This is a genomic window from Carnobacterium sp., assembly GCF_040274945.1.
Taxonomy (GTDB): Bacteria; Bacillota; Bacilli; order Lactobacillales; family Carnobacteriaceae; genus Carnobacterium_B.
The window spans coordinates 115,344-173,014 of sequence record NZ_JBEMAR010000004.1; the positions used below are offsets into that span (position 1 = coordinate 115,344).

Here is a 57,671-nt window from a genome sequence, read left to right on the forward strand (position 1 = left end):
TACCCGCCCTATCAGTCTAATGATTTAAACCTGCTTCGTAAATGGAGACGCTGGTTATTTTAGGAGGAGCAACGATGCTGTTCATAGTTGTGTTAGTAAATTTTATCTCAATACTCAGTGGCTTTTTGATGCTTTGGAAAGTTCCTTTGGCTATTAAAGGCGCTGATAACGTTAGTGTAAAAAAAACAGTTTCGATTATTATCCCGGCGAGAAATGAAGAAAATCGGTTGCCGAAGCTGTTGGCATCTTTAAACAATCAGTCATTCAAACCGATTGAAGTTATTGTTGTAGATGATGAGTCTTCTGACAGGACAGTTGCTGTTGCTCAACAACAGGGTGCAAAAGTTATTAAAAAGCAAAAAAGTGATGAATGGACGGGGAAATCCGCTGCTTGTTGGAGTGGGGCAAATGAAGCAAAAGGTAATTGGTTGTTGTTCTTAGATGCAGATACGTTCTTTGAAACTAAATCCAGCTTGGAACAGCTATTGGTGACCTACCAATCTGTTGGTGCAACTGGCATTCTCTCATTTCAACCCTTTCACAAGATAACAAACTGGTATGAAAATTTGTCAGCTGTGTTTAATATTATTTTAATGGCCGGCATGAATGTATTTACTCCGCTAGGTACTCAAATTGAAACGGCAGGTTCATTTGGACCTTGTATTTTATGTGAAAAAGAGGAGTATCTTATTGTTGGAGGACATAAAGCTATTCAAGGAGCTATAATGGATGATCTTGCTTTAGGTGAAAAATTCAGAGGAAATAATTTTCCAGTTCATTGTTACGGAGGACAAGGATTGATACAGTTTCAAATGTACCCAGAAGGAATCAAGCAATTGGTCGAAGGATGGACGAAAAGTTTTGGCACAGCTGCTCAGTCTACCCATCCTATAGTGACAGGACTAATTTCATTTTGGATCAGTGGAGCATTTTTTACATTCGGTTCTTTACTCGTAGCTTTACTGGCAAATGACACTAGTTTACTGATTATCGCCAGTTTAGTTTGTATAGTTTATGCCGTACAATTCTATTGGCTTGCTCGTCGTTTTGGCCAATTCAGTCTATTAATCTTATTTGGTTACCCGCTATTCTTTTTGTTTTTTATCGTTTTATTTGTTTGGTCGCTCTTTTTGACAAAAGTACTCCACAGAGTTACTTGGAGTGGACGAAAATTGGAGGTTTAGGCCAATGCAACTCATAGAATTTCCAATGGTATGGACCATCATTATTGACAGTTTCGCATGGGCATTTTTTCAAATAAGCATTTCTTTTTTTACGTTGTCTTTACCAGAACGTTATTTTCAAAAGCAAACCTTTATCTATCCAGCAAGAAAGTGGGAAAATGAAGGGCAATTTTGGCAGACACATTTCGATATAAAAAATTGGGCGAAAATTATTCCTGACGGTACAAGAATACTAAAAAAGGGTTTTTATAAAAAATATCTGCAGCAAAAAGAAGCAAATTATCTTGAAACATTCATACTTGAAACAAAACGAGCTGAACTTACTCACTGGCTTTCCATTCTTCCTTCTGTTCTCTTTTTTTTATGGAATCCTGTATGGCTTGGATGGATCATGGTCATTTATGCGCTACTATTTAATGTACCGATTATTCTTGTGCAAAGGTACAATCGTCCACGACTTGAAAGAGTACTTAATCGCAAGAATGCAAGACAATATAAAATCCACTGATTCTAATTTTTAGTAGAATCAGTGGATTTTTTTATTAGATAAGACTTAAAAATAGGATAAAAAAACCGATAGTATACATAGAGATAATTTAATCAATTTGTATTAAAAACTTGGAGGAATTACAATGGGCGCATTTATTGCACTAGTTATTGGTTTTGGTTCTATGATCATTGGTTTTATGGGTGAAGGAGGTCATGTAGGTGCCTTAATTTCTTGGACCCCAGCAGTAATTGTTTTTGGTGGAACACTTGGAAGTGTGTTGCTTGCATTCCCTCTAGAGTATGTAAAAAATATTGGGAAAATAATAAAAGTATCTTTTACAGCAAAATCAAAAGATCTAACAACGATTATTGCTTACTTCAGTACGTTGGCAGCTAAAGTAAAGAGAGAAGGCGTGCTAAGCATTGAATCAGAAGCAGCTGATAGTTCAGATGTTGATCCATTTATAAAAAAAGGAATCCAATTAGTTGTAGATGGAGAATCCTACGAAATGATACGAGACACATTAGAGCTAGAAATGGATGCTATTTCAGAAAGACATAAGACGGGGGCTGCAATTTTTAATTCAGCAGGAGGTACCGCACCAACAATGGGTATTGTAGGAACGGTTCTAGGGCTAGTCCATGTATTAGGGGGCTTGGCTGATGCGGATATGTCTCAATTAGGAGCTAGCATCTCTTCTGCATTTTTAGCTACTCTTTATGGATTAGCAAGTGCGAACTTAGTTTTCCTTCCTATTGCAACGCGCTTGAAAAAAATTGCTCAGAAAGAAGAAATGGAAAAAGAATTGATTTTAGAAGCTATTTTAATGATCCAACAAGGTGTTCGACCTAATCTAATAAATGAAAAATTAACCGGTTTTCTTAATGGTTCAGAAATCGTAGTAGATAGTAACAGTATACACGAAGGAAAGGCAGTTCCTGAAGTATGAGTAGACGAAATAAGAAGCATGAAGAAGAACCAGAAAACCATGAGCGATGGCTGTTATCTTATGCAGATTTTATCACCCTGTTAATGATATTTTTTATCATTATGTACTCCATGAGTGAAATGGATAAATCAAAATATAATGAGCTGGCTTCAGTTTTTAGTATGGAAATGGGTGGAGGCGGAACTGGGATCCTCGAAGGAGGAAGCGAATCCAGTGATGCGGAAAACTCTGAGGGTTCTACAGAACTGACAGAAGAAGAGCAACAAGAAGAGGTAAAAGAAGCGATTGATGCGTATATTGATACTAGTGAGCTTAATGATAGTGTGATGACTTCTATTGAAGAACGGGGACTGGTTTTAAGTTTTAACGATGCACTTTTTTTTGACAGTGGCAATGCAGAAATAAAAGCAGATCAGCAAAATAAATTCGTTGATATTGGGAAATTATTAAACCAGCCTGCGTTAAAGGATAGTTTCATTCGTGTAGAAGGGTATACAGATTCTGTTCCCGTATCAAACCCAAAGTATAAATCCAATTGGGATCTTTCCGTTTTAAGAGCGAGCAATGTAGCTCAAATTATCATAAATGATTCAGGAATCAATCCAAATCGGGTTTCGGTAGTAGGATATGGAGAATATCGACCAAAATCAGATAATGAAACAAATGAAGGACGACTTAAAAATAGAAGAGTGGATATCCTAATCTTAAATAGTGAATTTAATAACACAGAACAAATAGCACAATAAAAAAAGAAGCTCAGATGAGTTTCTTTTTTTTTGCCTATCAGTTCAATTCTAATAGTTGACAAGAAACGATTACAGTTGTAAACTTAAAATATAGAAATGATTACAAATGTAGTCGGAAAGAAGGAGGAACTCTGTATGACGAATAAAATTCAACCAACTATCTCTGATGCTGAATGGGAAATCATGCGAGTAGTTTGGACAAATCATACGGTAACCAGTAAAGAAATTACCGAAATAGTAAAAGAAAAGATGAATTGGAAGCAAGCAACCATAAAAACATTGATTGGTCGTTTAGTTGAAAAAGGAATTTTAAAAACCGAAGCGATTGGAAACAAGTATTTGTATAGTCCAGTCATTAGTGAAGAAGAAAGTTTTAAAAGTAAGACAACTGATTTTTTTGATCAGATGTGCAATCGAAAAGTTGGAACAACCCTTGCTGAACTTATCCGTGAAGCCACATTGAGTCATGCAGATGTTCAGATACTAGAAGAACTCATACAACAAAAAAAAGAAGAAGCTGTTGACAGCGTTCCGTGTGACTGTATACCTGGACAATGTGACTGCCAACATAGCCATTCATAAAAAAGGAGTGAATCGAATTGACTGAGAAATCATTTACCATTGAAGGAATGAGTTGTGCATCCTGTGCTCAGACTGTTGAAAAAGCGACTAAGAAATTACCAGGAGTCAAAGAAGCTAGTGTAAATTTAGCTACTGAAAAGATGCATATACAATATGATGAAGCAATTCTGACAGATAAAGATATTCAAGAAGCCGTAAATCAATCAGGGTATAAAGCTGTAACGGATACAAAACAAAAAACTTTTGCAATTGAAGGGATGAGTTGTGCATCCTGTGCTCAAACGATTGAAAAAGTGACTGGAAAATTACCAGGAGTAGCAAATGTGAGTGTGAATTTAGCTACCGAAAAAATGAGTATCCAATATGATCCAGATCAAATAGAAATAGCAGCTATTACAAATGCCGTAAAAGAATCTGGTTATGAAGCTAATGAAGAAATTGAATCAGCCGATGCACTAGACATGGATCGTGAAAAAAAAGCACAACATATAAAAGAGATGTGGCAGCGATTTTGGATTTCAGCTGTTTTTACGATTCCCTTATTGTATATTTCAATGGGCCATATGCTAGGAATGCCGTTACCTAAAGTGATTGATCCTATGATGAATGCTGGAACTTTTTCTTTTACTCAATTGATTTTGACTTTACCAGTTGTCGTTCTCGGGAGAGAATTTTTTAAAGTCGGATTCAAAGCTTTACTCAAAGGGCATCCCAATATGGATTCGCTTGTTGCTTTAGGAACGAGTGCTGCATTTGTATACAGCTTAGCTGCAACTATAAGCATATGGATGGGAAATGTTGGCTTAGCTATGGATCTTTATTATGAATCTGCGGCAGTTATTTTGACGTTGATCACACTTGGGAAATACTTTGAAGCTCTTTCAAAAGGGAAAACTTCTGAAGCAATTAAAAAACTAATGGGTCTTGCTCCAAAAAAAGCTAGACTGATGCGAAATGGACAAGAGGTAGAAGTAGCAGTCGACGAAGTACAAGTAGATGATTTGATCATCGTGAAACCAGGTGAAAAAATGCCCGTCGATGGAGTAGTGGTCGAAGGCATGACGTCAGTTGATGAAGCTATGCTGACTGGAGAAAGTATACCCGTTGAAAAAACTACTGGCGATGCAATAATTGGAGCAAGTATCAATAAAAATGGAACAATTCAATACAAAGCTACAAAAGTTGGTAAGGATACAGCCTTATCTCAAATCATTAAGTTGGTTGAAGATGCGCAAGGTTCAAAAGCTCCTATTGCGAAACTTGCCGATATTATTTCAGGATACTTCGTTCCAATCGTTATTGTATTAGCTATTCTATCTGGAGTAGCTTGGTATCTAGCTGGAGAATCAGGAGTATTTGCTCTGACAATCGCAATTTCGGTATTGGTTATTGCTTGCCCGTGTGCGTTAGGATTAGCGACACCTACCGCTATTATGGTCGGTACTGGAAAAGGAGCCGAATATGGCGTTTTAATTAAAAGTGGCGGAGCACTAGAAAAAACACATAAAATTGACACGATTATTTTTGATAAAACGGGCACACTGACTGAAGGAAAACCTGAAGTAACAGATATTGTAACCGTTAGTGAATTATCAGAAGAGAAATTATTGATTCTTGCAGCCTCTGCTGAAAAAGGCTCTGAACATCCGTTGGGAGAAGCAATTGTTCACGGCGCAGAAGATAAGAAATTGACGCTTCTTAAAACGCAAACATTTAATGCCTTGCCTGGACATGGAATTGAAGTAACAATAGAGAATCAATCTCTCTTATTAGGAAATAAAAAATTAATGGTCGACCGCGGGATCTCACTTGATGCAGTAGAGTCAATTTCCGATACGTTAGCAAGCGAAGGTAAAACCCCAATGTATATTGCTAAAGATGGTCAAATGGCAGGAATGATTGCCGTTGCAGATACAGTAAAAGCGAATAGCTTGAATGCCATTGAAAAATTGCATAAGATGGGATTAGAGGTAGCCATGATTACTGGTGACAATAAACGGACTGCTGAAGCTATTGCGAAACAAGTAGGGATTGACCGTGTGTTAAGCGAAGTGTTACCGGAACAAAAAGCAAGCGAGGTAAAAAAATTACAAGCTGAAGGAAAAACAGTCGCTATGGTGGGTGATGGTATCAATGATGCTCCTGCTTTAGCCCAAGCTGATATTGGTATTGCCATTGGAACAGGTACAGATGTGGCTATGGAATCTGCAGACATTGTACTGATGAGAAGTGATTTGATGGATGTAACGACAGCCGTGGAACTGAGTAAAGCAACCATCAAAAATATCAAAGAAAACCTATTTTGGGCATTTGGGTACAATGTTTTAGGTATTCCTATTGCTATGGGAATACTCCACATTTTTGGAGGTCCATTGTTAAACCCGATGTTGGCTGGGGCAGCAATGAGTTTCAGTTCAGTATCCGTATTGATCAATGCACTGCGTCTAAAGAGATTCAAACCTTAGTTAAAATAGCACAAATAGAAACGATCATTATGGAAATGGAGTGGTAAGAAATGAAAAAAGAATTAACGATAGAAGGCATGAAATGTGAAGGTTGTGCCAGTACAGTAGTTGAAAAATTTCAATCAGTTGAAGGCGTTGAACGTGTAGTTGTTGATTTAGAGACGAAACAAGCGATTGTTGAAAGTCCAAATGAAATTGATGAAACAGTTTTTGACCAAGCATTAAGCGATACAAATTATACGATAACGAGTAGTAACTAAAGACCCTATAATGTTTAATGTTAGCAGATTGAAACCTCGCTTTTCTATGGAAGAGTGAGGTTTTTTTGTTTACTTTTACGTGAAACCAACTTTGATGGACAAGTGAGACGCTTTTTTTGTTTCACTTGTCCATCAAGAGGCCTCTCATGGATGAGTGAAGACAGTTTTCCGCTCCACTCTTCCATCAAGAGGTGTTTATTGGAAGAGTGGAGCCCCTCCTAATCAGAAAAGAAAGAATAAATGAATCAACTTGCTAGATAAACCAAAGAAGAGTATCCTTTTAAGTAATAAATTAGGGGGAATGAAGATGGGAATCGATAACGAATTGTTAACAGAGTTTAAAGCACGGTTTGATGCAAATAGTACAAATCAGGTGATTAAAGGCGCCATAGCAAAAGTTGGTATTGATGACGCTTCTTTAGATAATAATGTTTTAAGAAGACATCCTTTTGAGTTCTCAAACGAAACCAAACGTGGTGCAATAACAAATCAACAATCCAGTGGCCGCTGTTGGATGTTTGCAGCTTTAAATACGGCTCGTGTAGATACAATGGAGAAATTAGATATGGATAGTTTTGAGTTTTCACAAAATTATACGTTATTTTGGGATAAACTCGAAAAAGCCAATTATTTCTTAGACAGTATTTTAGAAACACTAGACGAACCGCAAAATTCTAGAATCGTTTCTCATCTATTGATGGATCCAGTTCAAGATGGCGGACAATGGGATATGTTTTCTGGATTATTAGAAAAATACGGTGCGGTTCCTAAATCTGTTATGCCCGAAACGTTTCATTCTTCTAATACAAGAAAATTAAACTCAGTACTAACCTCTAAACTTAGAGAATTTGCTTGTCAATTACGTGAAGATCATAAAGCGGGATCTTCACTAAACGAATTAACAGAGAATAAGGAAACGATGTTGTATTTCATTTATACTGTGCTAGTAAAAGCATTGGGCGAAGTTCCTGAGTCGTTTACGTACACCTATCGCAACAAAGAGGGTGAATACTGCCGTATCAATGAAATCACTCCACAAAACTTTTTTAAAGAATACGTCGGTTGGGATTTAACAAGTTTAGTCAGCTTGCTAAATGCACCAACTGAAGATAAACCTTTTGGAAGAGCCTATACTGTGAAGTATTTAGGAACCGTTAAAGAAGCAAAACCAATTCAATACATCAATGTTCCAATCCAAGTACTAAAAGAAGCTGCTGTTGCTTCAATTAAAGACGCTCAACCAGTCTGGTTTGGCTGTGATGTGGGCAAAATGTTGGTAAGAGATAGTGGAATAATGGATGAGCACAGTTACAATTATGAATTGACACTAGGTGAGGGTAGCGGATTAACAAAAGCGCAACGCTTAGATTATGGCGATAGCTTATTGACTCATGCAATGGTATTTGTGGGAGTAGATTTAGACGAACAAGGTCAGCCGCTAACGTGGAAAGTTGAAAACAGTTGGGGAGAAAAATCAGGTAAAAAGGGAATTTATTCCATGAGCGATAAATGGTTTGAGGAATTTAACTATCAAATTGCTGTGGACAAAAAATACATTCCTGAAAAATGGTTAAAAGCCTTAGACGAACCTATTATAGAATTAGAACCATGGGACCCAATGGGTGCTCTAGCTTTGGTAAAATAATAATAAAAAAACAAGGGTTTGAAGAAATGAGACTTCAGACTCTTGTTTTTTGCTTTTTAGAGAAATAAAACATGCTATAATCTACAGTAGAAAAGAAAAAGAGGAGTGATCTTGGTGGCAAGAGAAAAGAAATTTTCAACAGATAATATTTATTTGCAGACACATAATCTTTTGATAAAAGAAGGTTATGAAAAATTTTCGTTTAGTTTGCTAGCCAAATCATTAAATATTTCAAGAGCGGCCATTTATAAATATTATACGAATAAAGACGAACTTATCAGTGATTACTTAGTAGAACAGATGAAACAAATGATGGAAGAGTTCAATCAGATAAACTGGTCTTTGGACTATTCAGATCATTTTGATCAATTATTCGAGTTGATTTTTAAGTATCGAGAAGCACATTTGATTTCAAATGCTCTTCCACATGACAAAATGATTATCAGTACTGAAAAACAAAAAAAAAAAGAAACTGTTTCTGGAGAGGTCCATGGACAATTTTTTAACTATATTCAACAATTTATCCAGACTGGTAAAACAAATGGTCACATAAAAAAAGAAATACCGGATAGTTTAATTGTGGGTATTATTTTTCATAGCATTAACATACCCGATCGTTCTAATTTAAGTTCCCAAGAAAGGGCTTATTTTATCAAGATGATCATTAAAAATGGTGTTTTTGACATTTCAAAGTGACACTAGTGTCACTTTGTTGTATACTACTCTTTGTAAAGATAAGTACTTAAAGAAATGGGGTAGGATAAATGTTTTTAGCACTGAAGGAACTAAAACACTCCAAAGGAAGATTTATTATGATTGGTTTAATTATAGTATTTATTTCGTGGCTTGTGTTTGTATTATCTGGTCTTGGAACAGGGTTATCTGATTTAGCAACTTCGACGTTAAAATATTCGGAGGCAGATTACATTGTTTTTGAAAAAGAAACGGATTTTAGTTTTTCTAAGTCAATTCTTTCTGAAGACTTGGAGAAACAATTGCTAGACGAAAAAGGGGTCGAAGCTGTCGCTTCAATGGGAACGGTATCGGCTTCTATACGTTCTGCTGCCAGTGATGAAGAGAATGCAACAAAGACGGATGTCCTTATAGCGGGTATTCAACCCGGATCATTTATGGAGCCGGCTGTCAGTTCTGGAAAAGCACTAATAAACAGTAATTCAAATGGTGTAATTGTGAATGAGTCGCTGAAAGAAGACGGTTTCTCATTAGGTGATCAGTTAGCAATCAATGGATCTAATGAAGAAGTGGAGATTATCGGTTTTGTCCAAAATGAAACTTTAAATCATCAGCCGGTTATTTTTGCACAGTTGGATAAATTTCGTACCATTAAGTACGCTGCACCTGGTTCAGATAACGGTATAGAAAATCCAGTTAATGGAATTCTACTTCAAGGAACGGATGTAGATGTGGAAGCAATAAATGAAAAAATTGATGGCATTGAGATAGGGACAAAAGATGAAGCTGTAAATGCAGTTCCTGGGTATACAGCTGAAAACGGCACGATTATGATGATGCTGTGGTTTTTAATTATTATTTCAGCTTTTATTATTGGTGTGTTCTTTTATGTTTTAACCAATCAAAAAACGCAGCAATTCGGTGTGCTAAAAGCCATTGGAGGAAGCAACGGATTTGTTATTAAAACCGTTATCTCACAAGTTTTCGTTTTATCAGCTATCAGTATCATAGTAGGAATTGGGCTGACTTATCTTACTGCTGCAGTATTACCAGAGGGTATGCCGTTTAACTTAAAACTTCCTATGGTCTTCATTTATAGTATCGTTTTACTAGCGATAAGTGTCTTAAGTTCGCTATTTTCTGTGATCAAAATTTCAAAAATTGATCCGTTAACAGCATTAGGGAGGTTGGAATAATGTCTGGTATTCAATTAAAAAATGTCACAAAACGTTATCAAGATAGTGAAAGTGAAACGATTGCGTTAAATCAAGTTTCAATGACTGTGGATAAGGGAGAATTTGTAGCTATTATTGGACCATCTGGTTCAGGAAAGAGTACTTTTTTAGCAATTGCAGGAGCTTTATTGAAACCTTCTGAAGGAGAAGTATTTATTAAGGATAGAGCAATATCCACTTTGAATGAAAAAGAGTTAGCACAAGTTCGTTTGGAACAAATTGGTTTTATATTGCAAACGTCAAACTTGATTCCGTATTTGACTGTACTAGATCAGTTATTAGTTGTCGTAAAAATGAAGGGTTCCATTACTGAAGATATGAAAAAAATAGCAAGAGAACTTCTAACTGATTTAGGGTTAGACACTAAATTTGAAAAATTTCCAGACAAGCTATCTGGTGGTGAAAGGCAACGTGTGGCTATTGCGCGTTCTTTTATGAATGATCCTGATGTTATTTTAGCAGATGAACCCACAGCTAATCTAGATACTGCACGTGCTCATGAAGTTGTACAGCTGATTGCAAAAGAAGTGAAATCTCGCAATAAAGCAGCTATTATGGTTACCCATGATGAACGCATGTTGAAATATTGTGATCGCGTTTATCGTATTGAAGATGGTGTACTTAAAGAAGAAAAAACGGTATAATTTGCAAATTAATCATTAATAAAAGAGCCATTGAGGCTGGGACAAAAGGTCTCTCAAAAAAATACACTCCCAAAACTATGAACTATTTTGTTCAGTAGTGGGAGTGTATTTTTCTATATCTCTATCAAAACAAACGAAAGTGGGACTACTTTTTTCACAAAAGTAGTTTTGTCCCAGCCTCAATTTTTTTATACTTTAATATGTAAAAAGAAGACTGATTCTATTTTAAAAGAAATCTATTTTTTAATTAAAAAATGGTTAGAAATGAAAATATATGTTAGGATAGTGAAGGAAGAATTTAGCGATAAAAAGTAAATTCTTTTTTTTGTTTATAAAAGGAGTGAATAAAAGATGAAGAGGATCAAATTAGGATTAGTAACAAAGTTGCTAATAGCAATTATTTTAGGTATTGTTTTTGGACAATTGGCTTTTTTGCCGGATTTCATTATTCAAATACCGGTTACGATTTCTGCTCTATTCAGTAGTTTATTAAGTTTTATTATCCCATTGATGATCATTGGTTTTGTGGTAGTGGGTATTGCGGATCTTACACAAGGAGCAGGAAAATTGTTGGGAATCACCACATTGATGGCTTACACTTCAACATTGATTGCTGGTTTTATCGCGTATTTTATAGCTGTGAATGTTTTTCCATTATTTATCGATAGTGGATTAAGTGCTGAAGGTATCGGTGAAAAAGCTAGCCTTGCACCATTATTTTCTATTCCTATAGAGCCTATTATGGACGTTACTTCTGCCATTGTTTTTTCATTCATGATTGGGATTTGTATTTCTTGGTTAAGAGGACAAGGCAAGGGAGATACCATGTACAACTTTTTTAGTGAATTTAGTTTGATTATCAGTAAACTACTTAATTCGTTAATTATTCCGGGACTGCCCATTTTTATATTTGGTAATTTTGTGAATTTGAGTTATACAGGAAGTGTATTTTCGATTCTTTCAGTTTTTTGGAAAGTATTTGTGATTGTGATTGGTTTACAACTCATCCTTGTTTCACTCTTTTTTGTGATTGCTGGACTTTATACAAAGAAAAATCCCTTAACATTAATTAAAAATCAAATTCCAGGTTATATAACAGCAATTGGAACACAGTCCTCGGCAGCAACTATTCCAGTGAACTTAGAAGTGGCTAAAAAGAATGGTGTGTCGACACAAATTCGTGAATTTGTCATCCCATTATGTGCTACAATTCATTTATTGGGAAGCATTGTAACGGTTACTTCATGTGTAACAGCTGTTTTATTAATGTACAATATGCCGGTACATTTTGGTATGATGGCAGGATTTATTGCGATGTTGGGTATAGCCATGGTAGCGGCCCCTGGTGCGCCAGGAGGAGGTATTATGAGTGCTTTGCCTTTTATGACAATGGTTGGTATAGATCCTACAGGCGTGCTGGGGAATCTTTTGATAACATTGTATTTAACGCAAGATAGTTTTGGAACTGCAGCAAATATTTCAGGGGATAATGCTATTGCAGTTATCATGGATAAAATTTACTTTAAACACATCTTAAAAAAGAATAATTAAAGATATGAATAGAAGAAAAACGTCTAGCTTAATATAAGCTAAACGTTTTTTTTTAGGAATAAAATGAAAGGATAGGATTAAATTAACTAATTCTAGAAGGAAATGGTTAAGAAAAATGGTAATATAAGGATAAGAAAATGACTTTAGAACTAACTGGGGGAAATACATATGGAATTTAAAACAGATGTCACGATTGCACAAGAAACGACAATGAAACCAATAGTAGAAATTGCTAAGAAATTAGGAATCAATGATAATGCGATTGAACAGTACGGAAAGTATAAAGCTAAAATCAATGAACTAGAATTAACAGATTTGAAGACTAAAAAAGAGGGTAAGTTGATCCTTGTAACGGCTATTACGCCAACCCCAGCTGGAGAAGGAAAGACAACAACCGTAGTCGGATTAGGAGATGGACTTCAAAAAATAGGCAAGAAAGCTGCAATCGCGCTTAGAGAACCGTCTTTAGGACCAGTTTTTGGTATGAAAGGTGGAGCAGCAGGCGGAGGATACGCTCAAGTTGTACCCATGGAAGATTTAAATTTGCATTTCACAGGAGATTTCCATGCTATTAGTGCAGCCAATAATTTATTAGCTGCTATGCTGGACAATCATATTCATCATGGAAATGCACTAGCAATCGACACACGAAATATTACATGGAAACGTGTCGTGGATATGAATGATCGCCAATTGCGATTTATCGTTGATGGATTAAATGGCAAAACGAACGGTGTTCCACGCGAAGATGGATTTGATATTACGGTAGCTTCAGAAATTATGGCTATCTTATGTTTATCAATGGATATGGAAGAAATGAAAGAAAAGTTAAAAAATATTATTGTAGGCTACAGTGTAGCTGGGCAACCGGTTACTGCAGGAGATTTGAAAGCACATGGAGCAATGGCAGCTTTATTAAAAGAAGCGTTAAAACCAAACTTGGTTCAAACCTTGGAACATACACCGGCGTTTATTCATGGAGGACCATTTGCTAATATCGCTCATGGATGTAACAGCATAAAAGCAACGAAATTAGCTTTAAAATATGCCGATTATGTTGTCACTGAAGCTGGATTTGGTGCTGACCTAGGTGCTGAAAAATTCATGGATATTAAATGTCGTTTATCAGGTTTGGAACCTTCTGCGGTTGTAGTCGTAGCAACGGTAAGAGCCTTAAAAATGCATGGTGGAATGGCTAAAAAAGAATTAAAAGAAGAAAATGTGGTAGCCCTTGAAAAAGGTTTACCTAATTTAATGAAGCACATTGAAAATATGCAAACCGTTTTTGGTATGCCAACTGTTGTAGCCATCAATAAATTCCCAACAGATACCGCTGAAGAATTAGCATTGGTGAAAGAAAAGTGTGAAGAACTTGGGGTACATGTTGTTTTATCAGATGTTTGGGAAAATGGCGGTAACGGTGGACAAGATTTAGCTAGAGCAGTTGTTGATTTGGCAGAACAAAAAAGTACATTAACCTATGCTTATGAGTTAGAGGATTCGTTGGTAGATAAAATGACTAAAGTGGTTCAAAAAGTATATGGGGGTGATGGAATTGCATTAGCTCCTGGAGTAAAAAAAGAAATTACTCGTCTAGAAGCTCTTGGATTCGGGAACTTACCTATCTGTATGGCAAAGACACAATATTCTTTCTCAGATGATAAAAATAAACTAGGGCGACCGGAAGATTTTACAGTGACCATAAAAAAAGTAAAAGTTTCTGCTGGAGCGGGATTTATAGTTGTATTAACGGGTGATATTATGACGATGCCAGGGTTGCCAAAAGTACCGGCAGCAGAGTCGATTGATGTGTTAGCGGATGGAAGAATCATTGGATTATTTTAGTTTTCTTTAACCATTAAAGAAAGGAGATCATGACAATGAAAGAACAAACGATTGAATATTTTTTAACCGAACTTTCTGCAAAACAATCTACACCTGGAGCAGGTGGTGCAGCGGCCTTAGTGGCTGCAGTAGGTTCTTCTTTAGGGAGTATGGTTGGAAATTTTACTATTGGAAAGAAAAAGTATCAAGCCGTTGAGACTGAAGTAGAAAAAATTGTTGAAGAGTTAGAACAAATCAAACTGACGTTAGAAGATTTGATTCAAAAAGATGCAGAGGCTTTTTATCCCTTAGCACAAGCTTACAAGTTGCCTAAAGAAACGCCAGCCGAAATAAACTATAAAGAAAACGTAATAGAAGAAGCATTGGTGGGGGCTTCAGTCGTTCCAATTGAAATAATGGAAAATACTCTAAGAGCGATCGAATTGCTTGAGCAAATGTCAAAAATTGGAAATACGATGCTGATTGCAGATGCTGGAACTGGAATTGTTTTTTGCAAAGCTGCTTTAGAAGGGGCTAGTTTAAGTGTTTATATCAATACGGCTTCAATGAAAAATAAACATAAAAAAGAAGCATTAAATCAAGAGGCTGATCAGCTATTAGAAAAAGGAACAACCCTTGCAACTAACGTTTACCAAAAAATCAGTCGTTCATATCAATCACCAAATCAATAAAAATTTAAGGATAGAAAGAGGTAATCAATGACAGAAAAAATAGAAAAGCAAGCATTGCGGAAAAAAATGATTTCTTTACTCAATAGCATTTCTGCTGAAGAAAAAGCAGCCATAGAACTAAAACTAGAAGAGAATCTGTTTAGGTCGAGCGAATGGAGATTCGCTAAGAGAATAGGGGTGACGCTTTCCCAAGGATTTGAATGGAATACATTGGGAATCATCAAGAAAGCTTGGGAAGAAGGAAAAACGGTTTGTGCTCCAAAGTGCGTTCCAGAGCATAAAGCAATGATTTTTTATGACTTTACAAGTATGGAGCAATTAGAAAAGGGTTTTTATAATCTAATTGAACCGAAACCTGCTCAGACAAAAGTGGTAGGAAAAACGGAAATTGATTTAGTATTGGTTCCAGGATTGATTTTTGATAAAAAAGGGTACCGAGTTGGTTTTGGTGGAGGGTATTATGACCGTTTTTTGAAAGACTTCCCGAATTGTACGGTAGGACTTATTTACTCAAAACAAGTAACTTCATCTCTTCCAATAGAACCATTTGATATACCAGTACAAAAAATCATAACGGAAAAGTCTGAGTAAATAATAGTAAAAAGCCAAAGTGATTAAATATAAAATCTCTTGGCTTTTTTTTGTTCTATAACAAATGGTATTGGTGCGGTAAAATAAAATTTCTTCTGGAATGGACGGGTTACTTGTGGAGAGGCATGAGACCGTCTGAAGTCTGAAACCCATAGTCTTCAAACTTTCAAGCCTCAAACAAAGCGTAATCGCTGAAGCGTTAACGTTTTGTAATCCGCAATGAATCTTTTACATGGCTACAAGCCCCCCTATTCCTCCAGAAATTTTGGATAATAGATTTGACTGATCCATCAATGTCAAAAAATATACAGCCTTTTTTGTTGTTAGCTATCCATGCTATGCATTTTTGACAGCATATACTATTTTGATAAATCAACACCTAAATAGGCATCGAATAAATCATATAGTTCCGGATGCTTCTTTTTCAAAGAAACAGGTCGATTTTCCTTGTCTAAGAAACAATGTTTGCTCTCCCCTGTCGTCCGTAATTGTCCGGTAGTTTTATCTAGAATTTGATAAGAGATCGTCAAACGAATACCGTTAAAGGCTTCAATCTTAGGTATGATGTAAACACGGTCGTTGTAATACACCATTGATTTGTAGTGGCATGCAATCTCTAGAACAGGCACAATAACTCCGAGCTTTTCCATTTGATCGTAACCAAAGCTCATTTGATCTAATAAATTAGTTCTAGCTTCTTCAAACCAACGGATATAGTTTGAATGATGAATGATACCCATCTGATCCGTTTCATAATACTGAGCTAAATGTTCGTATAAGTCGAAAGTTTTTTTCATATCTGCGTTTCAGTCCTTACTAGTGTTTACTAGTATGATAGCATAGTTGACTCCTTTTATGTTCATCAAAAATAGAAGAGATAGCTAGTTTTTATTAGCTGGTGTTCTCAGTGAAATATTCGTAGTATACTTCTTGATAGAAGAACGTTCAAAAAAGTGATAAGCTAATTTTTTACAGGAATGTTAATAAAGGAGAATACCTATGCGATTATTACATACAGCAGACTGGCATATTGGGAAAATTGTCAATGAAATGTCGATGTTAGAGGATCAAGAATATTTCCTTGATCAATTAATTGAAAAATTAAAAACAATACAGGTAGACGCCTTAATTATGGCGGGAGACCTATATGACCGTGCGATGCCTTCAAAAGAAGCAGTAGCCTTAGCTAATAAAGTATTGACAAGACTGATTCAAGAAGTTGATCTTCCTATTTTAGTGATAGCAGGCAACCATGATAGTAATGAACGAGTAGAATATGGAGCAGATCTTTTAGCAACCAATCAGCTTTATATTGAAGGAACTGTCAAAGAAGTGACAAGAAAAGTAACCCTTAAAGGAGTGAATTTTTATTTACTGCCTTTTGCAGACTATGCTTATATAAGGGAGCTGCTGCAAGACGAGTCAATCAAAAGCCTAGAAGACGCCACAAGGGTTCAAATAGAAGCCATCAAAAAAGAGATGGATCCTTCAGAAATCAATGTTTTGATAGCACATGGATACGTCATTAATTTAACCAATGATACTTCTGAAACGACCGATTCGGAAAGACCATTAAGTATTGGAACGGCTGAATACGTAAGTGTGGAGTTATTTGAAGACTTTGATTATGTAGCATTGGGTCATTTGCATAAGGCTCAAAAAGTAAAGCATGATCGTATCCGTTATAGCGGATCGATATTAAAATATTCGAAATCAGAAGCGGTGCATAAAAAACAAATATCCTTAGTAACGTTAGAAAAAAATCATGTTGAGATTGAGCCAATCTATATTGAACCTAAACGAGATATGCGTATCATAAAAGGTTTCTTTGCTACATTAATGGAGCAACATTCAGACGATTATGTATTTTTTGAATTAATGGATGAAAATTTTGTTATGGATGCAATGAATCAACTGCGCCGTCGTTATCCAAATGCGATGGGCTTGGAGTATGCGGCTCGAAAAGAACGCGAAGAAAACGCATCAATTATGCATCAAGAACACTTAAAAAAATTATCAGTCCAAGATATTTTTGATGATTTTTATGCACATTACAAAGAAAAAGATTTAACTGTCGAACACAAAAGTATCATTAATAACATTTTGCATGAAATGGAGAGAGGAGAGTAACATGAGACCATTAAAATTAGTTATGAATGCTTTTGGGCCTTATAAAGAAAAAGTTGTGATTGACTTTACTCAATTTCACCAACAAACGCTATTCTTAGTAAGTGGTCCTACTGGGGCAGGAAAAACGACAATATTCGATGCTATTGCTTACGCTTTATATGATGATGCAAGTGGAACAAGTCGTGGAAAAGATTCATTTAAATCACAATTTGCTACAGATGAAGTACTCTGTTTTGTAGAATTAGAATTTGAAATAATGGGCAGAAAATATTTTATTAAAAGAAGCCCTGCACAAAAAGGCCCTGGTAAAAACGGGAAGTTAAAAAATTGGTCTTCAGAAGTGGAATTTCATCATGATGGTACAGTTACCACCAAAATTAATGAAGCAAATAAAGAAATTCAGGAATTGCTTTCATTATCGTACGAACAATTCAAACAAATTGTTATGCTTCCTCAAGGTGAATTTAAAAAAATGTTGGAATCTAACAGCGCGGATAAAGAAAAGATTTTTCGGAATATTTTCCAAACAGATAGGATCAAAGAATTTCAATCAATCTTAAAAGAAAAGGCCAGCGATCTAAAACAAGAAATTAACCAAAGTGAGAGTACTTTACAGCAATTTGTTGGAATGATTCCTGAGCATACTAACGATATCTTGAATGAAGCCATTGCATATTTTGATATACCAATGATTATAAAAGAATTGGGTCACGTAGTTGAAAGTTATCAAAAAAAGATTGCAGTCATTGAAAAAAAACTCGCAACTTTAGACGGGAAATATCATAGTAATCAACGAAAGATAGAGTTGTTAACTGTTTTAGATTCTCTAGAAAAAGAAAAGAATTTTTTGGACAATAGTAAAGAAATGATTGAAACCAAACGTGTGAATTTAGAGCTTGCTAAAAAAGCAGAGGATTGTTTGGAAGTAAAACGACAACTAGAAAGAATCGTCACTGAAAAAGAGACTATTGAAAAAGAACAATACGACGAACAACAGAAGTTAGCTGAAACAGTAGGTCAATTAGACGAAACAGAAAAAAATTATGCTGTTTTTCAATTGGCTTATAGCGAATTGCCGAATAAGCGAGAAGCTTTGGTCCATTTGAAAGAACAAGAAAAATTATTGGGTGAACGAGTAGCCAAGTATGACATGCAAGCTAACTTAAAAAAAGAAAATGAGCAACATTTACAGAATATTCAGTTGCTGAAAAGCCAAGTCGAGATAGTGGAAGAACAATTAAAAAAACAAGAACTTGAACTAAAAGAAATACAACAGGCCAAAATAAGTATGTTGGAGAAACAGCGTGAAGCAAATAGTTTGCAACAAAAACAATACGAAACGATCAAACAACAAGAGTCTTTAAACGAGCTAAGTGTGTTTTTAGAAAAACAAGCAGTTAAAGCGAGTGAATTTAAAGAAATAGAAAATCAATTTACTCAAATAGAAAGACAATACCAAGAACAACGATTGGTTTATAATCGAAATATCGCTGGTGTTCTAGCCAATAATTTAGAAGAAAATAAAGCCTGTCCAGTTTGCGGATCGCTTGATCATCCCTCTCCTGCGATGGTGGCACCAGACACGATTTCAAAAGAAATGCTGGAAGAGTTAGAACTACAAAAAAATGAAGCAGGTATGAAGTTTGATCGAATCTCTATTGAGTTACAAGGATTAAATAAAGCTATTCACTCTAGTGAAACAAACTTAGCTATTCAAAAAAGTAACATACAAGATGAACGAAATAAAATTGAACACCAAGTATCTAATGAAAATAAGCAACAACAGCAATTAACAGCAGAGTTAGCAGATTTGCAAAATAGGGTAAATACAGAAGAAGAAATTGAGAAGAACAAAAAAGGAAAAGTACTTCAAATAAAAGAAAAAGAAACAACCATTCAAGAGTTTCATTCTTCAGTTCAATACAATAAAAAACGAATCGATGAATTGACAATCGAAATTGATTTTTTAAATACAACTGTAATAGAAACGGATCTATCGGTTCTGCATAAACAAGTCGAAGAAAAAACAAATGAAATCACATATATTGAAAATGATTACATCGAAGCTCAAGAAAAGAAAGTTCAACTAGAAAAAATGCTGACCCAGTACCAGACAAGTACGAAATCTTTAGAAAAACAAGTACAAACTTTACTTGAACGAGAGTTTGAGATGAGAGAAAAATTTAAGCAGCAATTAGCGCTAAATCATTTAGAGGATACTTTTGAAAACTATTTATTAAGCCAAGAAACTAAACAGCAATGGGGAGCAGAAATCGAATCGTTTGATAAGAAAAAATGGACGAATCAAACGAATATCTTGGAACAAAAAAGGTTACTTGAAAAAGAAAGTACTACTCACTCCTGTGAGGTGTATACGTTGGACAATCAAGAAATTGAACGTGAAAGCAAAATGTTGAAAGAGCAACAGCATGAGCAGATTGGGACGAATAAAACAGTACAATCGATTCTTTCTCAAATTCAACTGAACCATCATGCAAAAAAGGATCAACAAGAAGAATACCTAATGTACAAAGAGTTAGCTGAAATGGCCAATGGATCAAAAGAAACAGATTATATCTCATTCGAACGGTATGTTTTGGGAATTTATTTTGAAGAAATCATTGAAGCAGCGAACACACGATTTACTCAAATGACGACTAATCGTTACTCGCTTATTCGTAATAAAGAAAAAACAAAAGGCGCAGGTCCTAAAGGATTGGATCTAGATGTATTTGATAATTATACCGGTATGAAAAGAAGTGTTAAAACCTTATCGGGTGGAGAAAGTTTTAAAGCTTCTTTGGCACTAGCTTTAGGATTAAGTGATGTGATTCAAAATCATAGTGGAGGAGTCAGTGTAGATACTTTATTCATCGATGAAGGTTTTGGTACACTAGATGTGGATTCATTAGACAGTGCGATTGAAACATTATTTGAATTAAATCAACGCGGTCGATTAGTAGGGATCATTTCTCATGTTGAAGAGTTGAAAACGAGAATACCCGTTCATATTGAAGTAACAAAATCATCTAGAGGCAGTCACGCTACTATAAAAGCATAAAAAAGATCAAGACTTTTGTCTTGATCTTTTTTATCTACGCATACTGTTTTCTTTATATTTAGGATAGTAACAATTGCGGTTTAGGTTGTTCTTTAGAAACCGTTAAAAGATAATCCATTAATGAACCCGAATAAAGCTGTTCAAATATAGAAAGTTGACTTAAATCTTCGGGTGTTACAAAATGCGGTTCTTTTTCAAATGTATGAATGCCACTTTCACTAAGAACAGATGCTACAAATTGCGAACAAAAGTAAGAGTCATTTCTATCAAAATCGATATTTAAAGCTAAAGTTACTAAACCAATTAAATTATAGTGGTAAATATCTTTAGTCTGATTATAAAAAGACAGCAATTCAACCAGGTTTTTATATTGTGATTCGGATACTTCACATGTATAAATGGCACATTGGGCTCTTGAAAAATAATGACGAGACAAATCTTCTTCTACAAAACCACCCCAAAAAGGGTTATGCGCATACTTACGACCAAAACTATAAGGCTTTAATAATGAAGGTTCCAAAGCAATGGAAGCATGATTATAGGTTGCTTTTGTGTACAGTTTAATGGCTCTTGAAAAAACAGTATTTGTATCGGTTAACATAAGATAGATTTTCACTATAAGACCTTCTTCTCTTTCACTTACTATGTTGATAAATTAGGCAAGCTAATTTTTATAAATAAGGAATAATATGTATTTTTGAATTTGTTTTTAGTATACATGAAATATAAAAAAATTCTATAGTACTAAAGAACTAAAATTGAATTAAAAGTCAAAGAAATCAAGTCACAAGAGGTTGTAAACGGTTACTGGATTTGTTGTTTTTTTAAAATTTTAAAGTAAACGTTGTTATATCAAGGCGTATCGTTTGTAAAAAAAAGAATAAAGAGGTAGAATTTTGTATAGACAGAAATCAAATCTTAATTAAATACTCATACTTATTTAATGAACTAACAGAAAGGATGGTTGGAAAATGGGAGAAAGAAAATTGATTCCGATTGTAAGTGCTGCAGATAATAATTATGCACCTTACCTAAGTGTCACTCTAAAAACAATTTTGGATAATCTTTCTAGTGATTATGACGTAGCATTTTACATTATTGATGATCACATAACTTCTGAGAGTAAAGAAAAATTAGAAAAAAGTATTTCCAATCACACGGCAACAATTGACTATTTAGAAGTCGATTCAGAATTGTATGCAAACGTTATGGAAAGCGACCACATCACACAAACAGCTTATTATAGAATATCATTACCTGATTTATTAGAAGATAAACATTATGAAAAGGTATTGTATATTGATAGCGATGTTTTAGTATTGGATGATGTTTCAAAATTATATGAAACGGATATAGGAGATAAAGTGGTTGGAGCTGTAATTGACCCTGGACAAGCCGTGGTACATCCTAGATTAGGAATTGAAACAGAAGATTACTATTTTAATTCTGGTTTGTTGCTAATGAATTTGACTAATTGGCGTAAGGCTAAAATCACTGAGAAAACATTAACGTTTCTTGAAGAACAAACAGATAAAATTATCTATCATGATCAAGATGCCTTAAATGGAACCCTTTATGAGAAGTGGTATGCACTCCATCCAAAATGGAATGCTCAAACTTCTTTAGTATTTGAAAGGCATCAACCACCAAATGATTACTACGCTAAAACCTATAAAGAAGCTGTTAATCAGCCATCCATCGTACATTTCACAGGACATGACAAACCATGGAATTCTGATGAATACCATCCATATACTAAAAAGTATTTAGAAGAATTAAAGAAAACACCTTTTTATGATGAAGTAACTAAAAAAGATGCTGTTAATCAAACTAAATAAGACAATTAGAAAATTAGAAGAATTGCTCTTCTACAAATGGATACTTATCTTGCAATTTTAGAAGCATTAGTCAAGATAAGAATGAAGCAAATTTAAGGAGGAATTACCAATGGTTGAACAAAAAAGTATCTCAATTGTCTCATCGAGCAATGAAGCATTTGTACCACACTTGGCAACACTCTTTCTTTCATTATTAACAACAAAACAAACACACACCACCTTTCACTTTTATGTGATTGATGATAATATTTCTCTTCGTTCAAAATTTTTATTGAATCGCACAGTAGGAGAATACAATGCTAGAATCAGTTATGTCACAATTGATCCTACCGAATTCTCAGGCGCAGTAGAAAGTGATCGTATCCCGCAAACGGCTTACTACCGTATTTCAATACCGAATCTATTAAAAGAAACTAAGCGTGCCATTTATATGGATTGCGATATGATTACGTTAGAAGATATTGAAGCACTTTGGAAAGTTGATTTAGGAGATCAATTACTAGGCGCAGTTGAAGATGCTGGTTTCCATAACCGATTAGAGAAAATGGGGATTGAGAGCGAAACTGATCTTTACTTTAATTCAGGCCTTATGGTAATGGATTTAGAAAAGTGGCGTGAACAGAAAATAACCGAACAAGTCTTAGTTTTCATTGAAAATAACCCTGAAAAATTAAGATTCCATGATCAAGATGCATTAAATGCTATCTTACATGATAGATGGTTAGAACTTGATCCACGTTGGAATGCCCAGACTTATATGATATTACAGGAAAAAGAACATCCAACGATTCAAGGACAATTAAAATGGGATGAAGCAAGAGAAAATCCTGCAGTTATTCATTTCTGTGGACATGCCAAACCTTGGAACGCTGATTCTAATCACCCATTTAGAGAGAATTATTTTGATATTCGTGAAAAAACATTCTTCCCAGTGCAAAAAGAAACCAAATTGCTTTAAAATAGAGAAATAAATTTAACTATATGGTTGAAAAGGGCTGGGATACTATTCCAGTCCTTTTCCGCATTTAGATTTAGCCAAAGCAATTTTGTGTTCTTCAATAAAGCTTGTATGATAGTTAACGACTAATTAAAAACTTAAAATTGAAATTTACATAATTGACAACCGTGAGCAGAATAAGTGTATTCATATTTCTAATCAAATATAATAGATAGAAATGAATGAGCGATTTACTTGAAGTTCGAACTGTAAATGAATAGAGTGGATAATGAACATTGGCTTAATTATCGTTGATAGAAGATTTTATTGGTTTTTTATCAATAATCTATGAAAAGTACGAGTTGCTTAGTAGTATATGAAAAGTAAGAGTAGGAGGCATTGTTGTATGAGCAGTATTAAGTGGGTTTCACAGTACATCAAATCAAATAAGGTAAAAGCACTGGTGGGAACGATCATGGTGGTCATTGTCGCAGTATTAAATATTGTTTCCCCATTGATTGGTGGAGAAATTGTCGATAGAGTCATTGTGGATTCGCAGAGCAATCTTCTTATCCCGTTGTTAGCCTTGATGATAGGTGCTACAGTGTTGCGGACAGTATTAAGGTATGTGTATCAGATTATGTTTGAACGGATAGGACAAGACGCTATCTATCAAATGAGAGAAGCCTTGTATAAAAAGCTTCAAGAACTTGATTTTGCCTTTTTCAATAACACACGCGTAGGAGATATTATGGCTCGGATGTCTGGGGACACGGATGCCATTCGTCATGCCATTTCATGGTTATCGTACAATGTTCTAGACAATCTTTTGTTATTGGTTTCAGCAATCATAGTAATGGGATTCATAGAATGGCGATTAATGTTGGCTTTATTAATTGTTACACCTTTTATAGGGATCCTAACGGTTTTACTATCAGGAAAAGCAAACGCCGTTTATTATGAAATTCGAGAAAGTTTTTCAAGATTAAATTCAATGGTTGAAGAAAATGTTAGTGGAAATAAAGTTATCAAAGCTTTTGCAAGAGAAGATTACGAAAAAGAAAAATTTGATCAATATAATGAGGATTATAAACAACGTAATATGGAGTCTGCTAATGTAACAAGAACCTATTTACCGCCATTAGAAACACTTGCAGGATTTTTATCAGTCATTACGATAGGATATGGAGGATTTTTAGTAATCAATGGTTCTATGAGTTTAGGTGATTTAGTTACGTTTAATGGTTTTATATGGATGCTGAACTTGCCGATGCGTAATGTTGGTTGGTACGTGAATGATTTACAGCGATTCATTGCTTCTTCTTATAAAATTCGTGAAATGTTAGCTGCTAATCCGATGATTCCTATCGAAGAAAAGGAATCTGCTGAAACGATTCAAGGTATTGTTGAATTTCAAGATGTTTCATTTTCTTTTGCGGATGATCCTGAAACACCTGTTTTGAGTCATATTTCGTTAAAAGCTAAGCCAGGTATGACTATTGGGATTTTAGGAGAGACAGGTTCGGGTAAATCAACTTTGGTTAACCTTATCTCACGGTTCTTTGATCCTACTGAGGGGAAAGTATTGATCGATGGAATAGATGCGAAAAAATGGAATGTTAGAGAGTTGAGAAGTCACATTGCAATTGTTATGCAAGATGTCTTTCTATTCTCTGATTCGATTCAACAAAATATTTCATTTGGAACTCCTGGAGCAGATCTTGAGCGCGTTCAAAAAAGTGCACGAGTAGCAGATGCTGATCCATTTATCCAAGGTATGCCTGAACAGTATAATACGTATTTAGGAGAACGCGGCAGTGGATTATCTGGGGGGCAACGGCAAAGGATATCTTTAGCAAGAGGACTGATGAAAGATCCGTCTATTTTAATTTTAGATGATACAACCTCCGCTGTAGATATGGAAACAGAAGTAAAAATCCAACAAGGATTAGGCGAGTTAATGAAGGAAAAAACAACTTTTATTATTGCCAACCGAATATCCTCTGTAAAATCTGCTGATGAAATTATCATCTTATCTAAAGGAGAAATTATCGAAAGAGGAAATCATGCTTCTCTACTAGATAAAAAAGGGTATTACTATAGAATTTATCAGAAACAATTAGGGCAATCTGATGAAGAGGAGGTAGAGACAAATGGAACAGACTGAAAGTTCAATCGAAGAAAAGAATAAACAAGCAACAAATACGAACCTATTAAAAAGAGTCGGTAAATATCTTGCCCCATATAAAAGTGGATTTTTAAAACTCTTTTTTGCGATTTTGGTTTCCAATATTGTTTTAGTTTTAGGACCTTACTTTACAAGTATTGTAATTGATGAAACGATTCCTACAAAAAACACCACACAACTGTTGTGGATTATTATTTTGTTTTCACTGGCACAGTTATTTGGCGGCTGGTCTTCAAGATACCGGATAAGAAACATTACTTTATTGGGACAAAATGTATTAAAGGATATGAGAACCGATGTTTTTGTTCATTTGCAAAAGCTACCATTTTCTTTCTTTGATAGTCGTCCTCATGGGAAAATTGTTACTCGTGTCGTGAATTACATTAATTCACTAAGTGACTTATTGTCTAATGGTTTAATTAACGTTTTATCTGATGTGATGAGTCTAGTTGTTACACTAGCCATAATGTTTACCATGGACGTTCGATTAACGCTTTATAGTTTTATCTTACTGCCAGTTTTGTTTGTTGTGACTTTAGTGATTCAAAAAAAACAACGCGAAGCATATGAAGAAGTCAGCAGTAAACAAGCAGGATTGAATGCTTATATTCATGAAAGTGTAGCTGGAATCAAGGTTACCCAATCGTTTACACGAGAAAATGTTAATAGAGATATTTTTTCAGAAGTGAGCGAGGATCAGCGATCATCTTGGATGCATGCAGTGAAAATTCAGTTCTTGCTTGCACCATTTATTCAAAATATCGCCACCCTAACGATTTCAATTATTTATTTTGTGGGGTTAAATGGACTTGGAATAGATGTATCTACCGGTATATTGATTGCCTTTATCGGTTATGTTAATAACTTTTGGAATCCAATGATCAACATTGGTAATTTTTATAACAGTCTAGTAACAGGTATGGTGTACTTGGAACGTATTTTCGAATTGATGGACATTGAACCAGAAATTCAAGATGCACCGAATGCCTTTGAATTGCCTCCTATTCAAGGATATGTTGTGTTTAACGATGTAACATTTGGGTATAAAAAGAACCAACCAATTTTTGAAGATCTTTCGTTCCAAGTTCGTTCTGGAGAGACTATTGCGTTAGTTGGTCCGACAGGTGCAGGTAAATCGACCATTATTAATTTAATGACTCGTTTTTACGATGTAGATTCTGGAGAAATTTTAGTTGATGGGATCGATATTCGAAAAGTAACCCTAAATTCGTTGAGGAATGAAATAGGTGTGATGCTCCAAGAGACGTTTATCTTTTCTGGAACCATTCTGGAGAATATTCGTTTTGGTAAGTTAGACGCTACTGAAGAAGAAATTATACGTGCTGCAAAAATCGTCCGTGCCCATGACTTTATTATAGCTTTAAAAGATGGCTATCGTACTGTTGTTAAAGAACGCGGAAGCACATTGTCTGCAGGACAAAGACAGTTGATTTCATTTGCTCGTACCTTGCTGGCTGATCCTAAAGTACTTATATTAGATGAAGCTACTTCCAGCATAGACACACAAACAGAAATCCTGTTGCAAGAAGGTCTAGATCGCTTATTAGAAGGTAGGACAGCATTTATTATTGCACATAGGCTGTCAACGATAAAAAATAGTTCTCGGATTTTTTATATTGCAGATAAGAAAATTCAAGAATCAGGTAGTCATGATGAGTTGATGGCTGAAAAAGGGTTGTATTACCAATTGTATTCAACCCAAGCCGAATTGTTGAAAAAGATGTAATAAGGTAAAAAGGAGGGACTAAGATTTTCTTAGTCTCTTTTTTTAGTTTAAAAATCCCATGTTTAAAATAATGGTTAAAGCAAAAGAGGAAACAATTAGCCTTGTTTTTCAGGTGTTTTTAATAAAAATGTGCTATCCTTAAAGAAGAATTTTTAAAAGGAAATGAGGATTTTGAATGAGCGGGAAAATATACGAAAAAGAGCATCAAATTAAATATTACGAGTGTGATACAACTCAAAAAATGACACTTTCTATGCTGTTAAATGTTATGCTTCACGTATCTGGTGAGCAAAGCTATTTATTAGGAGTAGGGGACGAAGTTTTAGCTGAAAAAGGGTTAGCTTGGATCATTCTTCAATATGAGGTGAAAGTTGAGCGTATGCCGGCTTTTTATGAAACAATTAATATTACAACCCAGGCTACCTCTTACAACAAATTGTTTTGTTACCGGATATTTAAAGTATACGATGCAGAGGGTAATTTATGTGTGACTGTTAATAGTACATTTGCTTTGATGAATGTGAAAGAACGCAAGATGGCACGTGTGCCAGATGAAATTGTAGCACCATACGAATCTGAATTTACTAAGAAATTGGTGCGCAGTCCAAAGCCAATCAAAGTTGATGAAGAAACAATGATCTCTAAAGAATACCGTGTAAGATACTTAGATATTGACAGCAACCGTCATGTGAACAACTCTAAATACATCGAGTGGGCTATAGATACATTAAATCTTGATTTTCTTACAACGCATGAAATAAAAAGTATGACAATCAAGTTTGAAAAGGAAGTTCATTATGGACAATTGATTCATAGTGAAATGAGTGCAACAAAAAATACAGACAACGACATGATCACGGCCCATCGTATAGTGGCTGAAGGAGTTACAAATTGTGAAGCCAGTATTGTTTGGAAAACAATTGAGTAACCAAAAGGGAAAAAACCGTTCAGCTAAACTGAACGGTTTTTTCTATTAAAAGTACTCTTCAAGTGAGCGAGATAAGGTACCTTGGCTTAAGACCACTTGTAATTTAATACGTGCTTTAGGGCCAGATAATCCAGTCGCAAAAATAACACCCGCTTCTTTCAGTTGCTTACCTCCACCCTTGTAGTCATAAACATCTTGCGCGATGCCGTTAAATGAGCGTGACACAAGCACTACTGGAATGTGATTGGCTATCAAACGATTCAGAGCAGATAAAGTAGCAGGCGGTAGGTTCCCAGCGCCCAAGGCTTCAATCACGAGGCCATCAGTAGAAGGATGATTTATAGCATCAAATAAGGTTCCATCCATTCCCGCATAAACTTTCAATAGAAAAATAGTTTTATTTACCGTCTTAATCGAATAAACTTCTTCTTCAATTAGTTTTTGAAAAAAGAGAACTTTATTTTTTGAAATCAATCCAATTGGACCGAACGTAGGTGTTTGGAAAGTAGCCACATTACTTGTGTGGGTTTTGGTCACATAACGCGCAGTATGGATCTCATCATTCATCACGACTAAAACACCTTTTTCTTTAGCTTCTTGAGATAAAGCAACCCAGATAGCACTTTGGAAATTGTATAGTCCGTCTGAACCGACTTCGTTGATTGAACGCATAGCTCCGGTTACAACGATTGGGATCGTTGTTTTTAGTGTCAAATCCAAAAAATACGCTGTTTCTTCCAAGGTGTCTGTTCCATGAGTAATGACGATTCCATCTGCTTCATTAGCAGCAATCGCTTGTTGGATTCGATTTTTTAATAAAAGCATTTTATCAGGTGTCATATGTGGAGATGGCAAGTGGAAAAAGTCCTCGACAATCATATTCGCCACATTATCAAATAAATGCCCTCGTTTATTTAAAGGATTTTCTGAGTTCGGGGAGACTTTTCCAGTTGTTTGATCCTCACTCATTGAGATGGTTCCGCCAGTATGCAGTACAAGAATTGTCTTCACTATAATTCCTCCTATAAAACAAAACTAATCATTTTCGTTAGTAGTATACCACGTTTTTTTATTTTCTTATATGGATCTCAATAGAGAAATGATAGTCAAAAGTTTCGATTCTGGTCACTAATTAATTGTTTTTACTATATTATCTCTTTAAAAGACAGTAATTTTGTGCATATGCTGTTATACTAGTAGAAACTGAACAATTGAAAGAGGTTATTATGAATAAAAAGAAAACATTTGAAGAATTTGCAATTAGTGATGAGATTGTTGCTGCATTAACAAGTTTACGTTACTTTCATCCTACTAAAGTCCAAGAAGAAGTGATTCCATTAGCATTAGAAGGAAAAGATGTTATTGTAGAATCTCAAACAGGAAGCGGAAAAACAGTTAGTTATGGAGTACCGCTATGTGAAAAAGTCGATTGGGAAGAAAACAAACCTCAAGTACTTGTTTTAGTTCCAACAAGAGAACTGGCCATTCAAGTGAAAGAAGATCTTATGAATGTCGGTCGTTTAAAGAGAGTAAAGGCTACTGCAGTCTATGGTAAAGCCTCGTTCGATACTCAAAAATCTGAATTAAAACAGAAAAGTCATATTGTTGTAGGTACACCTGGTCGTGTATTAGATCACTTACAAAAAGGGACATTCAAAATAGAAAAAATCGAATGCTTAGTCTTAGATGAAGCTGATGAAATGTTAAATATGGGATTTGCGGACCAAGTAGAAGCAATAATTAACTTTTTACCTGCAGAACGTCAAACACTCCTTTTCTCAGCAACTATGCCAAAAGAAATTGAACGCATAGCTAGTTTTTATATGAAGCAGGATAAACAATCTATTGTTATCGAGACAACTGAATTATCAAAACCTAAAATCATTCAATCAAGTGTCAAGGTACAAGAAGACAAGAAAGAACGACAACTGCTCGACTTATTAACTGTGGAAAACGCAGATTCATGTATGATTTTTTGCAATACTCAAGAAGCTGTGAACAACTTATACACATTTTTAAATAAATCAGGATTGCCAATTGATAAAATTCATGGTGGAATGGTTCAAGAGGATCGTTTTTCAGTTATGGATGATTTCAGACAAGGAAGATTTCGTTATTTAGTGGCAACGGATGTTGCTGCCAGAGGAATTGATATTGAAAATGTTACACACGTAGTCAACTTTGACGTACCAGTAGAAAAAGAGAGCTTTGTGCATCGTACTGGTCGTACGGGTAGAGCTGGAAAAACTGGAATGGCTTTGACACTGGTGACACCTAGAGAAGAAAAATGGTGGAATGAAGTGAAAGAGTATGCTGGTCAGACAGTTATTGAAATCTCATTGCCAACTACACGATTAGTTCAAAGTCATAAATCTGCTTTCGAGAAAAAATTACAAGAACGTCCACCATTGAAACAAGTACGTTCAAAAGAATTGAATCGCGGCATTACTAAAGTTTATTTTAACGGCGGTAAAAAGAAAAAAATGCGTGCAGTCGATTTTGTTGGGACCATTGCTAAAATCCCTGGAATCAATGCTGATGATATTGGTATTATTACCATTCAAGAGAATGTCACATATATCGATATTCTAAATGGAAAAGGTCCATTAGTTATTGAAGAAATGCAAGATCGTACGATCAAAGGGAAAAAATTAAAAGTGCATAAAGCTAGAAAGTAAACCATTCCCAAACCCGATTAATATAAGTACCTTCGAGAGGTTATGCTGGAAATCAGTATACAAATCGAAGGTGTTTTTACATAGAAAAGTGAACGTTACCTGAAGCAGAATGAAAATAGTATATTATCCTACTTTTTTATTTATTATAACTAACTGATTGGAGGTGTTTGCTATGCTGACATCTATTTTTTTAAGTATTATCGCGAATGTATCGATTCTTAGTACAGCATCTTACATATTCGTTAAATTGATTCCAAGGAAAAAAAATTATACGCTAACTGTAAAACAACATTTGCTGATGATTGGAGTCTCTAGTCTAACTAGTTTTCTGTTGATGCTTTTTTCAGTTGATCTGCCTAAAGGAGCTATAATAGATCTGAGACACATTGTTTTAGTTTTATTAGTTTACTATGCTGGCCCCACAGTTGCTTTTCCCACAGCTATTTTCATTTCAGCACTGCGTTTGTTATTGGGAGTCAACCCAGCATCTCTTCGAACGGCAATGATGTATGTTGTGCTGGGATTGATATTGCCACTGGTGTGCAAGAAGTTAGTAAAACAAGTTAATAATAAATATACCATTTTATTGATTCTCAATGTAATTTGTGTGGCCACTATTGCTTTGAATTCATATTTTTTATACGATAATTTTTTAGTATATATCCTTATTTATAGCAGTTTTTTGGTGCTCTCCAGCTTGGTAGTAATTTTGACAACAGTTTTTATTGAAGATTTACTAAAAAATCTTGCGTTATATTTAAATGAAAAAGAACACGCAAAAATGGATTTTTTAACTGGATTATATAATATGAGAGCATTTAATAAAAAATGGCAAAGGATTCAAGCAGATAAAACAATCGAAACGACTGCATTAATGATGATTGATATTGATTACTTTAAATCGATAAATGACAACCATGGTCATGAAAATGGTAATTTCATTTTACGGCAATTAGCAACGAGTTTGAAAATCGGAGCTCCAGATAATGAACTGGTTTACCGTGTAGGCGGTGAAGAATTTTGTTTGATTTTAAATGATCTGCCTTATGTTGCCCAAAAAGAAGTAGCCGAAAATATCAGATCTAGTGTAGCTGATAAAGAGTTCGTACTAGAAAATGGAACTAGCATCCAGATAACGATCTCAATTGGGTTGGCAGCATCTACCAAAAATAAAGATATGAAAAAATTGTTCAGGTTAGCAGATCGCTGTTTATATATGGCTAAAAATCAGGGCAGAAATAAAGTAATCGGTGAAATAATGGAGAATGAATAGTCAGCTAATATGAATTTTTAGAGATAAGTTAACTGAATAAAATCTAATGAAACTAAAAAATAGGCTTCCCTAACTCTAATGAATTGGAGTTAAGGAAGCCTATTGAGCATAATTTAGACTGATTAGTTAGTGTATAAAGCTGCAATTTGTTCTTTAACAGACTTATTATCTAAGAAATCATCATAAGTTGTTTCAGCACGATCGACAACTCCATTTGGAGAAATTTCGATAATACGGTTTGCAATTGTTTGGATGAATTGGTGGTCATGTGATCCAAATAAAATTGAACCTTTGAAAGCAATCAAACCATCATTTAAAGCCGTAATAGATTCTAAGTCCAAGTGATTTGTTGGATCGTCCATTACTAAAACATTTGATTTACTCAACATCATTTTAGATAACATGCAACGAACTTTTTCTCCACCGGAAAGAACTGAAACTTCTTTTAGTACATCTTCACCAGAGAATAACATACGACCTAAGAAACTACGTAAGAACGTATTATCATTTTCTTCAGCAGAAGCAAACTGACGTAACCAGTCAACAACAGTTAACTTTTCATTTAAAAATTCATCAGTTGTATCTTTTGGTAAATAAGATTGAGAAGTGGTTACGCCCCACTTGAATGTACCTGTATCAGGTTCCATTTCGCCCATCAATATTTTAAACAGAACAGTAATTGCAATATCATTTTTACTAGTAAAAGCAACTTTGTCGTCTTTATTCAAAGTAAAACTGATATTGTCTAATATTTTTTTACCATCAATTGTTTTAGAAATATTTTCAACACGCAGTAAGTCATTTCCGATATCACGATCCGGAGTAAACCCAACGAATGGGTAACGACGAGAAGAAGGTTGAATATCATCTAATGTGATTTTTTCTAACATTTTTTTACGAGACGTTGCTTGTTTTGATTTAGACGCATTTGCACTAAATCGAGCAATAAAGGCTTGTAGTTCTTTAATTTGCTCTTCTTTTTTTGCATTCACATTACCTTGTAATTTAGAAGCTAATTGGCTAGATTCTAACCAGAAGTCGTAGTTTCCAACATATAACTTGATTTTACTAAAATCAACGTCAGCCATATGAGTACAAACTTTGTTTAAGAAGTGACGGTCATGGGAAACAACAATAACGGTATTTGGGAAATCAATTAAGAATTCTTCTAACCATTCAATTGATTGTTTGTCTAAACCATTGGTAGGCTCATCCAGTAAAAGAACATCAGGTTTTCCGAATAAAGCTTGTGCTAACAAGACTTTAACTTTTAAACCTTCTGTTAACTCACTCATTTTTTTATCATGCATAGCTTCTGAAATACCTAAACCTTGAAGCATAACAGCTGCTTGAGGTTCAGCTTCCCAACCATCTAATTCAGCAAATTCGCCTTCTAATTCAGCAGCTAAAATACCATCTGCATCAGTGAAGTCAGCTTTCATATAGACAGCATCTTTTTCTTTCATTATTTCGTATAAACGTTTGTGTCCCATAATAACTGTTTCTAAAACAGTATAATCTTCAAAACCGTAGTGATTTTGACTTAAAGTAGTCAAACGTTCGTCGGGACCCATAGAAACATTACCGGTTGAAGGTTGAATCTCACCAGCTAATATTTTTAAGAAAGTTGATTTACCTGCACCATTTGCACCAATTAGACCATAACAATTGCCAGGAATGAATTTTATATTTACATCATCGAACAATTTTCTATCTGAAAATTGTAAACTTACATTAGTTACTGTAATCATTTAATTTATTTACCCCTATTCTTTTATATATCTTGACCATTTTAGCACAAATAATCATGAAATGCGATGTTAGAGATTCTTTTATTCGTAAATTGACCACAAACTGTTCTAAATGGGTAAAATAGTCTATTTATTTGATGAATAGCAATTGGTTAATTAATTTTTAAAAATAGGGGTTTATGCTAGACTATAAATTTTAGTTAGATTATTATAATTATAAGTTAACAAATAAAATAAATAGGAGGAATAGAATAGTGGAAAAACAAATTGAAGTACAAGAACTGTTAAATGAATTGGTTGCAACTTTTGGGGTTTTTAACATTAAACTGTATCAACATCACTTCTATGTAAAAGGACCTCATTTCTTTAAGCTGCATGAAACATTTGAAGAACTGTATGACGGAGTAACTGAACAATTTGATGAGTTAGCAGAACGTTTGATTGCAGTAGGTGGAAAACCTTATGCGACTTTGGGAGAGTTTTTAGAACATTCTTTAGTTAAAGAAGCTCCATATGATGGAAAAGAAACTGCCGAGGAAATGGTAGCTTCAACTGTTTCAGATTATAGAATCATTGGGGATAAATTAGCTAAAGGAATTGTTCTCACTGGCGAAGCAGGAGACGATGCAACACAAGACTTGTTGATTGGGTATAAATCTGGTGTAGATAAAACGGTTTGGATGTTGCAAGCTTATTTAGGTAAAGATCCACTGGATGCTTAATAAAAAAGTTAAAAAAAGCCCTTAGATCATCTAAGGGCTTTTTTTAACGATTAATTTCTGTGAACAGATATAAAATCAATGATTCGTCTCGTAAAACATGCAATTGGTTACGGTAATGGCGTGTTCGGCTGTAAATTCTAAATTTATGGATCTCTTTTCTAGGAAGTTCTAATAAAACGTCATTTTGTAAGATAACTTTAAAGATAGGTGAAGCAGGAATCACTAGTAAGAAATCGGTTGAATTTGATGAGTTTTCAATTGCAGCGGGAAGTTTTTCTATTAAGCGAACGGACTTAGAACGATATAAACGATCTTTTTTTACTTTTTGCTGATCCATTTCAAATGAAAATAAAAGTCCATCTTGCATGGATGGTGGATTTAAAGATAAGGGCAGTAAATATTCTTGTACACTACTCGTTAAAGAATCGCTTAGCTGAGTTATTGGTAGACTATTCATAACGTGCAATTGACCTTTTTGTTCATCAAATTGAGTTTTGTACGTTAATTCAGATTGACTTTGACCATATTGAATAAGGTCATGGTGATTCCATATCGTTTGAGAAGCATAATAGGAATTGACTTGATACACACGTGTGGCAACTTGACGTTCAAGTTGCTCATAATAATAGTAAGAAGAGAGTAAGTATTCGAAAAGACCGGCTTCTCCAGCAGATAAAGCCATTCTTCCTGTAGACGATAAGGAAATAGAGTAGACTGGTTGTTCCCAAATGCGTATTTTTTCAGCGTCGTTTCTTACTAAAGAATAACGATAAAAGCCAGTATAGTCTGAAAAATATAAGGTATGGTTAAATAAAGCACTATCGTAAATTGATTCAGAAAAAGAAAGGGTTCTTTCTAGGAATGGGGCTAATTCATCTAATGTAACGTGTAATTGTTCAGTAGGTTGTGGTTCTAAATAGATGGGTCGATCAATTAAAGTCAATTGTTGCATCCACTTGTTCCAATTGTAGATGTTCAGGCTCTTTTGATTGGTCCACAAATAAAACTTCCCACTGTAAAGTTGAAAATCATGAAAGTCACCCTCAATAATTATTTTTGTCATCAGTAAATGTTCTTTATCCATCCAAGCACCCCGTTCTAAACCTCTATCTTTCATTCTATTGTACCATCTAAGACACTGAAATTAACAGAAAATGGAAATAGATAAGGGAAATTCTTTGCTATCTTTTTTTGTAGTGAGATAATAAAAGAAAAATATGAAAAGGTGATAATAAAATGACTAAAAAAAGTATTTTACTAATACAAGAAACAACCAAAGAACAACTTCAAACGCTAAAAGAACTAGCACCAAAATATGAGTTGATCAAAGGATGGGAAACAGATCCAAAAGATGTCTCTTTAGAATCTGTTGAGATCATATATGGATGGACAGGACAATTTTCACAAGAGTTATTAGAAGACGGAAAAAGTCAATTGAAGTGGGCACAAGGAAAAGCAGCTGGTGTCGATTTTCTTGATTTAGAAAAGCTAAAACAAAAAGATATCTTACTGACTAATGGAAGTGGGATACATAGTGTTCCAATTGCAGAATCAGTTTTTGGTATATTGTTGGCTTACGCTAGAGGGATTAAAAAGGCAATTAAAGATCAACAAACCAAAACATGGGAGCAAGTAGATGAATTAATGGAATTGCATGGAAAAACGATCATGATCGTAGGGACCGGTAAAATCGGCGTGGAAGTTGGACGATTAGCAAAAGCATTCAACATGAAAACAATCGGTGTAAATCGTAGTGGAAGAGATGTTGAATACATGGATCAATTAATTACGCAGCCGGAACTAGTTGACCAAGTAAAACAAGCAGACATTGTCATAAATATCTTACCGCATACGGATCAAACCCATTACTTTTTTAATCAAGATATTTTCTCTCAAATGAAAAAAGGAACTCTTTTCGTCAATGTTGGAAGAGGACCAACGGTTAAAACAGATGATTTAATAGAAGCTCTTGATAATGGTCAGTTAGCTTTCGCTGGTTTAGATGTTTTTGAAACAGAACCCTTACCAGAAGAGAGCGCACTATGGGATAGAGAAGATGTTTTGATTACTCCTCATATTACTGGAATCGCAGAACATTTCAAAAAACGTTTATTTGCTATCTTTGAAGAAAATCTAAAAGCTTACTTAGCTGAAGAAAAATTGCCTGTAAACTTAATTGACTACGATCAACAATACTAAGTTACTTTACAATAAATATGGGAACACCTCGCTACAACTAGGAGGTGTTCTTTTATTGTTAAGAATTACTGATTGCTAAAATAGTATAACAGTTTTTTGATCTGTTTCGTTATCTTTAAAAAACAATTTTGTTCTTTGTTTATCTTCACTTAGTGTTGATATAACAATGTTTTCGTTTGGAATTAAAGGGAAATAGTTAAGTGAAAATAAATTTTTCAAGGCATAATTGACTACACAGGTAAGCGCTGTTATTCTAATTGAGGCAATTAAAAAAAGAACAAAAGGGGATAATAATGTGTTGAAAAAAATGGTGAGTTTTGGAGTAATAACATTCGTATCAATGACTTTAGTAGCTTGTGGATCAAATGAGCCAACTGCTGATTCTTCGGCAACTAAATCGGATACAGTGTGGAGCGAAATTGAAGAAAGAGGAACATTAAACGTAGCCACGTCTGGGACACTCTATCCGAGTTCTTTCCATGAATCAGAAACAGATGATTTAACAGGATATGAAGTAGAAGTTATCCGTGAAGTTGCGGATCGATTAGATTTAGATATAGAATTTACTGAAATGAGTGTAGATGGCATGTTGACTTCCGTTAACAGCAGTACAATTGACATTGCTGCGATGGGAATAGATCGAGATGGAGAAAATGCTGAAAAATTTAATTACACGATTCCATATAAATATTCTTTTGGAGCCATGGTTGTACGTGAATCAGATAACTCTGGTATTGAAACGTTAGAAGATTTAAAAGATAAAAAAGCAGCTGGTCAGCTACAACGAGCTACATGAAAGTTGCAAGACATTACGGGGCTGAAGAAGTCATTTATGATAATGCTACAAATGATCAATATCTTCAAGACGTAGCTAATGGTCGTACGGAGGTCATATTAAACGACTATTATTCACAAAAAATGGCTGTAGCAGCTTTACCGGAAATCCCAGTAAAAGTTCATAACATTTTTTACGATCCTAGTGAAACAAATTATGCAATTAAAAAAGGAAATGATGTCTTAACCGAAAAAATCAACACGGCCTTAGAAGAAATGAAAACTGATGGAACTTTGACAGAATTGTCTAAACAATTCTATGACGGCGAGGATGTATCGGAACAAATTGACTATGATTTTCCTGAGATTGAATTAGAGGAAGGCGAATAGAAAGTAGGTGACAGAATATGTCTGAAATCCAATGGCACTATATTTTTGATCCTGCTTTGGCAATTGACAGCTTTGGCTATATTTTAAAAGGTTTAGGGTACACTTTAGGCATTTCAATGGTTAGTATGATTTTTGGTACGATACTTGGATTTTTATTGGCCATCATGCGTATGTCATCTAATAAAATAGTAAGCATGATGGCGCGTACGTATATTTCGTTTATGCGAGGGACGCCTACATTAGTCTTTTTATTTATCTTATATTTTGGTTTTCCTTTTATTGGAATCCAATTTAAAGCTGTAAATGCAGCTATCATTGGTTTTAGCTTGAGTTCTGCAGCGTATAGTGCGGAAATCATTCGTTCTTCTTTGCATTCTGTTGATCATGGTCAATGGGAAGCTGCTTATGCTCTAGGGTTAAAATGGCCTTTTATTATGAAGAAAGTAATTATACCTCAAGCAATGAGAATCGCTATTCCGCCAATGAGTAATGTTTTACTTGACCTCATTAAAGGAACATCCTTAGCTGCTATGATAACTGTTCCAGAAATTTTTCAGCAGGCCAAAATTGTTGGAGGACGAGAATTTGATTACATGACCATGTATATTTTAGTTGCTTTAATCTATTGGGCTATTTGCAGTGTGTTTACTATTTTTCAAAACTACTTAGAAAAGAGAACCTCTCTTTATATAGACTAAGAATAAAAAATGATTCTCGGCTGTCAGTCCTTTCATGACAATCAAGGATCATTTTTTTAGTGAGATTCAATCGTATTAAGGATTTTACTTGAAGGAGAGCGTCAAAAAAGCTATTATTTAAGTTACGTGTAACACAGATACGTTAGAAAGGACGTTTTTTATGAAAAAAGGATTAACATTGTCTTCCTATCTTTATATAGGATCCATGTTGTTTGGTTTATTTTTTGGAGCTGGTAATTTAATATTTCCCGTTCACATGGGGCAAGTGGCAGGTTCAAATGTAAGCTGGGCTACATTAGGTTTTTTAGTAACAGGTATAGGATTGCCATTCTTAGGCGTAATCGCTATAGGCCTATCCAAAAGTAATGGGTTGTTTGATTTAGCTAGTCGCATTCATCCTTATTATGGCTATTTTATGACAGTAGCTTTATATTTAACCATTGGACCATTTTTTGCGCTACCAAGATTAAGTACAGTCTCTTATGAAATCGGGATAACACCTTATATCAGTGCAAACTATCAAACATTAGGGTTAGCAATTTTTTCTATTTTATTTTATGGTGTCGCATTATTTCTCTCTTTAAAACCAACGAAAATCTTGGTATATGTTGGTAAAGTATTGAATCCTATTTTCTTGGTGTTTTTAGGTGTTTTAATTTTAACAGCATTTATTCGTCCAATGGGAGGGATAGCAGAAGCACCTATCACTGGTAACTATGTGAATCAACCTTTTGTTAGTGGCTTTCTTGAAGGGTATAATACAATGGATGCATTAGCTTCTCTTGCCTTTGGGATAGTCGTTGTTCAAACGATTAAAAGTCTTGGAGTGACTAAACCAAGTGAGATAGCAAAAGACACGGTCAAATCTGGGCTGATCAGCATTATTTTAATGGGAATCATTTATGCTAGTTTAGCTTATTTAGGAACAATGAGTGTAGGTCAATTCCCAGTTTCAGAAAATGGCGGAATTGCCTTAACGCAAATCTCTCAATTTTATTTCGGTTCATTAGGTAGTGTATTGCTAGCTGTGATTGTAACAGTAGCATGTTTAAAAACAGCGATTGGTTTAATTACAGCTTGTGCGGAAACGTTTAAAGAAATGTTTCCTCGTTCAATCAGCTACAAAGCGTACGTTGTTGTATTTAGCGTTTTAACAACGTTAGTCGCTAATGTTGGCTTAACAAATATTATTGCGTATTCATTACCAGTCTTAATGTTCTTATATCCATTAGCGATTACGCTGATTTTATTAGCCTTGTTGTCTCCATTATTTAAGGATAGACAAGTAGTCTATGTGACAACGACTTTATTCACTTTAGTGGTGAGTGTGGCAGATTTATTTAAAGCATTACCAAAAAATGTTCAAAGTGTTAGTGGAGTGCAAGAATTCTTAGCATTTTGCAATGAGTATCTTCCATTATTCAGTATCGGAATGGGATGGATTCTTCCAGCTGCAATAGGTTTTGTGATTGGGTTGTTCATCAGTTGGTTTACTAAACCAACAACACGTGTTCTCTAAATAGAGAACATAGTTAAATATAAGCACGTAAAAGAGCAATGGAAGCCGTCTGGCTTCCATTGCTCTTTTGTTACAAAAAATTACAAATAGGCATTGATTGCTGTAATAAAATCTTCTGAAGTACTATAAATAGCTCCATTCATTTTTATAAGTCCAACAGTGTAAAGATTGACATAAGAGAATTGAGATTCTGCAACTTCTTGTAAAGCGGCTAACTTTTGAGGATTTGTAGCACCTTGTTGACGAGCATCAGTATACAGACCAATAATCGGAATTCCGGCTTGATAAGCAACACCAATTTCTGTAGCAACTCCAACATCAATTGTGGAACCGTCTAAGACAGCTACCATTAATTGGCTAGCTAGCAGGGCCTCAGTATCATATTTAGCAATAGCGATCGAATCAGCATAAGTATTTTTATCATTTATTTCACCTTGTTCTTGAGGAACATAGACATCTACTTCTGAATAAGTTTTTCTAATACTACGGACAAGCTTTTCATTGTAACTTTTTTCCATCTCAGAGAAGAGTGGACTAGCAAAATAGATTTTTTTAGACATTTTTCATCCTCCTAATACGATTATTACAATTTTAGCACACTAAAAAAAGGTTTTGTAACAAAAAGTAATCGTAAAGAAATATAACAAGTCGTTTTATTGGTTATAATCATTGAAGAGCTTAAAAGTAGAAGAGAAGGGTGTTGTCAATTTGTGAGAATAAAAAAACTAGTTTCTAGCCTTATGATGGCTTTATTATTGGTTAATGTCATTCCGACCGTTGGTTTTGCAGCGACATTAGATGAAATTGAATCGCAACAAAATACAAAAGAAAAAGAAATGGCAGAAATTGATAGTCAAATCAATAAAGCATTAACAAAGGTAAATGAAAAAAATAGTGAGCTAGAAGAATTAACTACTCAAATTGAAGTTTTAAACGAGACCGTTCAAGCAACTAGTGAAACAGTCTCAGAACAAGAAGAAGTTGTTAAAGAACGATTGGATCAAGCAAAAGAACGTATTTTATCGATGCAAACAGCAGAAGTAAATCAAAACGTAGTAGTGTCATTATTTGAATCTGAAAGTGTTACAGACTTATTTAATCGTGCTTATGTTTTAGTTACTCTCCAATCAGCAGGAAATGATCAATTGGAATTAGCTGAAGATGAAAAACAAGAATTAGCAGACTTAAAAAATGAATTAGAAAAAGATTTAGCTTTATTAGAAAATCAAACAGTAGAAGCTAAAGAACAAAAAGAAGAATTAGATACACAAGTTGCAAGTCTTCAAAAAACAATGGACGAAAATCAAACGATTTTAAATGAGTTAGATGAACAACGCGAATTAGAAGAATCAAGAATTGCCGAAGCAGAGGAAAAAGCAGCAGAAGAGGCTAAGGCAAAAGAAGAACAAGCGGCAGCAGATAAAGCAGCTGCTGAAGCTGAAGCAACACTTGCAACAGAAAAAGAATCAGCGGTAGCAACAACAACTGCGACTGAACCATCAAACGATCAAACAGAAATCAAAAAAACAGAACCTACTGTTGAAACTAAAAAAACAGCAACAACTAAACCTGCTGAAAGTACAGAAACATCTTCAAAAGGAAAATCAATCGTCGTTTCTGCAACAGGTTATTCAACAAAACAAGCTAACTTAAGTACTCATACAGCAACAGGAATCAATCTAGAAAGCAATCCTATGGTTATAGCAGTAGATCCAAGAGTCATACCTTTAGGTTCTACAGTTGAAATACCAGGATATGGAATATTTATCGCTGGCGATACTGGTGGAGCAATAAAAGGAAATAAAATCGATATTCATTTCCCAAGCGTTCAACAAGCCAATAATTTCGGTAGAAAAACAATTACGATCAATATCTTAAATTAAAAGTTTCTTAGAAAAAGGTGATAAAAGTGTCGGAGCAAGTGGAAATTGATTTTTATTTAGATAGTGATGAAGAAGCTTTTTTAGAATCATGGGAAAACAAATATGGACAACTTGACGGAGAACAAATAGAAAAGTTGTATCAAGCCATGGCACAAGATATTGAAGAGAAATATAAGTCAGGCGAACATAAGCTTGGAAAGAAATATGTATACCAAGATATTGTAGTAGGTTATTCAGATTATAGTGCATTTAATAACTGGTTTTTATTTAGTTCTACTAAAAAATAATAAGACAAAACAACGACAGAGTATTAATTCTGTCGTTGTTTTACTGTTTAATGGTAAACTAGTGAATAAGGATTACAGAATTACGCTAAAAAGTAATGAAGAATATAAGGGGAATCATAGATATGGTTAGTACACATATTAATAATAAACTGCTGTTACTTCCTGACTTACCAGGATGCTATTTAATGAAAAATAAAGAAAAAGAAATCATTTATATCGGAAAAGCTAAAAATTTGAAAAAAAGAGTTCGATCTTATTTTAGAGGAACGCATGAAGGGAAAACCCAATTATTGGTTGAAGAAATTGTTGATTTTGAAACCATTATTACTTCAACCGATAAAGAATGTTTGCTGCTTGAAATTACCTTAATAAAGAAACATTTGCCAAAATACAATATTAAATTAAAACAAGGGACAAGTTATCCTTATTTAAAAATTACAAATGAAAAAGACCCGCAACTCATTATTACATCTGAAGTAAAGAGAGATGGAGGTCATTATTTCGGTCCTTACCCAAATGTATATGCAGCTAGTGAGACTCAACAGTTTATCCAAAAAGTTTATCCGTTGAGAAAATGCAACGGGTATCAAAAGAGAGCTTGTTTGTACTACCATCTTGGGCAATGTATTGGTCCTTGTGATCATGAGATTCCCAAAGAAGAGTATGATGCTCAAATCGACAAAATTAGACGGTTCTTGAACGGTGATGTAAAAGAAATAAAAAAAATATTGAAAAGTAAAATGATGCAAGCAGCTGAAGAACTGGCTTTTGAACGAGCAGCTGAATACCGCAATCAAATTCAATACATTGAAACAACTGTAGAAAGACAAAATATTATTACCAATGATTTTACGACTAGAGATGTTTTCAGTTATTACATGAATAAAGGCTGGATCTCCATTCAAGTATTCTTTATTCGACAAGCGACGTTAATTAAACGGGAAGCGACTATTTTTCCTTGCTACGATACACCTCAAGAAGAATTAGCCTCTTATATTGTTCAATTTTATCAAGAAGATAATCATTTGCTTCCTAGAGAAGTATTGGTTCCAAACGGTGTAGATACGAAAATTTTATCGGAAGTATTGGAAATTCCAGTTAAAGTTCCAATCCAAGGACGTAAAAAAGATATGTTGGATCTAGCGACAAAAAATAGTGAAATATCGTTAAATGAAAAATTCCAACTAATTGAGATGGATGATCGCAAAACAGTCGGGGCGATCAAAGAATTGTCAGAAGCATTAAATTTACCTTTGGTCAGTCGCATTGAAGCCTTTGATCACTCTAACATTCAAGGAACAAACCCGGTTTCAGCTATGGTTTCCTTTTTAGATGGAAAGCCAGATAAAAGTAATTATCGAAAATATAAAATAAAAAGTGTGTCTGGTAGTAATGAATTAGCAACAACTGAAGAAGTTATTCGCAGACGCTATGCGCGACTTTTAAAAGAGGGCAAACCATTGCCCGATTTGATTTTAATGGATGGTGGAAAAATTCAAGTTAATGGAGCTATTAATATCCTTGAAAATGAACTTGGGTTATCCATTCCAGTAGCAGGTATGGTGAAAGATGATAAACATAGGACCTCTTCACTTATTTTTGGAGAGGATCTTCAAAAAGTGACGCTCAAACCAACTAGCCAAGCGTTTTACCTTGTCCAACGGATTCAAGATGAGGTCCACCGTTTTGCAATCACATTCCATCGCCAATTACGTGGAAAAAATAGTTTGTCCTCTAAATTGGATCGAATCGAAGGTGTTGGACCAAAAACACGTACAAAAGTACTAAAACATTTTAAATCGGTAAAAAATGTAAAAGAAGCCAGTGTAGAAGAAATAAATGGCCTTGGTATCCCGCTAAAAACTGCTGTGAGAATCAAAGAAGGTCTAGAATAAAAATAAAAAAAGCTGAGAAAAAGGAATCAATCCTTAGTCTCAGCTTTTTTTTATCTAATATAATGAAAGATTAAAACAATTTGTTATTATCGTTATCTAAAATAGTGACATCATCGTTTATTAATCCGGCATCACTTCTTAAAATTAAACTGTTCTTTGATTTTTTGTAATCTAAAACAACATTTTCTGACAAGTCATTTAAGCGTTCCTTTTGAACAGCTATTTTTCCAATCGTTGAATCGATGGTGTCATTCAACTCTTCACTAGGACTGGTAAGCAATTTTAGTGAGAAAGTGCCCACAATTCCACAAGCATATCCGCCAGTGATACGGTTATAATACAAAGCTAATTTTCCGGGATGTTGTGCTTGGATTGTTTTGATACGTTCTATTGCAGGTTCAGTTACTGTTAAAAACATAAAATACCTCCATTTAATCAATCTACTTTTATTTAGTAAGTAAATAAATTATAACGGAAATACAGAACAATGTCCATTATTCTGTTTAGAGAACTTAAGAAATAGACTGATTATCATCATTAATGATTAAGACATTATCATTGATCAAACCACTATCACTGCGCAAAATTAAGGCATGTTTAAAAGGATTGTAATCTAGTTTCATTTGTTCATCTAAAAAAGGAAGGCTCCACCCTTGAATAGGCAAGTTGCCTAAAGAAGAGGCTAAAATTGCATCTAAATCGGAATCGTTTTGCTGAGTAATTTTTAATAAGAAAATACCATTATTTCCACACGTACAGCCGATTCTAGATTCATAATAAAACACCAATTGTCCTGTGTGATGAGAACAGGTCTGTTTAATTTTTTGTTGAGCGAGTTCGGTTACGTCCAAAAACATGTCAGATCAACTCCTTTATTTCTTTACATTTAGGATAGCTTGAACCATTAAATTTGTCTAGCAAAAGTCATATCTTCTTTCATATGACCAACATATTTAAGAATAAAATAGTTGTAATTTTACAAAGAAAGAGGTATATTATTCGTCGTGGACATTTAAAGTCCACAATTAAACTGCAGAGAATAGAAAGAAGGGAAACAATGAAGTTAACAAAAGGTTTGGAACAAGCAATCTGTATATTAGCCATGCTTTCTACTCAAGATAATTATATTCCAATTACTTCGCATGTATTAAATAGCCGTTTAAAAGGAACATCTCATTCTTATATCAGAAAAATTATCCGAAAGTTAGTTGTTAGCGGATTAGCAACATCAATTCCTGGAAGTAATGGCGGTTTTATATTAGCTAAAAAGCCTGAAAAAATAAACTTATTAGAAATTGTTGAAGCATTAGAAGGTAAGATTGTTACTTATCCAAACTCAGGAATGATTAACCAGGTTTTCTCAGATATAGGCGAGCCAGCTAGTAATGGAGAAAAAACTTTAGTAACGACTTTTGAAGAGGCAGATAAACAATACACAAGTTTTCTAAAACGACAGACGTTAGATCAGCTTATTTGGTCATCAATAGGAAAAAGTGAAATGCCTGCTATTGACTGGAATGAAAAATAAAAGTGGTTATATTGAAAGGGATGTACAAGTAAAATGGACATGTTAAAAACGGAATGGAAGAAATTAGTCTCTAATAAAATGTTGCTGATTTCTTGTATGGTTATGTTATTTATACCTATTATGTATGCTGGATTCTTTTTAAAATCTAACTGGGATCCATACGGAAATACAGATAAATTATCTGTGGCTGTAGTTAATTTAGATCACTCTGTTGACTATCAAGGAACACAACTTGATATCGGATCGGATGTTGTGGATAAGCTCAAGAAGAATGATGCATTGGATTGGCATTTTGTGTCTCAAGAAGAAGCGCAAAAGGGCTTAGAAAATCGTGAGTATTATATGGTAATGACATTACCAACAGATTTTTCAACAGATGCTGCTACATTGATGGAGACGAATCCAGAAAAAATGACAATTGATTATGAAACAAATGGGTCATTAAATTATATTGGAGAAGTTATTAGTAAATCTGCTGCAAAAGATGTTAAAGCAGAAGTATCTACTAATGTAACAAAAGCTTATACCGAAGCAATTTTCGAACAATTAGGCACAATTGGAACAGGTTTTTCAGAAGCGGCTGATGGGGCTGAAGAAATTGATGAGGGAACTGGGAAATTAGCCGATGGAAGCCAAGAATTAACAAATAATCTAGAAAAGCTGTCTTCAAGTACGTTAACATTTGAAGAAGGGACACAAACGCTGGAAGTTGGGTTAAAAGAATATACAGCTGGAATGGCTCAAGTAAACAATGGAGCAGACCAACTGAACAATGGAATCAATCAACTATCTTCAAAAGTAAAACCATTAGAAAATGGCGGATCCCTTTTAAAAAATGGTTCAACAGACCTCACAAATGGACTGAAAACTTATACTGCTGGCGTTTCACAACTTGCTGATGGAACAAAAGTCTTGAACGATAATTCTTCGGCCTTACAAGCAGGTACAGTTGAAGTCAGTAATGGTGTTGATCAAGTTAAATCGGGTAGCGATCAATTGTCAATTGGTTTGAACCAACTTTCCTCAGAATTAGATAAAAGTTTATCAAATGAAAATACTGAGCAGCTGCAATTTTTAATGGAAAACTTGTCTTCAATGAACGAAGGGATTCAACAGTTAGATGCTGTTCTTAATGGACAAGCGGAGGGTACTGACTTTAGTGGCATTCAAACGAATTTACAACAATCTGGCGTAAGCTTAAATGAAGTTGCTCAAGATATCGAAAAAACAGGAGAGGATTTAACTAAAGTAACGGCTGAAGTTGATGCACTTGAAGGAACAATTCAAGCAGACAATGAAGCTATCATTTCAGCATTACAGGATACAACTGCATTTAATAGTTTACCTTCTGAACAACAAAATGAATTGCTAAATGCAGTAGATACATCAACCAATCAAAAAGAAACGGAAATAACCGCAATCAAAGATCAAATAGATGTTGCAAGTAAAGATATAACTAATACAGCAGTAGATGCAAATGAAACGGGTACTTCGTTAACCAGTTTGCAGACAGAATTAGCTGCCGTTAGTGGGCTTACGGACCAATTAACTGAACTAAAAACGCAAGTAGATACATTAGCTCAAAGTTCAAACCAACTATTGCCAGCAACAAATCAAGCAATGAATGAGTTGATAACAGGTTTAACAGGTATTCAATCAGCCTTGGAACGACAAGGAACTAACTCAAATAAAGGAATCATTCAAGGGATGACTGAATTGAATCAAGGTTTATCAGCCATTCAGGGTGGTTTGTCAGGAGAAAAGGGTCTAGTAGACGGAGTAACAAACTATACAAATGGAGTGAACTCCTTACAGACTGGAGCAGACGAACTAAATGCAAATTCAACAGCATTAAATACGGGCTCTGAAAAATTAAGCAATGGTATAGAACAATTAACCTCTCAATTGCCAAATCTTATTGCAGGAATCGATCAGTTGAACAATGGGTCAAGTCAATTAGCTCAGGGAACGTCTCTTTTGAACGAAAATTCGGCTAGTTTAACTAATGGTGCAACAAGCTTAGCAGCTGGCTCGACACAGCTTAGAGAAGGTTCGCAAGCACTAAGCGATGGGTCTCAAACATTAGGCAACGGAATCAACTCGCTAAAAGATGGAACGAGTCAATTATCAACTAGTTTATTGGAAGGTTCCACAAAAGTTAATGAAGTAGATGCAACGGATAAAACAACAGATATGTTTGCAAATCCAATCGAATTAAAACAAGAAAAATATAGTGAAGTACCAAATTATGGTGCAGCATTAGCACCATATATTATGTCAATGGCCTTGTACATTGGAGCAGTTGTCTTTACTACAATATATCCTGTACGTAAGAGAGCACTTGAAGGGAAATCTGGTTTTGAGTGGTGGCTAAGCAAAGTTTCTGTAGCTATACTTGTAGCAACTTTGATGGCTGTATTGGAATGTGGCATCTTATTAATGATCGGATTAGATGTTTTATTTATAGGGAAATTCTTCTTATTAGCCGTACTAACTTCCTTAGCCTTTATGTCTATTGTGTTAACTTTAGTGGTAGCACTAGATAATGTTGGGCGCTTTTTAGCAATGGTATTACTCGTCTTGCAATTAGGCGGTTCTGGTGGAACGTTCCCTATTCCATTGACGAATGGGTTCTTCCAGTCTATTCACTTATTATTGCCAATGACCTATTCCGTTTATGGGTTTAGGCAAGCAATCAGCAACGGTTTAGGAAATAACATATATTGGCATGCTAATTTTGTGATGATTGGAATTATTATTCTTTTCAATGGTTTATTGATTGTAACAATGCATATCTTACAAAAAAAGAACCAAAAAAATGAAGAAAATGAATTAGATGAAACAATTAAAGCTTAAAAAAAAGATCTGCCACACGAGGATTTACTCGTAAGGCAGATCTTTTTTTTAAACTAAAACTTTCTCTAAAAAGTTCTTTGTTCGTTCATGTTGAGGATGGTTAAAGAGTTGCTCAGGTTTGCCTTCTTCAACGATGTACCCGCCATCCATGAAAATCACGCGATCGGCTACTTCTTTAGCGAAGCCCATTTCATGAGTCACGACTAGCATAGTCATACCTTGATCAGCCAATTTTTGCATGACTTCCAACACATCGCCAACCATTTCTGGGTCAAGAGCGCTTGTGGGTTCGTCAAACAGCATAATATCTGGATTCATTGCTAATGCACGAGCAATAGCGACACGTTGCTTTTGTCCACCAGATAATGATTTAGGGTAATCATTTGCTTTTTCAGAAAGACCGACTGTTTCCAATAATTCCAATGCACGTTTTTTAATGGCTTCAGTAGAATCCTTTTTGAGTTCTTTAGGTGCTAATGTAATATTTTCTATAACGGTTAGATGAGGGAACAAGTTAAACTGTTGAAAAACCATTCCAATATTTTCCCTTACTTTATTAATGTCTTGTTTTGGATCAGTGAGATCGAAGTCATCAATAATGACCTTTCCACCAGTAATATCTTCCAAAGCATTCATACAGCGTAAAAACGTACTTTTACCAGAGCCTGAAGGGCCAATGATGCAAACCACTTCTCCTTCTTGAACTTCAACGTTTAAGTCTTTTAAAACTTCTAAGCTTCCAAAGTTTTTCTTTAAATGTTCCACTTTTACTTTAGTCATTTGATGTTCTCCTTTCAATATAGTTTGAAAACTTCGTTAGGATCGTGATGATGATAATGTACATCAGTCCAACAATCAACCACATATCTCCAGAAGAGTAGGTACGGGCAATAATAATTTTTCCGGTTTGAGTCAATTCAACGATACCGATAACGGATAGAATTGAAGTATCTTTAAGAGTGATCACAAATTGATTAATAAAAGATGGAATCATTATTTTAACAGCCTGTGGCAAGACAACTTTACGCATAGACGTATTATAAGTAAGTCCTAAACTTCTTGAAGCTTCCAATTGACCCGTATCTACCGCTTGGATACCACCACGAACCAATTCAGCAATATATGCTGTGGTATTTAAGCTCAGCGTGATTATACCAGCAATATAAGCAGGTATTTGAATACTTAAAAATTGTGGAATTGAGAAGTAAATGAAAAATGCTAATACAATCAAAGGTATACCACGTAGAATATCTACGTAAATCGTTGCTATCCAGTTCAATACTTTATTAGGTGAAGCGTTAAATAATCCTAAAATAACACCAAAAACGGTCGCAATAGCGAAAGAAATAATAGTTAATAATAATGTTCTACCTAGTCCTTTTAATAATTCGCCGCCATTTTGTTGAATCAAACCAAAGAACCCAAGATTAGCTGATTCAGTTTTGGTAGATGTATCACCTAGGTAAGTGTCTAATATTTCATCATAAGTTCCATTAGCGCGTATATTAATTAACCCATTATTGAACATTTCCAATAACTCAGCATTTTGATCTTTATTTACGGCAAAGCCATAATTGTCTCCAGGTTCAGCTTCAGTTGGTATTTGTAAACCTAATCCTGACTGAATAGCATAAGCCATTACAGGGTAGTCTTCAAAAGCAGCGTCCGAATTTCCTGTTAAAACATCTTCATACATATTTGCAGAATCTTCAAAAGTATTTAATTCAAAACCAAATTCTTCTTGAATTGATTCAGCAAAAGCAGCACCCGTAGTCCCAACTTTAACAGCTACTGTTTTTCCTTCTAAGTCTTCATAAGAAGTAATTTCATCATTTGTTTCAGAAACAGCCATAACAACGCCGCTCTCAAAATACGGTTCAGAGAAATCAAAAGATTCTTGACGTTCAGGAGTAATGCTCATTCCAGCAATCATACCATCTATTTGATTTGATTCTAAAGCCTGTAGTGCAGCACTAAATCCCAAAGGTCGTAATTCATAATTGAAGCCTTGATCTTTGGCAATAGCATCTAATAAATCCACATCAATTCCTTTGTATTCCCCATCAGCATCTTTGTATTCAAATGGAGCAAAGGTAACATCCGTTCCAATAATATAAGTTTTGTTTGTTTCTTGAGCAGAAGCTGTACCAGGCAATAGTATAGTGAAAATGACTGTCAGTAGTAAAGCTGTCATAAGTGTAAAAAGTGATCGTTTTCGTAAATTCATCAATAAACCTCCTTGTCTAAGTTATTATTCTAATTTATGTTTAACTCGATTGCAACAATAATGTAATATTCTTGTGTGATGTTTTCTTACATGAAGATGTTTATACGGATAGATTAAATAGTTGAATAGGTATCTCACATTCGCTATGATAGAAATAAAAATTACTCTAAAGAAAGTTGGTAGGAAAATGATTCGAAAAGCTGAACTTTCAGATATAGACCAATTATTAGAATGGGTATGGATAATTTTAGAAGATATGGAGCTGCCATTGCTAACAGAAATAGATTCTAGTAGCTTAAAAAACATGATGAAAGAAGCTATGGAAAATAAAAATTACCGTTATAGTTACAGTCGGGCATTTATCTGTGTCCGTAATGGGAAAAGAGCGGGAGTATGTTTTGGTTATAAAGGCGAGTTGGAAGCCGTGATTGATGACCCATTAAATGAAAAATTAAAAGAATACGGGATAGTGGAACCACTATTTGAAGATGTTGAAACAATTAAGGGAGAGTGGTACTTAGATTCTCTAGTGACGGATGAGAACTTTAGAGGGCAAGGTGTAGCAACAGAATTGATAGAAGCATTGCCTGCTATTGCAATGGCAGAAGATGAAAACGTTATTGGATTGAATTGCGATCAACAAAATAAAAAGGCACAGCAACTTTACCTTAAAATAGGCTTTAAAACGGTTTGGGAATGTATGTTAGCCAATCATTTGTATGATCATATGCAATGGAAGGTGAATAAAAAAAGCAGTGATCTGTAAAAAATAAATCAGATCAATGCTTTATTCGTAGGTTAAAAAGATTGTAGAGCTCGGCTAACTTTTTTTGGAGCTGGTTTAGGCAAACGTGTTAAAGTGAGATTATCAACAATCAAAGCAATACACAAACAAATGGGTGCATGCTGGGCTTCTGGGACAGACAACCTGTAATAGTCTCCAAAGGATGTATAAGCTTTATCCAGTTCCATAATAAGTCGATCCTCGCAGTGTACAAAATAATGATGATTATAAAAGTCTCCAGTTACAACCCAATTTAATGGATTAACTTTAAAATAAACCATCTTTAAAGTACGATGTTTTGCTACCGAACCTATTTTTTTGTTTTGCATATAAATATCAAATTTAGGAAATAAGGATAGTACAGTTTGTTTGAATTCTACAAGCAAAGTTCCATCCATAGCATATAAAGATATACTGTCGCCGACTCTGCCCCACTTACCTGAAATCAGGTACATGTCTTTTCCTTGTTCATTTTTTACGAGGATTTTTTCTTGTTTTGAAACGTATTCTTGTTTCATATACAGAAGTACCATAATGAACACTCCTCTAAAGATAAATTAAGCGGATACATATTTGACTTAATTATACCAAAGAAAGTAGTGAAACGGAATATATAAATATAATAAGAAAACCCACCGTAAAAAACGGTGGGTTCTTTTTATTCAGCTGACTTAATGACTTGACTTAACTCGTGCAGAGCTTTAACAACGTCATCAAGTTTGGTTTCCATACGCTGAAGTAGAAAAAAGGCGATAAAGATAGGAAAACCAACATTACCGACCATTTCTATTACAGCGGAAAACCATTGTGTACTTGCATCCATATTAGTCTCTCCCTTCATTCAGTAGGTAGGCGAAGCAAATATAAGCCTATTACTAATAACGAAAAAAGAAAGCAAACTGTTACATTTCAATTACATCCTTGAAAGTCTGGGAAAATCATCTTTATTCTACGTTTTCCATGATACTTGGGGCTTTAGCTGATTCCAAGTTATCGTTTAAAGCCAATGTAATGGCATGTGCTACACCATTGCTGTTATTACTAGTTGTGCGGTATTTCGCATATGTTTTAACTTCTTCTTCAGCATTTTCCATAGCAAAACTATAACCAGCCACTTTCAACATAGAGACATCATTAAAGTTATCCCCAAGAGTCATGATATTTTCAAGTGGGATATTTAATTTTTTTGCAGCTTCTTCAAGAGCAATCCCTTTTTGTGCGTTAATGTTATTGATTTCAATATTATTAACAAAAGAAGCTGTAACAGCAAGATTTCCAGATTTTTCAAGGTCCTCAGTAAGTGGGCCAAGTACTTTGCGGCCTTCATCACTAAATGCAATGACTTTTAAAATTTCAATGGAATCATCATGCACAAGTTGTTCGTAATCTTCAACATAATTGATGTTCATAATTTCTAAACGGGCAGCTGCTAAAACAACAGCCATTTTGTAAGTCGTATCCGGGTTAGTTTCGTATAATAAAGAAGCCACAGATTCAATACGTTTAGCTTTATTGTCTGAATAAATTCCATTTGATGTCGTCATCTCACAATAAAGATTTCTTTTCTTTATTTCAGCAACGATTTCATGAACAGTTTTCTTATCAATTCCAATATTTTGGATTACTTTACCTTCTTCATTATATACTTGAGCTCCATTTAAAGTGATGAATGAACAGTTAATGCCCACTTCTTCAAGCAACGGATGAGCTTCAGTAAAGCCACGTCCTGTTGCAACCATAAAATGAATTCCTTGTTTCATAGCCGCCTTAATAGCAGTGGCGTTTGTTTCAGAAACTTTCATTTTTTCATTTAATAATGTTCCATCCATATCAGATACAATAAGCTCTATCATTTTTGGTTCCTCCCAAGATTCATTTGTCTTAATAAGTCTACCATTAATAGAGAGAAAATAAACGCATAATGCCCTTTTCTTCTTAAATTTATCAAAAAGAAACATGAAATTAATAAACAAAAAATAATGAACAGATGAAGAGTAGAGTTGTGTGAAGCGACTAATTCTTGTAGGATAGAAGTAAAGTAAAAAGAAGAAACTTTTTTAAAAGAGATAAAGGAGGATTCGTGGTGAGCGTACCTGTAAAGAATGATTGGCTGCCAATTTTGCAAGAACAAACAAACACACCATCTTACCATTTACTAAAAGAATTTCTTGTACAAGAATATCAAGAAACAATCGTTTATCCAGAGATGCATCACATTTGGCAAGCTTTTGAATGGACACCTTATAATGAAGTGAAAGTAGTTATTTTAGGACAAGATCCTTATCACGGGCCAAATCAAGCTCATGGATTAAGTTTTTCTGTGTTGCCAACTGTGAAAATTCCCCCTTCACTAGTTAATATCTATAAAGAACTAGAAAGTGATTTAGGAATTGCGCCTGTAAGGCATGGTTATTTAGAATCATGGGCTAAACAAGGTGTTTTATTGCTAAATACTGTGTTAACCGTGCGTAAAGGACAAGCTCATTCACATAAAGGAAAAGGATGGGAAACACTAACCGATGCTGTCATAAAGAAATTAAGCGACCGAGATCAGCCAATAGTATTTATTCTATGGGGCAATCCTTCGATAAAAAAGAGAACATTGATTGATGAATCAAAGCATGTTGTGTTAACCTCAGTTCATCCAAGTCCTTTATCCGCTTACCGTGGTTTTTTCGGATCGAAACCATTTTCTAAAGCAAATGAGGTATTGATCAAATTCGGTGAAGAGCCGATAAACTGGCAGTTGCCTGAATCGGTTCAATAAGGAATACTTATAGGTTTTGGGCTCAAAAGACTGTCATTTTCATGAATATAAGAGTATGATAGGAATGTATATATAATCACAAATAGTGGAGGTTGTTAGTGTGGAACTAATTGAAAGTTTATCAGCAAAAATTAAAGGGAAAAAAGTACGTATTGTATTTCCAGAAGGATCTGAACCTCGTATTCTTGGTGCTGTAGTTCGTTTAGCATCTGAAGATTTAATTCAACCCGTATTAATTGGAAATCCTGAAGTTGTAAAAGAAGCTGCAAAAAATCGTGGTTTTAATGTAGAAAATATTGAAATTGTTGATCCAGCTAATTATGATAAATTAGATGAAATGGTTGCTTCTTTCGTAGAACGCCGTAAAGGAAAAGTTACCGAAGAAAAAGCTATTCAACTATTAAAAGATGAAAATTACTTTGGTACAATGTTAACATACATGGGGCTAGTTGATGGTTTAGTAAGTGGAGCAATCCACTCAACTGGGGACACTGTTCGCCCTGCATTACAAATCATTAAAACGAAACCAGGCGTTAGCCGTACAAGTGGCGCATTTATCATGATGCGTGGACGTGGACAAGAAAAATACTTGTTCTCAGATTGCGCAATCAACGTAAATCCAAATGCTCAAGAATTAGCGGAAATCGCTGTTGAAAGTGCTAAAACAGCAGAAATGTTTGGGATTGAACCAAAAGTTGCAATGCTAAGCTTTTCAACAAAAGGATCAGCTGTTGCTGAAGAAGCCACTAAAGTAGCAGAAGCAACTAAGATTGCTCAAGAACTTGCTCCTCAATACGACATCGATGGTGAAATGCAATTTGATGCTGCATTCGTAGCTTCTGTTGCTGAACAAAAAGCTCCAGACTCAAAAGTTGCTGGACAAGCAAGCGTATTTGTTTTCCCAGAACTACAATCAGGAAATATTGGCTACAAAATTGCACAACGTTTTGGTAATTTCGAAGCTATTGGACCAATTCTGCAAGGGTTAAATAAACCAATTTCAGATTTATCCCGTGGTTGTAACGAAGAAGACGTCTACAAATTAGCAATCATTACTGCTAACCAAACCTTAATGGGTTAATTAAATTCAGAAGCTGACTCAATCGAGTCAGCTTTTTTTGTTTTATCATTTTTAATGGTTTTTAATAAAGGGAGAATAGTTGCTCAATTGGATGCTTTCTCATTATAATTAAATAAGAACAATCAGCAGCATGAGGAGGAAATTATATGAAAATCGGAATTATCGGTGCAACAGGTAAATCAGGTTCAAAAATTTCAGCAGAGGCCTTGATTAGAGGGCATGAAGTCATTCCTTTAGTTCGAAACGCTTCTAAGCTTACAGAAAGTAAAGATAGCCGTTATATTGAAAAAGATTTATATGACTTAGATTTTGATGATATAAAAGAGTTAGATGTAGTGGTTGATGCATTTAATGCCCCACTTGGTAAAGAAGAACTGCATCAAACAAGTCTAGCTTATATTGTATCCTTACTCCAAGGGCATGATAAACCCCGCCTAATCGTTGTTGGTGGAGCAGGTAGTTTATATGTCGATGATACAAATACAACACGTTTGATGGACACTGCAACTTTTCCTGAGGAAGCAAAACCTACAGCACTTAATATGGCAAAAGCGTTTGAGCTTTTAAGTCAAACAGAAGATATCAACTGGACCTATCTAAGTCCATCTGCTTTTTTTAACCCTGAAGGTAAGAGAACTGGAAACTATCAATTGGGACAAGACATATTGTTAACGAATAGTGAGGATGAAAGTGAAGTAAGTTACGCTGATTTTGCTCTGGCACTCGTTGATGAGATTGAAAATCAAGAATTTAGTAATCAACGGATAACGGTATGTAGTGAATAAATGAACTAAATAAAAAATCAATCAAACAGATAGCTGTTTGATTGATTTTTTATTTAGCTTTTTTTCTATACTTGAATTACAATAAAAGGTAAGTAGAAACAGATAGAGGAGAATAACATGAAACGACTAAAAGCACATAATGAAGAAGAAACGAAAGCAGTAGCTGCTGAGTTAGCAAAATTCCTTGAACCAGGAGATGTTATTCTTTTAGAAGGAAATTTGGGAGCAGGTAAAACAACATTTACAAAAGGTTTAGCCGAAGGTCTTGGAATCAACAAAGTGATTAAAAGCCCAACCTATACGATTATTAGAGAATATTTGGAGGGGAGACTTCCTTTATATCATATGGATGTCTATCGACTAGAAGAAACAGGTGGAATGGATTTAGGATTAGAAGAATATTTTGAAGGAGACGGTGTTTCCATTATTGAATGGGCAACATTTATTCCAGAAGATTTACCTCAAGAATACTTGCAAATCAAACTTGTGCCTGTTGGAGAAGACTTAACGGAACGTGAGCTGACTTTTGATCCTGTTGGAAAAAGATATGAAGAATTGCTTCATTCATTTGACGAGGGTCAGAGTGATAGCAAATGAGAGATACGATAAACATTCGAGAAGCTATCCCTAGCGATGCTGAGAAAGTACTGAAACACTTGCAGAGAATTGCGATTGAGACAGGATTTATGACAATGGGAGCCGAGGGTCCAAGTAAAAGTATAGAAGCGGAATATAAAGAAATTGAAGCCATTCTAGAATCTGATGTAACAGTTTTATTAGTCGCTTTAGATAAAGAAGAAGTCATAGGAATAGCTGAAATTCATGGAAATGATAAACCTAAATTAAATCATATTGGAGACATCAGTATTTCAATTGCAAAAGAGTATTGGGGTTTACGATTAGGAACAACAATGATGGAGAAATTGATTGAATGGGCAAAGGGTCCATCAAGTAATTTAAAACGATTAGAACTAACCGTTCAAGCTCGCAATGAACGAGCACGCCGTCTTTATGAAAAAATGGGTTTTGAACTTGAAGCTATCATGCCAAGAGGGGTTAAAGATAATGGCGTTTATTTGGATGTTTGTCTGATGAGTATGATGATTGGAGAAATTTAAAAAAGCTGTGCAAAAGATTACTTTTGCACAGCTTTTTTTTAGATCAATACTTTCTCTAAAAAGTCTTTTGTCCGTT

At 34.8% G+C, this 57,671-nt stretch carries 54 protein-coding genes and 1 pseudogene (2 of these 55 cut by a window edge); 41 read left to right on the forward strand and 14 right to left on the reverse strand.

Going from position 1 to position 57,671, the window contains the following annotated elements; all coding sequences use genetic code 11:
- The 16 genes from ABS916_RS05720 to ABS916_RS05795 all read left to right on the forward strand — a co-directional run.
- Positions 1-63 carry the 3' end of an aldehyde dehydrogenase family protein gene (locus ABS916_RS05720; RefSeq protein ID WP_350450972.1) on the forward strand. Its footprint begins 1,350 nt before the window's first position, so only the last 63 of its 1,413 coding nucleotides appear in the window; its start codon lies beyond the left edge, outside the window; its stop codon occupies positions 61-63.
- An 11-nt stretch (positions 64-74) separates the two neighbouring features.
- Positions 75-1,184 (forward strand): glycosyltransferase family 2 protein, encoded by a 1,110-nt coding sequence (locus tag ABS916_RS05725; RefSeq protein ID WP_350450973.1) that lies wholly within the window; start codon positions 75-77, stop codon positions 1,182-1,184.
- A 4-nt stretch (positions 1,185-1,188) separates the two neighbouring features.
- Positions 1,189-1,692 (forward strand): glycosyl-4,4'-diaponeurosporenoate acyltransferase CrtO family protein, encoded by a 504-nt coding sequence (locus ABS916_RS05730; RefSeq protein ID WP_350450974.1) that lies wholly within the window; start codon positions 1,189-1,191, stop codon positions 1,690-1,692.
- A 124-nt stretch (positions 1,693-1,816) separates the two neighbouring features.
- Positions 1,817-2,623 carry a motility protein A gene (locus ABS916_RS05735; RefSeq protein ID WP_350450975.1) on the forward strand — a complete coding sequence of 269 codons (807 nt, stop codon included), beginning with the start codon at positions 1,817-1,819 and terminating at the stop codon, positions 2,621-2,623.
- Entirely contained in the window at positions 2,620-3,369 is a 750-nt protein-coding gene (locus tag ABS916_RS05740; RefSeq protein WP_350450976.1) for an OmpA/MotB family protein, read from the forward strand. The genes ABS916_RS05735 and ABS916_RS05740 overlap by 4 nt, the downstream gene beginning before the upstream one ends.
- A gap of 135 nt (positions 3,370-3,504) precedes the next feature.
- Positions 3,505-3,951 carry a CopY/TcrY family copper transport repressor gene (locus ABS916_RS05745; protein WP_350450977.1) on the forward strand — a complete coding sequence of 149 codons (447 nt, stop codon included), beginning with the start codon at positions 3,505-3,507 and terminating at the stop codon, positions 3,949-3,951.
- A 17-nt stretch (positions 3,952-3,968) separates the two neighbouring features.
- Positions 3,969-6,416 carry a heavy metal translocating P-type ATPase gene (locus ABS916_RS05750; protein WP_350450978.1) on the forward strand — a complete coding sequence of 816 codons (2,448 nt, stop codon included), beginning with the start codon at positions 3,969-3,971 and terminating at the stop codon, positions 6,414-6,416.
- A gap of 50 nt (positions 6,417-6,466) precedes the next feature.
- The gene (locus ABS916_RS05755) at positions 6,467-6,676 is read left to right on the forward strand and encodes a heavy-metal-associated domain-containing protein (protein WP_350450979.1); all 210 of its coding nucleotides are present in this window, start codon (positions 6,467-6,469) and stop codon (positions 6,674-6,676) included.
- A 307-nt stretch (positions 6,677-6,983) separates the two neighbouring features.
- Positions 6,984-8,321, forward strand: coding sequence for a C1 family peptidase (locus ABS916_RS05760; protein ID WP_350450980.1), 1,338 nt, complete (start codon positions 6,984-6,986; stop codon positions 8,319-8,321).
- A gap of 114 nt (positions 8,322-8,435) precedes the next feature.
- The gene (locus ABS916_RS05765; RefSeq protein WP_350450981.1) at positions 8,436-9,017 is read left to right on the forward strand and encodes a TetR/AcrR family transcriptional regulator; all 582 of its coding nucleotides are present in this window, start codon (positions 8,436-8,438) and stop codon (positions 9,015-9,017) included.
- 116 nt (positions 9,018-9,133) lie between these two features.
- Positions 9,134-10,210: an ABC transporter permease gene (locus ABS916_RS05770; protein ID WP_350450982.1), complete on the forward strand. Its 1,077-nt coding sequence runs from the start codon at positions 9,134-9,136 to the stop codon at positions 10,208-10,210.
- On the forward strand, positions 10,210-10,893 hold the full coding sequence (locus ABS916_RS05775) for an ABC transporter ATP-binding protein (RefSeq protein WP_350450983.1): 684 nt from the start codon (positions 10,210-10,212) through the stop codon (positions 10,891-10,893). Before ABS916_RS05770 ends, ABS916_RS05775 begins: the two co-directional genes overlap by 1 nt.
- A 351-nt stretch (positions 10,894-11,244) precedes the next feature.
- Positions 11,245-12,444 carry a dicarboxylate/amino acid:cation symporter gene (locus ABS916_RS05780; RefSeq protein ID WP_350450984.1) on the forward strand — a complete coding sequence of 400 codons (1,200 nt, stop codon included), beginning with the start codon at positions 11,245-11,247 and terminating at the stop codon, positions 12,442-12,444.
- A 168-nt stretch (positions 12,445-12,612) separates the two neighbouring features.
- Complete coding sequence (locus tag ABS916_RS05785) at positions 12,613-14,289, forward strand: formate--tetrahydrofolate ligase (RefSeq protein ID WP_350450985.1); 1,677 nt, start codon at positions 12,613-12,615, stop codon at positions 14,287-14,289.
- Positions 14,290-14,324: 35 nt separating this feature from the next.
- On the forward strand, positions 14,325-14,960 hold the full coding sequence (locus tag ABS916_RS05790) for a cyclodeaminase/cyclohydrolase family protein (protein WP_350450986.1): 636 nt from the start codon (positions 14,325-14,327) through the stop codon (positions 14,958-14,960).
- Positions 14,961-14,987: 27 nt separating this feature from the next.
- Positions 14,988-15,551 carry a 5-formyltetrahydrofolate cyclo-ligase gene (locus ABS916_RS05795; protein WP_350450987.1) on the forward strand — a complete coding sequence of 188 codons (564 nt, stop codon included), beginning with the start codon at positions 14,988-14,990 and terminating at the stop codon, positions 15,549-15,551.
- A gap of 359 nt (positions 15,552-15,910) precedes the next feature.
- Here ABS916_RS05795 and ABS916_RS05800 read toward each other — a convergent pair whose 3' ends face one another.
- Positions 15,911-16,348: an acyl-CoA thioesterase gene (locus ABS916_RS05800; protein WP_350450988.1), complete on the reverse strand. Its 438-nt coding sequence runs from the start codon at positions 16,346-16,348 to the stop codon at positions 15,911-15,913.
- A 202-nt stretch (positions 16,349-16,550) separates the two neighbouring features.
- Between ABS916_RS05800 and ABS916_RS05805 the strand changes: the two genes are divergently transcribed.
- Both ABS916_RS05805 and ABS916_RS05810 read left to right on the forward strand, forming a co-directional pair.
- A complete protein-coding gene (locus tag ABS916_RS05805) occupies positions 16,551-17,681 on the forward strand; it encodes an exonuclease SbcCD subunit D (protein ID WP_350450989.1) in 1,131 nt (376 codons plus the stop codon).
- A gap of 1 nt (position 17,682) precedes the next feature.
- Positions 17,683-20,742 carry an AAA family ATPase gene (locus tag ABS916_RS05810; protein WP_350450990.1) on the forward strand — a complete coding sequence of 1,020 codons (3,060 nt, stop codon included), beginning with the start codon at positions 17,683-17,685 and terminating at the stop codon, positions 20,740-20,742.
- 58 nt (positions 20,743-20,800) lie between these two features.
- Here ABS916_RS05810 and ABS916_RS05815 read toward each other — a convergent pair whose 3' ends face one another.
- Positions 20,801-21,358, reverse strand: a complete 558-nt coding sequence (locus ABS916_RS05815) for a hypothetical protein (protein ID WP_350450991.1) — start codon at positions 21,356-21,358, stop codon at positions 20,801-20,803.
- Positions 21,359-21,713: 355 nt separating this feature from the next.
- Here ABS916_RS05815 and ABS916_RS05820 point away from each other — a divergent pair, with 355 nt between their 5' ends.
- The 5 genes from ABS916_RS05820 to ABS916_RS05840 all read left to right on the forward strand — a co-directional run bounded on the left by ABS916_RS05820 (position 21,714) and on the right by ABS916_RS05840 (position 28,380).
- Entirely contained in the window at positions 21,714-22,580 is an 867-nt protein-coding gene (locus ABS916_RS05820) for a glycosyltransferase family 8 protein (protein WP_350450992.1), read from the forward strand.
- A 109-nt stretch (positions 22,581-22,689) separates the two neighbouring features.
- The gene (locus ABS916_RS05825) at positions 22,690-23,538 is read left to right on the forward strand and encodes a glycosyltransferase family 8 protein (RefSeq protein ID WP_350450993.1); all 849 of its coding nucleotides are present in this window, start codon (positions 22,690-22,692) and stop codon (positions 23,536-23,538) included.
- 385 nt (positions 23,539-23,923) lie between these two features.
- Positions 23,924-25,684 carry an ABC transporter ATP-binding protein gene (locus tag ABS916_RS05830; protein ID WP_350450994.1) on the forward strand — a complete coding sequence of 587 codons (1,761 nt, stop codon included), beginning with the start codon at positions 23,924-23,926 and terminating at the stop codon, positions 25,682-25,684.
- Positions 25,671-27,452 (forward strand): ABC transporter ATP-binding protein, encoded by a 1,782-nt coding sequence (locus ABS916_RS05835; protein ID WP_350450995.1) that lies wholly within the window; start codon positions 25,671-25,673, stop codon positions 27,450-27,452. The genes ABS916_RS05830 and ABS916_RS05835 overlap by 14 nt, the downstream gene beginning before the upstream one ends.
- A gap of 175 nt (positions 27,453-27,627) precedes the next feature.
- Complete coding sequence (locus tag ABS916_RS05840) at positions 27,628-28,380, forward strand: acyl-[acyl-carrier-protein] thioesterase (RefSeq protein ID WP_350450996.1); 753 nt, start codon at positions 27,628-27,630, stop codon at positions 28,378-28,380.
- A gap of 45 nt (positions 28,381-28,425) precedes the next feature.
- Here the strand turns inward: ABS916_RS05840 and ABS916_RS05845 are convergent, their stop codons facing one another.
- Entirely contained in the window at positions 28,426-29,391 is a 966-nt protein-coding gene (locus ABS916_RS05845) for an asparaginase (RefSeq protein ID WP_350450997.1), read from the reverse strand.
- 215 nt (positions 29,392-29,606) lie between these two features.
- On the opposite strand from ABS916_RS05845, the gene ABS916_RS05850 reads away from it, so the two are divergent.
- Both ABS916_RS05850 and ABS916_RS05855 read left to right on the forward strand, forming a co-directional pair.
- Entirely contained in the window at positions 29,607-31,058 is a 1,452-nt protein-coding gene (locus ABS916_RS05850; RefSeq protein ID WP_350450998.1) for a DEAD/DEAH box helicase, read from the forward strand.
- 172 nt (positions 31,059-31,230) lie between these two features.
- Complete coding sequence (locus ABS916_RS05855; RefSeq protein WP_350450999.1) at positions 31,231-32,331, forward strand: diguanylate cyclase; 1,101 nt, start codon at positions 31,231-31,233, stop codon at positions 32,329-32,331.
- A gap of 122 nt (positions 32,332-32,453) precedes the next feature.
- On the opposite strand, the gene ABS916_RS05860 is transcribed toward ABS916_RS05855, so the two are convergent.
- The gene (locus ABS916_RS05860; RefSeq protein WP_350451000.1) at positions 32,454-34,082 is read right to left on the reverse strand and encodes an ABC-F family ATP-binding cassette domain-containing protein; all 1,629 of its coding nucleotides are present in this window, start codon (positions 34,080-34,082) and stop codon (positions 32,454-32,456) included.
- A 254-nt stretch (positions 34,083-34,336) separates the two neighbouring features.
- Between ABS916_RS05860 and ABS916_RS05865 the strand changes: the two genes are divergently transcribed.
- Complete coding sequence (locus ABS916_RS05865; protein ID WP_350451001.1) at positions 34,337-34,804, forward strand: Dps family protein; 468 nt, start codon at positions 34,337-34,339, stop codon at positions 34,802-34,804.
- Between the two features lie 43 nt (positions 34,805-34,847).
- Here the strand turns inward: ABS916_RS05865 and ABS916_RS05870 are convergent, their stop codons facing one another.
- Positions 34,848-35,921, reverse strand: coding sequence for a hypothetical protein (locus tag ABS916_RS05870; RefSeq protein WP_350451002.1), 1,074 nt, complete (start codon positions 35,919-35,921; stop codon positions 34,848-34,850).
- Positions 35,922-36,040: 119 nt separating this feature from the next.
- On the opposite strand from ABS916_RS05870, the gene ABS916_RS05875 reads away from it, so the two are divergent.
- From ABS916_RS05875 to brnQ, 4 genes and pseudogenes are all read left to right on the forward strand, one after another.
- Entirely contained in the window at positions 36,041-37,003 is a 963-nt protein-coding gene (locus ABS916_RS05875) for a phosphoglycerate dehydrogenase (RefSeq protein ID WP_350451003.1), read from the forward strand.
- A 307-nt stretch (positions 37,004-37,310) separates the two neighbouring features.
- Positions 37,311-38,167, forward strand: a pseudogene (locus tag ABS916_RS12880) (transporter substrate-binding domain-containing protein).
- Between the two features lie 17 nt (positions 38,168-38,184).
- Complete coding sequence (locus ABS916_RS05890) at positions 38,185-38,865, forward strand: amino acid ABC transporter permease (protein WP_350451006.1); 681 nt, start codon at positions 38,185-38,187, stop codon at positions 38,863-38,865.
- A gap of 160 nt (positions 38,866-39,025) precedes the next feature.
- Entirely contained in the window at positions 39,026-40,384 is a 1,359-nt protein-coding gene (brnQ, locus tag ABS916_RS05895) for a branched-chain amino acid transport system II carrier protein (RefSeq protein WP_350451007.1), read from the forward strand.
- An 80-nt stretch (positions 40,385-40,464) separates the two neighbouring features.
- On the opposite strand, the gene ABS916_RS05900 is transcribed toward brnQ, so the two are convergent.
- Positions 40,465-40,944, reverse strand: coding sequence for a nucleoside 2-deoxyribosyltransferase (locus ABS916_RS05900; RefSeq protein ID WP_350451008.1), 480 nt, complete (start codon positions 40,942-40,944; stop codon positions 40,465-40,467).
- Between the two features lie 180 nt (positions 40,945-41,124).
- Between ABS916_RS05900 and ABS916_RS05905 the strand changes: the two genes are divergently transcribed.
- From ABS916_RS05905 to uvrC, 3 genes are all read left to right on the forward strand, one after another.
- On the forward strand, positions 41,125-42,267 hold the full coding sequence (locus ABS916_RS05905) for a 3D domain-containing protein (RefSeq protein WP_350451009.1): 1,143 nt from the start codon (positions 41,125-41,127) through the stop codon (positions 42,265-42,267).
- A gap of 26 nt (positions 42,268-42,293) precedes the next feature.
- Positions 42,294-42,554: a hypothetical protein gene (locus ABS916_RS05910; RefSeq protein ID WP_350451010.1), complete on the forward strand. Its 261-nt coding sequence runs from the start codon at positions 42,294-42,296 to the stop codon at positions 42,552-42,554.
- A 122-nt stretch (positions 42,555-42,676) separates the two neighbouring features.
- The gene (gene uvrC / locus ABS916_RS05915; protein ID WP_350451011.1) at positions 42,677-44,449 is read left to right on the forward strand and encodes an excinuclease ABC subunit UvrC; all 1,773 of its coding nucleotides are present in this window, start codon (positions 42,677-42,679) and stop codon (positions 44,447-44,449) included.
- 70 nt (positions 44,450-44,519) lie between these two features.
- On the opposite strand, the gene ABS916_RS05920 is transcribed toward uvrC, so the two are convergent.
- Together ABS916_RS05920 and ABS916_RS05925 are read right to left on the reverse strand one after the other, a co-directional pair.
- Positions 44,520-44,867, reverse strand: coding sequence for an iron-sulfur cluster biosynthesis family protein (locus ABS916_RS05920; protein WP_350451012.1), 348 nt, complete (start codon positions 44,865-44,867; stop codon positions 44,520-44,522).
- 94 nt (positions 44,868-44,961) lie between these two features.
- Positions 44,962-45,306, reverse strand: a complete 345-nt coding sequence (locus ABS916_RS05925; RefSeq protein WP_350451013.1) for an iron-sulfur cluster biosynthesis family protein — start codon at positions 45,304-45,306, stop codon at positions 44,962-44,964.
- Positions 45,307-45,506: 200 nt separating this feature from the next.
- On the opposite strand from ABS916_RS05925, the gene ABS916_RS05930 reads away from it, so the two are divergent.
- Positions 45,507-45,977: an Rrf2 family transcriptional regulator gene (locus ABS916_RS05930; RefSeq protein ID WP_350451014.1), complete on the forward strand. Its 471-nt coding sequence runs from the start codon at positions 45,507-45,509 to the stop codon at positions 45,975-45,977.
- Positions 45,978-46,010: 33 nt separating this feature from the next.
- Positions 46,011-48,833, forward strand: a complete 2,823-nt coding sequence (locus ABS916_RS05935) for a YhgE/Pip family protein (RefSeq protein ID WP_350451015.1) — start codon at positions 46,011-46,013, stop codon at positions 48,831-48,833.
- A 48-nt stretch (positions 48,834-48,881) separates the two neighbouring features.
- Here ABS916_RS05935 and ABS916_RS05940 read toward each other — a convergent pair whose 3' ends face one another.
- Together ABS916_RS05940 and ABS916_RS05945 are read right to left on the reverse strand one after the other, a co-directional pair.
- Entirely contained in the window at positions 48,882-49,613 is a 732-nt protein-coding gene (locus ABS916_RS05940; RefSeq protein ID WP_350451016.1) for an amino acid ABC transporter ATP-binding protein, read from the reverse strand.
- Positions 49,606-51,060: an amino acid ABC transporter substrate-binding protein/permease gene (locus tag ABS916_RS05945; RefSeq protein ID WP_350451017.1), complete on the reverse strand. Its 1,455-nt coding sequence runs from the start codon at positions 51,058-51,060 to the stop codon at positions 49,606-49,608. The genes ABS916_RS05940 and ABS916_RS05945 overlap by 8 nt, the downstream gene beginning before the upstream one ends.
- Before the next feature lie 145 nt (positions 51,061-51,205).
- Between ABS916_RS05945 and ABS916_RS05950 the strand changes: the two genes are divergently transcribed.
- Entirely contained in the window at positions 51,206-51,826 is a 621-nt protein-coding gene (locus ABS916_RS05950) for a GNAT family N-acetyltransferase (protein WP_350451018.1), read from the forward strand.
- 32 nt (positions 51,827-51,858) lie between these two features.
- On the opposite strand, the gene ABS916_RS05955 is transcribed toward ABS916_RS05950, so the two are convergent.
- The 3 genes from ABS916_RS05955 to ABS916_RS05965 form a co-directional block, all read right to left on the reverse strand.
- The gene (locus tag ABS916_RS05955) at positions 51,859-52,377 is read right to left on the reverse strand and encodes an LURP-one-related/scramblase family protein (RefSeq protein WP_350451019.1); all 519 of its coding nucleotides are present in this window, start codon (positions 52,375-52,377) and stop codon (positions 51,859-51,861) included.
- Between the two features lie 125 nt (positions 52,378-52,502).
- The gene (locus ABS916_RS05960; RefSeq protein ID WP_238526686.1) at positions 52,503-52,667 is read right to left on the reverse strand and encodes a YvrJ family protein; all 165 of its coding nucleotides are present in this window, start codon (positions 52,665-52,667) and stop codon (positions 52,503-52,505) included.
- A gap of 121 nt (positions 52,668-52,788) precedes the next feature.
- Positions 52,789-53,697 (reverse strand): Cof-type HAD-IIB family hydrolase, encoded by a 909-nt coding sequence (locus ABS916_RS05965; RefSeq protein WP_350451020.1) that lies wholly within the window; start codon positions 53,695-53,697, stop codon positions 52,789-52,791.
- Between the two features lie 230 nt (positions 53,698-53,927).
- On the opposite strand from ABS916_RS05965, the gene ABS916_RS05970 reads away from it, so the two are divergent.
- The 5 genes from ABS916_RS05970 (at position 53,928) to ABS916_RS05990 (ending at position 57,595) form a co-directional block, all read left to right on the forward strand.
- The gene (locus ABS916_RS05970; RefSeq protein ID WP_350451021.1) at positions 53,928-54,611 is read left to right on the forward strand and encodes a uracil-DNA glycosylase; all 684 of its coding nucleotides are present in this window, start codon (positions 53,928-53,930) and stop codon (positions 54,609-54,611) included.
- A 100-nt stretch (positions 54,612-54,711) separates the two neighbouring features.
- Positions 54,712-55,692 (forward strand): phosphate acetyltransferase, encoded by a 981-nt coding sequence (pta, locus tag ABS916_RS05975; RefSeq protein WP_350451022.1) that lies wholly within the window; start codon positions 54,712-54,714, stop codon positions 55,690-55,692.
- Between the two features lie 146 nt (positions 55,693-55,838).
- On the forward strand, positions 55,839-56,477 hold the full coding sequence (locus tag ABS916_RS05980) for an NAD(P)-dependent oxidoreductase (protein WP_350451023.1): 639 nt from the start codon (positions 55,839-55,841) through the stop codon (positions 56,475-56,477).
- A gap of 117 nt (positions 56,478-56,594) precedes the next feature.
- Entirely contained in the window at positions 56,595-57,074 is a 480-nt protein-coding gene (gene tsaE / locus ABS916_RS05985; RefSeq protein ID WP_350451024.1) for a tRNA (adenosine(37)-N6)-threonylcarbamoyltransferase complex ATPase subunit type 1 TsaE, read from the forward strand.
- Positions 57,071-57,595, forward strand: coding sequence for a GNAT family N-acetyltransferase (locus tag ABS916_RS05990; protein ID WP_350451025.1), 525 nt, complete (start codon positions 57,071-57,073; stop codon positions 57,593-57,595). The genes tsaE and ABS916_RS05990 overlap by 4 nt, the downstream gene beginning before the upstream one ends.
- A 38-nt stretch (positions 57,596-57,633) precedes the next feature.
- On the opposite strand, the gene ABS916_RS05995 is transcribed toward ABS916_RS05990, so the two are convergent.
- Positions 57,634-57,671, reverse strand: the 3' end of a protein-coding gene (locus ABS916_RS05995; protein WP_350451026.1) for an amino acid ABC transporter ATP-binding protein. The gene runs 694 nt beyond the window's last position; 38 of the gene's 732 nt are visible here — the last part of the coding sequence; the start codon falls outside the window, past its right edge; it ends in the stop codon at positions 57,634-57,636.

Excerpts from the sequence above, each read along its gene's own strand:
- ABS916_RS05795 (WP_350450987.1), top strand. The coding sequence starts at position 14,988 with ATGACAGAAAAAATAGAAAAGCAAGCATTGCGGAAAAAAATGATTTCT.
- ABS916_RS05775 (WP_350450983.1), top strand. The coding sequence starts at position 10,210 with ATGTCTGGTATTCAATTAAAAAATGTCACAAAACGTTATCAAGATAGT.
- ABS916_RS05890 (WP_350451006.1), top strand. The coding sequence starts at position 38,185 with ATGTCTGAAATCCAATGGCACTATATTTTTGATCCTGCTTTGGCAATT.
- ABS916_RS05760 (WP_350450980.1), top strand. The coding sequence starts at position 6,984 with ATGGGAATCGATAACGAATTGTTAACAGAGTTTAAAGCACGGTTTGAT.
- ABS916_RS05950 (WP_350451018.1), top strand. The coding sequence starts at position 51,206 with ATGATAGAAATAAAAATTACTCTAAAGAAAGTTGGTAGGAAAATGATT.
- ABS916_RS05780 (WP_350450984.1), top strand. The coding sequence starts at position 11,245 with ATGAAGAGGATCAAATTAGGATTAGTAACAAAGTTGCTAATAGCAATT.
- brnQ (WP_350451007.1), top strand. The coding sequence starts at position 39,026 with ATGAAAAAAGGATTAACATTGTCTTCCTATCTTTATATAGGATCCATG.
- ABS916_RS05980 (WP_350451023.1), top strand. The coding sequence starts at position 55,839 with ATGAAAATCGGAATTATCGGTGCAACAGGTAAATCAGGTTCAAAAATT.
- ABS916_RS05835 (WP_350450995.1), top strand. The coding sequence starts at position 25,671 with ATGGAACAGACTGAAAGTTCAATCGAAGAAAAGAATAAACAAGCAACA.
- ABS916_RS05990 (WP_350451025.1), top strand. The coding sequence starts at position 57,071 with ATGAGAGATACGATAAACATTCGAGAAGCTATCCCTAGCGATGCTGAG.
- ABS916_RS05860 (WP_350451000.1), bottom strand. The coding sequence starts at position 34,082 with ATGATTACAGTAACTAATGTAAGTTTACAATTTTCAGATAGAAAATTG.
- ABS916_RS05955 (WP_350451019.1), bottom strand. The coding sequence starts at position 52,377 with ATGGTACTTCTGTATATGAAACAAGAATACGTTTCAAAACAAGAAAAA.
- ABS916_RS05930 (WP_350451014.1), top strand. The coding sequence starts at position 45,507 with ATGAAGTTAACAAAAGGTTTGGAACAAGCAATCTGTATATTAGCCATG.
- ABS916_RS05940 (WP_350451016.1), bottom strand. The coding sequence starts at position 49,613 with ATGACTAAAGTAAAAGTGGAACATTTAAAGAAAAACTTTGGAAGCTTA.
- ABS916_RS05825 (WP_350450993.1), top strand. The coding sequence starts at position 22,690 with ATGGTTGAACAAAAAAGTATCTCAATTGTCTCATCGAGCAATGAAGCA.
- tsaE (WP_350451024.1), top strand. The coding sequence starts at position 56,595 with ATGAAACGACTAAAAGCACATAATGAAGAAGAAACGAAAGCAGTAGCT.
- ABS916_RS05920 (WP_350451012.1), bottom strand. The coding sequence starts at position 44,867 with ATGTTTTTAACAGTAACTGAACCTGCAATAGAACGTATCAAAACAATC.
- ABS916_RS05840 (WP_350450996.1), top strand. The coding sequence starts at position 27,628 with ATGAGCGGGAAAATATACGAAAAAGAGCATCAAATTAAATATTACGAG.
- ABS916_RS05810 (WP_350450990.1), top strand. The coding sequence starts at position 17,683 with ATGAGACCATTAAAATTAGTTATGAATGCTTTTGGGCCTTATAAAGAA.
- ABS916_RS05745 (WP_350450977.1), top strand. The coding sequence starts at position 3,505 with ATGACGAATAAAATTCAACCAACTATCTCTGATGCTGAATGGGAAATC.
- ABS916_RS05740 (WP_350450976.1), top strand. The coding sequence starts at position 2,620 with ATGAGTAGACGAAATAAGAAGCATGAAGAAGAACCAGAAAACCATGAG.
- ABS916_RS05965 (WP_350451020.1), bottom strand. The coding sequence starts at position 53,697 with ATGATAGAGCTTATTGTATCTGATATGGATGGAACATTATTAAATGAA.
- ABS916_RS05870 (WP_350451002.1), bottom strand. The coding sequence starts at position 35,921 with ATGAAAGATAGAGGTTTAGAACGGGGTGCTTGGATGGATAAAGAACAT.
- ABS916_RS05875 (WP_350451003.1), top strand. The coding sequence starts at position 36,041 with ATGACTAAAAAAAGTATTTTACTAATACAAGAAACAACCAAAGAACAA.
- ABS916_RS05770 (WP_350450982.1), top strand. The coding sequence starts at position 9,134 with ATGATTGGTTTAATTATAGTATTTATTTCGTGGCTTGTGTTTGTATTA.
- ABS916_RS05945 (WP_350451017.1), bottom strand. The coding sequence starts at position 51,060 with ATGAATTTACGAAAACGATCACTTTTTACACTTATGACAGCTTTACTA.
- ABS916_RS05755 (WP_350450979.1), top strand. The coding sequence starts at position 6,467 with ATGAAAAAAGAATTAACGATAGAAGGCATGAAATGTGAAGGTTGTGCC.
- ABS916_RS05790 (WP_350450986.1), top strand. The coding sequence starts at position 14,325 with ATGAAAGAACAAACGATTGAATATTTTTTAACCGAACTTTCTGCAAAA.
- ABS916_RS05725 (WP_350450973.1), top strand. The coding sequence starts at position 75 with ATGCTGTTCATAGTTGTGTTAGTAAATTTTATCTCAATACTCAGTGGC.
- ABS916_RS05785 (WP_350450985.1), top strand. The coding sequence starts at position 12,613 with ATGGAATTTAAAACAGATGTCACGATTGCACAAGAAACGACAATGAAA.
- ABS916_RS05735 (WP_350450975.1), top strand. The coding sequence starts at position 1,817 with ATGGGCGCATTTATTGCACTAGTTATTGGTTTTGGTTCTATGATCATT.
- ABS916_RS05850 (WP_350450998.1), top strand. The coding sequence starts at position 29,607 with ATGAATAAAAAGAAAACATTTGAAGAATTTGCAATTAGTGATGAGATT.
- ABS916_RS05855 (WP_350450999.1), top strand. The coding sequence starts at position 31,231 with ATGCTGACATCTATTTTTTTAAGTATTATCGCGAATGTATCGATTCTT.
- ABS916_RS05820 (WP_350450992.1), top strand. The coding sequence starts at position 21,714 with ATGGGAGAAAGAAAATTGATTCCGATTGTAAGTGCTGCAGATAATAAT.
- ABS916_RS05900 (WP_350451008.1), bottom strand. The coding sequence starts at position 40,944 with ATGTCTAAAAAAATCTATTTTGCTAGTCCACTCTTCTCTGAGATGGAA.
- ABS916_RS05935 (WP_350451015.1), top strand. The coding sequence starts at position 46,011 with ATGGACATGTTAAAAACGGAATGGAAGAAATTAGTCTCTAATAAAATG.
- ABS916_RS05830 (WP_350450994.1), top strand. The coding sequence starts at position 23,924 with ATGAGCAGTATTAAGTGGGTTTCACAGTACATCAAATCAAATAAGGTA.
- ABS916_RS05925 (WP_350451013.1), bottom strand. The coding sequence starts at position 45,306 with ATGTTTTTGGACGTAACCGAACTCGCTCAACAAAAAATTAAACAGACC.
- ABS916_RS05905 (WP_350451009.1), top strand. The coding sequence starts at position 41,125 with ATGATGGCTTTATTATTGGTTAATGTCATTCCGACCGTTGGTTTTGCA.
- ABS916_RS05805 (WP_350450989.1), top strand. The coding sequence starts at position 16,551 with ATGCGATTATTACATACAGCAGACTGGCATATTGGGAAAATTGTCAAT.
- ABS916_RS05730 (WP_350450974.1), top strand. The coding sequence starts at position 1,189 with ATGCAACTCATAGAATTTCCAATGGTATGGACCATCATTATTGACAGT.
- uvrC (WP_350451011.1), top strand. The coding sequence starts at position 42,677 with ATGGTTAGTACACATATTAATAATAAACTGCTGTTACTTCCTGACTTA.
- ABS916_RS05800 (WP_350450988.1), bottom strand. The coding sequence starts at position 16,348 with ATGAAAAAAACTTTCGACTTATACGAACATTTAGCTCAGTATTATGAA.
- ABS916_RS05960 (WP_238526686.1), bottom strand. The coding sequence starts at position 52,667 with ATGGATGCAAGTACACAATGGTTTTCCGCTGTAATAGAAATGGTCGGT.